Origin of the sequence: Stenotrophomonas pictorum JCM 9942 (assembly GCF_001431585.1) — a bacterium.
GTDB lineage: Bacteria > Pseudomonadota > Gammaproteobacteria > Xanthomonadales > Xanthomonadaceae > Stenotrophomonas > Stenotrophomonas pictorum.
This window is the reverse complement of record NZ_LLXS01000026.1, coordinates 1-57,671: the sequence shown is the minus strand read 5'-3', so window position 1 is coordinate 57,671 and position 57,671 is coordinate 1. Positions and strand designations below refer to the sequence as shown.

Below are 57,671 nucleotides of genomic sequence, written 5' to 3'. Positions count from 1 at the left end.
GCTTGCCGCCCATCTTCGAGGAAGGCTTGCCGTTCGGCTCGGTGCGGGTGGCTTCCGGGAAGAGCACTTCAGCCTTGGCGCTACCCTTGCTGCGACGCTCGTTGCGATCAGACGAACGCGCCTGGGCAAAGGCATCGGCAACCACAACACCGCCGAGCAGGGTCGCAATCAGAACGGAAAGCACTGCTTTCTTGGGGCTGTGGGAAATCATGGTTCACCTCGTTGAAACCGCCAAGGCGGCACTGAAAACGGACGGTCTGGAAAAAGCAGAGCCAGCAAACGTACCAGAAAATATTTGATGGAGAAATCACTTCCGATGCTGTATTGCACCAATGTCCAGGGGACTGCCCGCATCGGTCGCCCCGGGTCAACCGCAGCGCGGGATGCGGCCCGCCTGGCGCGCCTGCTGGTAAACGGGCTGCAACATCGGGATATCGCGTTGCAGTTGGCGGATGCGGTTGGCCGGATCGGGATGGGTGGAGAGCCACTGCGGCGAACGGTTGCCGCCGGCCGCCATCATGTTCTGCCACAGATCCACCGCCTGGGCCGGGTCGAAACCGGCCTGCGCCATCAACCGCTGGCCGACCTCATCGGCTTCACCTTCCTGGGTGCGTGAGCCCGGCAGCAGGATCAGCCCCTGCGCGCCGAGGCCGCCGAACTGGTTGACCACGCTAGTTCCCGCATCGCCATAGGCCGCGCCGGCCAATGCGCCGATGATGCCCAGTCCGATCTGGGTGCCCTGCTGGCGGGTCAGGCGCTCTTCGTGGTGGCGCGAGATCACATGGCCGATTTCGTGGCCGATCACCGCCGCCAGCTGGTCCTGGTTTCTGGCGGCACTGAAAATGCCGGTATTGACGCCCACTTTTCCGCCTGGCAGCGCGAAGGCGTTGGGCTCCTTGTCGACGAACAGCGCCGTTTCCCAACGTACGCCACGGTACTGGGCGGGCAGCTGCGCGACCAGGGCATTGACCACGCATTGCACATAGCCGTTCTGGGTGCCGTCGCGGCTCAGGGTCTGCTTGGCCTTGATCTCGGAAAACGCCTGCGCGCCGAGTTGATCCAGCTGCTGCTGGGACACGCCACCGACCACCTGGCGGCGCCCGGTGGGTGAGGTGGTGGTGGCGCAGGCGCTCAGCAGCAAACCGATGGTCACCGCACAAAGAATCGATTTCACGCAAGCCCCCTTGTTCATGCCCGCAGTGTGCGGGCGGCTGGCTTAATTTTCCGTCAATCCGACGTGCAGATTTAGCCGGTACCGAACACCACCAGCGCGCCCAGCGCGATGGCATTGTTGATCGCATGGGCGGCGATGGCGGCCCACAGCGTGCCGGTCTTGCGGTACAGCCACGCGAAGGCCGCGCCCATGCCGCCGTAGATGAGCCAAAGCTGGAGAATCTCGGGCAGGCCGTTGGCGCTGGTGCCGGGGACCTCGTGCATCAACGCGAAGGCGGCGCTGCTCAGGACAATACCCAGTGCAGGACGACCGGCGGCCCACAGGCGTCCGAACAGCACCCGGCGGAACAGCAGCTCCTCGTAGGCCGGCGCCAGGAACACCGCGAACAGCAGCAGAAACAGCGGAAAATTGGCCAGCGCCTGTTCCATCAACGGCAGATTGGTCGGCACCGGCTCGATGCCGAGCTGCTTGGCGCTCCAGCCGATGAAACTGCTGCCGGCAAAGACCAGCGCAGCCACCAGCAGTGTCCAGCCCCAGGTCGATCCGCGCCGGAGCGCGTGGGCGGAGATGCCGCGTTCGGCCGAGGTGGCACGGCGCCGCCAGGCATACACCAGCAGTGCGGCACCCCCGGTGGAGATCAACGCCATCAGCATCTGCGCCAGGGCGCCGGGTTGCCCGAGCAACTGCGCCATGTCGGCGGCCGCGGACAGGCCGGTCCCGCTGCGGGCGGCCTCCCGGCCGACCTCCACCCCGCGCCACACTCCCCAGACCACACTGCACAGCAGACTCAGGCCCAGCAGTGTGGCCGCGGCGATCAGCAGATCGAGAAAGAACCCTGCAACCGGCGAACCGGCCTGGCGGATACCCGCTGCGGAGCGTGCAACGGCGGGAGCGGGCGGAAGCGGGGGCAGGGCGGACATCGCGATCCTTGGCAGAGCGGTAAAAAAAACGGGCGCTGCGCGATGCAACGCCCGTCTTGGGACTGGTGGGTCAGATATCCAGGTTCATGACCTTCAGCGCGTTGTCCTCGATGAAGTCGCGACGCGGTTCCACCACATCGCCCATCAGGGTGCTGAAGATCTGGTCGGCCGCCACCGCATCTTCGATGCGGACCTGCAGCAGACGCCGGGTATCCGGATTCACCGTGGTGTCCCACAGCTGTTCCGGGTTCATTTCACCCAGGCCCTTGAAGCGCTGGATCTGGCGGCCCTTCTTGGCTTCCTCCAGCAACCAGGCCTGGGCCTGGGCAAACCCGCTGACTTCGGCCGATTTGTTGCCACGGCTGATCCGTGCGCCTTCCCGTACCAGACCGTGCAGCAACTGCGAGGCCTTGTGCAGGGCGCGCAGTTCCCCCGATTCGAACGCCGCCAGCGGCAGCACCTGGATCAACTCCTCGCCCATGTGGCGACGGGTGACCAGTAACGCGGCCGGACGCTGTTCGGTGGGTTCCTGCAGTTCCAGCGTGTAGCGCGGCGTTCCCAGGCTGCCCCGGTTCAGGTGCTTGGCCAGTGCATCCAGGCCTTCGTCCTCGCCCGCGGTACGCAGGTGTTCCAGGTCCATCGGCGTGAAATCGACAAGCGCTTCGAGCAGGCTGCGGTCGTAGCGATGGGCATTGCGGTCGATCGCGTCCTGCGCCGCCGCGTAGGCCAGCAGCAGACTTTCCAGCGCCACGCCTTCGATCGGCGGCTCACCATTGGCCGGAATCAACGCGGCGTTTTCCACCGCGCTGTTGGCCAGATAGGCATCCAGTGCCGGGTCGTCCTTCAGGTACAGCTCGGTTTTGCCCTGCTTGATCTTGTACAGCGGCGGCAGGCCGATATACACGTAACCGCGCTCGATCAGCTCCGGCATCTGCCGGTAGAAGAACGTCAACAGCAGCGTGCGGATATGCGCGCCGTCGACGTCGGCGTCGGTCATGATGATGATCTTGTGGTAACGCAGCTTGTCCGGGTTGTACTCGTCGCGGCCGATGCCGGTACCCAGCGCGGTGATCAGCGTGCCGACCTGGTCGGAGGCCAGCATGCGGTCGAAGCGGGCACGTTCCACGTTGAGGATCTTGCCGCGCAGCGGCAGCACCGCCTGGTTCTTGCGGTTGCGGCCCTGCTTGGCCGAGCCACCGGCCGAGTCACCCTCGACGATGAACAGTTCCGACAGGGCCGGATCCTTTTCCTGGCAGTCCGCCAGCTTGCCGGGCAGGCCGGCGATATCCAGCGCACCCTTGCGGCGGGTCAGATCGCGCGCCTTGCGCGCGGCCTCACGGGCACGGGCGGCATCGACGATCTTGCCGGTGATGGCCTTGGCTTCGTTCGGGTTTTCCTGCAGGAACGCTTCCAGCCGCTGGCCGAAGGCGTTTTCCACCGCCGGTCGCACATCCGAGCTAACCAGCTTTTCCTTGGTCTGGCTGGAGAAACTCGGGTCTGGCACCTTCACCGAGAGCACCGCGATCATGCCTTCGCGCATGTCATCACCGGTCAGGCTGATCTTGGCCTGCTTGGCGATGCCGTTCTGCTCGATATAGTTGCTCAGCACCCGGGTCAGCGCGCCGCGGAAACCGGCCAGGTGGGTACCGCCATCCTTCTGCGGGATGTTGTTGGTGAAGCAGTACATCGTTTCCTGGTAGGAATCGGTCCACTGCAGCGCCACTTCCACGGTGATGCCGTTGTGCTCACCGGTCACCGCGATGACGTTGGGGTGCAACGGGGTCTTGAGCTGCGCCAGATGCTCCACGAAGCTCTTGATGCCGCCCTCGTAGTGGAAGTCGTCGCGCCGGCCTTCGCCACGCTCATCGACCAGAACGATCTTGACGCCGGAGTTCAGGAACGACAGCTCGCGCAGGCGGCGCGCCAGGATTTCGTAATGGAATTCGACGTTGTCGTGAAACGCCTTGAGCGAGGGCCAGAAACGCAGGGTCGTGCCGCGCTTGCTGCTGGCTTCGAGCTGCCGCAGCGGGCCGCACGGAGCGCCATCGGCGTATTCCTGCTGGTAGTGGAAACCGCCCTGGTAGATGTCCAGCAACAGCTTCTGCGACAGCGCGTTGACCACGCTGACACCGACGCCGTGCAGACCACCGGAGACCTTGTAGCTGTTGTCATCGAACTTGCCGCCGGCGTGCAGCACGGTCATCACCACCTCGGCGGCGGAGACTTCGCGGCCCAGCTTGGCGCTCATCTGCTCGTGCTTGCCGGTCGGAATACCGCGCCCGTTGTCCGAGACCGCGACCGAGCCGTCGGCGTGGATCGTGACCGAGACCTGGTCGGCGTGACCGGCCAAGGCTTCGTCGATGGAGTTGTCGACCACCTCGAACACCATATGGTGCAGACCGGTGCCGTCATGGACGTCACCGATGTACATACCAGGACGCTTACGGACAGCCTCCAAGCCCTCCAGGGCGGTAATGCTGTTGGCGTCGTAGTTGCCGTTGTTTGCCGGGGTGTTCTGTTTTTCAGTCATTGCGCTTGCCGTAGGCTCCGCAGGTCGTACGCCCGCCATCATGGCCGGGTACGAGAGATAGGGGATTGCCGCCAAATTATACCAGCCGGGCCCTTGAGCGCCCGGGACGGTCAATCGAGCCGCTGAACCACGCCATGTTCCACGTGGAACCGGGTCGGCGCGGTGGGGGAATCTGCCAGCGCTGCCGGCGGTTCGGTGGCAGTGATGAACACCTGCGCCGGGGTCTGCGCCAGCCATCCCAGGACGCGCTGCTGGTGTCTGCCGTCCAGCTCCGATGCCAGATCATCCAGGGCGATCACCGGCCATTCGCCCCGCTGGTCCGCGTAATCCTCGGCTTGCGCCAACAGACACGCCAGCGCGGTCAGCTTGGCCTGCCCGCGGGACAACGCGTCCCGGCCCGGAATCTGGGAAAATCGGGTACTCCAGTCGGCCCGATGCGGCCCGACCGAGGTGTAGCCGGCCATCCGGTCACGATCCCGGCCAAGCAGCAGTGCGTCGGCCAGGGCCATTTCCTGGCGGCGCCAACCCGGTTGCAGCTCCAGCGCCTGCAATTGCAGGGACGGCGCCAGGTCGGCGGCGATCCGGATGGCCCGATCCTGCAAGCGTTCCAGGTAGTGCTGGCGGCGGGAGGTCAGCGGAGTACCGGATTCGGCCAGCTCGTGATCCCACGCATCCAGTGCCGTGGCGCTGGCCCCGCTTTTGAGCAGGGCGTTGCGTTGCTTCAGCGCCCGTGTGTAGCGTCGCCAAAGCGGAAGGAAGTCGGGTTCCACGTGGAACAATCCCCAATCCACGAAGCGCCGGCGCGGTTCACTGCCGCCACTGATCAACGCATGGCTACCCGGTTCGAACGTGACCACCGCCAGGGCCGCGCACAGCGTTCCCAGTTGCGAGACGTCTTCGCCATCCAGACGGCCTCGCCAGGTATGGCCGCTATGGGCTAGCCCGGCACGACGCCGCTGTCCGGCACTGCCCGCAGGGCCCCGCTCCTCCCATTGCACGAACACATCCAGGCCTTCGGCCTGTTTCTGCACCAGACCGTCACGTACCCGCCCGCGGAAACTGCGGCCATAGGCCATCAAGTGCAATGCCTCCAGGAGACTGGTTTTTCCGGCGCCATTGTCACCGGTGATCAGGTTGATGCCGGGGCGGGGGGCCAGTTCCACGGAATCGAACCGGCGAACACGGTTCAGGGCCACACGGACGATATGCATTGACGCTCTGCTGAAAAACCCGATGCCGCTGCGCCATCCGCAACGAACAGAGGCTCAGCTTAAAGCATCTGGCCCTGCCCCCCGTGCGTTCTGCCCGCGTCACCGGCAGGACGGAATGGCGAGCCCCCCAAATTCCTTGAAATCTGAAACGCCGTGGCGGGAATATCCGTGCAGATTTCACGAAATCACAGCCCAATCCGGGCAAGGACAGAACGGGGCACAAGGCTTGTGTATAAGTAGGGCAACCTGTGGATAAAAACAGCTCTTTTGCCCCTGTCGCGACTTATGCACAGCTATCCACAGGCTAGATCCCGGGTTCTACAGGGGGTTTCAATGCCATTAAATCCATATAAAACAGCAACTTGATAGAGTTCTACATGAAATCTGCCCCTACCATCACCACCAAGCTTTTGATTTATCTTCTAATTTAAAAGCTTTGATAGAAGCGAAAAGCGCCTCCAGCCTGCAGCAACCAGGCGTGTAACTGCTTTCCTGGGCGCAACGTCTTTGCTGCCTGATTTCACGGGTCCCAACCCACGGCACGCGCTACAGGAAAGCGCGTGCCGCCTCGCGAGCAGAGGAACTCGATCGCGGCGTTTCTCCGGCTCGTCGGCTACAACGACTGACCAGAAAAATTTCCACGACAAGGGATATCACCACGTTCCACGGGGAATGCGTTGTGCTTGATGCAAGCAAACTGCAGGCCTTGGGAAGCTGGCTGCCTTGACGTGGTCAGCCTGAAATCCAGCGATCACCAATGAGCACGAAAAACGCAAAGAAAAAGCCCGGCGATGCCGGGCTTTTTCGTGTTCCACGTGGAACATCGGTCAGAGGCGCAGCGGCATCACCACGTGACGCGACTTCTCGCTGCTGGCTTCACGCACCAGGGCCGAGGAGTTTGAATCGCGCAGCTGGATCACCACGTGCTCGTCGCGCAACGCCGACAGCGCATCCAGCAGGTAGTTGACGTTGAAGCCAATGGCCAGATCACTGACCGTGGTATCGGCTTCAATCTCTTCCTGGGCTTCTTCCTGCTCCGGGTTGTGCGCGCTGATCTTCAGCTGGCCCGGGCTCACTTCCACGCGCACGCCGCGGTACTTCTCGTTGGACAGGATCGCCGCACGCTGCAGGGAAGCGCGCAGGGTTTCACGCTCGACTTTCACTTCCCGATCGGCGCCGATCGGAATGACGGCTTCGTAGTCCGGGAAACGGCCATCGATCAGCTTGGAAGTGAAGGTCACATCGTCGCGTTTGACACGCACGTGGCTGCGGCCGACTTCCAGCTCGACTTCGCGCTCGCCGCCTTCCAGCAGACGCTGCAATTCGGTCACGCCCTTGCGCGGCACGATGATCTGGCGCTTGGCTCCGTTGCTGTTTTCCAGCGCGGTTTCACACAGCGCCAGACGGTGGCCATCAGTAGCCACGCAGCGCAGCGTCTTGTCGCGCAGGTCGAACAGCAGACCGTTGAGGTAATACCGCACGTCCTGCTGCGCCATCGCGAACGCGGTGCGTTCGATCAGTTCCTTCAGTGCCGCTTCCGGCACCACCACGCGCTCGGTGGCTTCCACTTCATCCACCGACGGGAAGTCGTTGGCCGGCAGGGTGGCCAGCGTGAAACGGCTGCGCCCGGCCTGCACGGTGATCTTGTCACTGGTCTGCGAGACCGTGATACGGCTGCCATCGGGCAGGGCGCGGATGATTTCGAACAGCTTTCGCGCCGGAATGGTGGTTTCGCCGTCCTGGGCATCGTCAACGGCGATGCGGGAGACCATTTCCACTTCCAGATCGGTACCGGTCAACGACAACTGGCCCTCTTGGACCTGGACCAGGAAATTGGCCAGAACCGGCAGAGTCTGGCGGCGTTCTACCACGTTGACGACCTGGGCCAACGGCTTGAGAAAGGCTTCGCGCTGCAGTGTGAAACGCATGTGGTTTCGTGCCCCTATGCTTTAAAAGATGTGGTTTAAATCAAAAGCTTGGTGGTGATGGTAGAGCCAGATTTCGTTTAAAACACACCTAAGTGTTTGTTATTCAAAGGTTTTCAATGCCTGAAACCCTCTGTATTACTGACCCCGAGCAGGGGGATGAACCTGTGGATAGATTTGCGCCTGAAATAACCGGCCTTTTTATCCACAGATTCTCCCGTGCTTACCCCGGAATGATGCACCGTTTTGTGCGATGACGCCCGCTTGGTGTGCAGGCATCATTGCCGGACTTCCAGCAACGACACGACGGCGGCTACCGGTGGTGAATGAGGTGATCAACCCACGCAAGTCCGCGGCCGGCGCAGCCGCTCGGCCACTCACTCGCTGAGCTTGCGGATGAGTTTGTCCCAGTCCTCGCGCAGCTTGCCGTCGGTTTCCATCAGATGCTTGATCTGGCGCACCGCGTGCAGCACGGTGGTGTGGTCGCGGCCGGCAAAGGCATCGCCGATTTCCGGCAGGCTGTGCTCGGTCAATTCCTTGGTCAACGCCATGGCCACCTGGCGCGGACGGGCCAGCGAGCGGGTGCGGCGCTTGGACAGCAGATCTTTCATCTGCAGGCCGTAGTAGTCGCCGACCACCTTCTGGATGTTGGGAATGCTGATGGCCTGCTGCTGGGCACGCAGCAGATCGCGCAGGGTTTCCTGGGCGAATTCGGTGGTGATCGCCCGGCCGGTGAAATTGGCGCGGGCGGTGAGCGTATTGAGTGCGCCTTCCAGGTCGCGGACGTTGGAACGCATCTTCTTGGCGATCAGGAACGCGACATCATCGGGGATGTCAGCGCCACGTTCGCGGGCTTTTGCCAGCACGATCGCGGCACGGGTTTCGAAATCCGGCGGCTCGATCGCCACCGACAGGCCCCACGCCAGCCGCGATTTCAGGCGGGCTTCCAGGCCTTCGACTTCGCGCGGATAGCGGTCGCAGGTCAGGATGATCTGCTGCTTGCCGTCGAACAATGCGTTGAAGGTGTGGAAAAACTCCTCCTGCGTGCGGTCCTTGCCGGCAAAGAACTGGATATCGTCGATCAGCAGCGCGTCCACCTGCTGGAACTGGCGCTTGAACTGGTCCATGGTCTTTTCCTGCAGCGCCCGGATCATCGCGCTGAAGAACTGTTCCGAGCGCAGATACAGCACCTTGGCGGCCGGATTGGCCTGGCGCATCGCATTGCCGGCGGCAAACATCAGGTGGGTTTTGCCCAGACCGGTGCCGCCGTACAGCAACAGCGGGTTGTGCGCGCGGTCGCCGGGTTTCTGCGCGGCCTGGAAGGCGGCGGCCAGACCCAACTGGTTGCTGCGGCCTTCGACGAAGTTGGCAAAGGTGTAATGCGAATCCATGTTGCCGTTGAACGGCACCACCGGCGCGGCCGGGGCCGGCGCGCTGGCCACGGGAGCCAGCGGCGCCGGGTCCGCTGCGCGCGGGCGCGAGCCGACCTCCAGCACCACCTCGCCAAAACCGGCGAAATAGGTCAGCAATTCGGCGATGCGCGGCAGGTAATGTTCGCGCACCTGATCGACGATAAAGGCATTGGGCGCATACAGCACGAGGCTGTCGGCGCGCTGGTCGGCCTGCAACGGCTTCAACCAGGTGTGGACATCTTCCGGCGGAAATTCCGCCTCCAGACGTTCAAGACAACGGGACCAGGCATCCATCAGAAATAGTCATCAAAGGCTTGTCAGCCGGGCGCAGAAAGCCGCCGGGCCACAGGCCGGAAAGGGGGGAAGTGGATGGCGCAGACTACCACCGCCGGGCCGGGCCGGGAATGCTTGTCCCGTATTTATTCACAGGATCATCCACAAGTTACGCACCGTCGCCGTACCGCCACTTGAAGAAGGGGTTTGACGGGAGGGGGTAACCCTCTATAGAATTTCCGGTTCTTTCCGTCCACTTCATACAGGTGCCCCCATGGCCACCAAGCGCACGTTCCAACCCAGCAACCTCAAGCGCAAGCGCGACCACGGCTTCCGTGCTCGTATGAAGACCGCTGACGGCCGCAAGATTCTGTCGCGTCGCCGCGCCAAGGGCCGCAAAGTCCTCAGCGCTTGATTGCGTTGCCGCGTGATGCGGCAAATGCAACTCCGATCGTGAGCAGTGCCTTCCCGCGCAAGCGATTTCCTCGCTCTGCGCGGGTTCGTACGCGTGCCGAATATACATCGGTCTTCAACGGCGCCCGCCGTGTGTCCGACCCGCTGATGACACTCCACTGGCTGAACGGGGATAGCCCCCCCCGGCTGGGACTGGCAGTGTCACGGAAGGTCGACACGCGTGCGGTCGGTCGTAACCGTATCAAGCGTGTGTTGCGCAATGCAACACGCCATCTCCGGTCGTGTCTGGCCGGTGGCGACTATGTGATAGTCGCCCGTGCGGCGGCCAAGACCGCCAGCAACCAACAGATCCACGAGGCGTTCGAGCGCCTGCTGCGCCGTGCTGGCGCATTGCCCCCTGCTGGCGTGAGCGGCACAATGCCGCCGCGCGAGGGTGTTGGACCCTTTCCTTTGAACGCGCCGGAAGCCGCTTCCGGTCGAGCCGAGCCTGCCTGCTGATGAACCAGACCCGTGTATTCCTGATTTTCGCCTGGCTGATGGTGGCCGTGCTGCTGTGGATGGAATGGGGTCGGGAAAAGGCGGCGCCGGATCCGGCCACCGTGGCCGCGACCCAGCCGGCTGTACCCCACGCCAATGATGTCGATCTGGCCCCGCCGCCGGCCGGCAATGTGCCGCAGGCCACCGTGCCCGGCCAGGCCGGTGCCGCGCCGGTAGCCGCTATGGAGGCAGCCACCACCGCACCGCGGGTGACGGTCACCACCGACGTGCTCAAGCTGGTGCTCGACGGCCGCAGCGTGCTCGATGCCGATCTGCTGCAGTTCCCGCAGACCAAGGCCGCCGGCAGCCCGCCGGTGCAGTTGCTGACTGAAGACACCGCCCATCCGTACAGTGCCACCGCCGGCTGGGCCGGTCAGGGCGGCTCGCCGGTGCCCGGTGCCAACGGCTTCCAGCCGGCACAACCGGTCACCGAGGTGGTGCTGGCTGAAGGCCAGGACAGCGTCCAGGTGCCGTTCGTCTGGAATGGCCCCAATGGCGTCAGCATCCACCGCACCTACACCTTCAAGCGTGGCGACTACGCCATCGGCGTGAAGGATGAAGTGGTCAACACCGGCACCGTGCCGTGGCAGGGCTATGTGTTCCGCAAGCTCGACCGCGTGCCGCCGGTGATCAGCAAGGGCATGACCAACCCGGATTCGTTCAGCTTCAACGGTGCCACCTGGTACAGCGCCGCCGATGGCTACCAGCGCCGCGCCTTCTCCGACTATCTGGACGACGGCAACGTCAACCAGACCATCACCGGCGGCTGGCTGGCGATGCTGCAGCACCACTTCTTCACCGCGTGGATTCCGCAGGCCGACCAGTCGGCGCTGTACCTGCTCTCGCAGAACGGCCCGCGCCATGTGATCGAAGCGCGCGGTCCGGGCTTCAGCGTGGCCCCGGGGCAGAAGGTCAGCACCGAGGCGCGCCTGTGGGTGGGCCCGAAGCTAGTCAACCAGATCGCCAAGGAAGACGTGAAGGGTCTGGACCGCGTGGTCGACTACAGCCGTTTCTCGCTGATGGCGGTGATCGGCCAGGGCCTGTTCTGGGTGCTCAACCAGGTGCACAAACTGGTCGGCAACTGGGGCTGGGCGATTGTCGGCCTGGTGATCCTGCTGAAGCTGGCGCTGTTCCCGCTGGCCAACGCGCAGTTCAAGTCGCAGGCCAAGATGCGCAAGTTCCAGCCGCGCATCGCCCAGCTCAAGGAACGCTACGGCGACGACAAGCAGAAGTTCCAGGTCGCCATGATGGAGCTGTACAAGAAGGAGAAGATCAATCCGCTGGGCGGCTGCCTGCCGCTGCTGATCCAGATGCCGATCTTCTTCGCGCTGTACTGGGTGCTGGTCGAATCGGTGGAGCTGCGCCAGGCACCGTGGTTCGGCTGGATCCAGGACCTGACCGCGCGTGACCCGTACTTCATCCTGCCGGTGATCAACGTCGCGGTGATGTGGTTCACGCAGAAGCTGACCCCGGCCGTGGGCATGGACCCGATGCAGCAGAAGATGATGCAGTTCATGCCGCTGGTGTTCGGCGTGATGATGGCCTTCATGCCGTCCGGTCTGGTGCTGTACTGGGTGGTCAACGGCGGCCTGAGCCTGGCCCAGCAGTGGTGGATGATCAAAAAGCACGGCGAAGACACGCCGAGCAAGGTCATCGAAGCCAAGTAACCAAAAGCCCGCCGCAAGGCGGGCTTTTCGCATGCGGCGCTAGAATCGCCGGCAGCCGCGTTCAGTCTCCTTTTTCCCGAGTTTGCCCATGCCCTGCGTGCCTTCGCGATCCCGTCTGCTGCTGCTTTCACTGGTGTTGGCCGCCTCCAGCCTCAGCGGTTGCACTGACCGGAGCGAGGCCGAGAACCCGGCGGCAAACGCCGCTGCGGTCCCTGCCGATGCAGTCACCGGGCCGGCGGCGGCGGCGCCGCTGCTGGCGGCACTGCGCGGACAGCTCGAGGGCCATCGCCGCATCATCGTGCTGCTGGCCGACGAGGCGCAGCAGTCGGCGGCGGATCGCAGTACTTCCAGCCGCATCGGCCAGCAGCTGTTCCATGACGGGCTGGCGCAGCGCGAGGCCATCGCCACCCAGTTCGACCGCCTGCTGCGCGGGGCCAGTCCACAACGTTTCGCCACGCTGTCGGCGGTGCTCGATTACATCGAATCGGCGCCGGAGCTGTTTGATGCCGATCGCCTGGCTTTTCGCGAAGTGTTGCGCGAGCTGCAGGTGCGCGTCGGTGCCGATTCCTCGCTGCCGGCGGTGAAGCTGCACCAGCGTATCGGCGAGGACCTGGAGGCACTCGATGCGATCGAGCGCAACTACAACCAGGAAATCACCCGCATCTTCAGCCGCTTCGAGCGCACCCGCGCCATCGACCTGAAGCGTGAGAAGTGGGAGGACTACATCGCCCACCTGCGCAAGCAGTACAGCCGTGAGGCGATCCTGCGCGACTACGGCGTGATCGAGCCGTACCCGATGTCGATGCGCGACAGCGAGCGCGAGATTTTCGGCCGCGACCTGCCGGCCAAGACCGTGGTGCTCACCTTCGATGACGGTCCGCACAAGGCCTACACCGAGGAGGTGGTCGCCATCCTCAAGCGCTACGACGTGCCCGGCGTGTTCTTCGAGGTGGGTCGCAACCTGGGCACGGTGCAGGCCGATGGCAGCGTCGCGCTGGGACCGATGGCCGGTATCAGCCGCAACCTGATGGAACAGGGGTATGCGGTGGGCAACCACAGCCTGACCCACGCGCAGCTCTCGCGCACCAGTGGTGATGCGCTGCGCGAACAGGTGCTGGCCACCGATACCCTGCTCAAGGGGGTGGATAGCCGGCGCGCGCCGCTGTTCCGCTTCCCCTATGGCGCGCGCAACGCCGAAGGCCTGCAGCTGCTGGGCGAAGCGGGGCTGAAGTCGATCATGTGGAACATCGATTCGATGGACTGGGCCGACCCGGTGCCCGAATCGATCGTGCAGCGCGTGCTCGAGCAGGTGCACAAGGAGCAGAAGGGCATCATCCTGTTCCATGACATCCACGACCGCGCGGTCAAAGCCTTGCCGCAGATCCTGGACCGGTTGATTGCCGACGGTTACCAGTTCGCCGGCTGGAACGGCCGGGATTTCACCGTCAGCCGTGCGCGGCAGGGCGCCCGCGACGAGGCCACGGTCACCACCGGCTACGGAAAATCCTGGGCGATCGTCATCGGCATCGATGAGTACGCCAAATGGCCGAAGCTCGAATACGCCGGGCGCGATGCGCAATCCATCGCCGATACGTTGACCGGGCAGTTCGGTTTCCCGTCGTCGCAGGTGATCGTGCTGAAGAACGAGCAGGCCACGCGCAACAACATCCTGGCCGCCTTCCATGATCGTCTGGTCGATGACCGCACCGGCAAGAACGACCGCGTGTTCGTGTTCTTCGCCGGCCATGGCGCCACCCGCCAGCTCGCCTCCGGTCGCGACCTGGGCTACATCATCCCGGTGGATTCGGATCCCAACGAGTTCGCCACCGATGCCATTGCGATGACCGACATCCAGAACATTGCCGAGAGCCTGCAGGCCAAGCACGTGCTGTTCGTGATGGATGCCTGCTACAGCGGGCTGGGGCTGTCCCGTGGCGGTGGCAGTTCCTCGACGTTCCTGCGCGAGAACGCCCGTCGCAGCGCGCGGCAGATGCTCACCGCCGGTGGTGCCGACCAGCAGGTGGCCGACAGCGGCCCGAACGGGCATTCGGTGTTCACTTGGGTGCTGCTGCAGGCGCTGGGCGGCAAGGGCGATCTCAATGGTGATGGTCTGATCACCGGGACCGAACTGGCCGCGTATGTGGCGCCGGCGGTGTCGGCAGTGTCAAAGCAGACCCCGGCCTTCGGCAGCCTGCCGGGTTCGCAGGGCGGCGAATTCGTGTTCCAGTTACCCGACAGCCAGGAATTCCTGACCGCCGACACGCGCCAGCTCTCGGCCGATGCGATCGCGCTCAACAGTCGCGTGGAAGCCGTGCAGGAAACCAGGCCCGGCGGCGACGCCAAGGCCCCGGTGACAGTGGCCGATCTGCAAGGGGGACGCAGCACGCTGCAAGTGCCGGCGGCAGTGCCGTTGTCCGAGCGCCAGCGCGCGCAGCAGGCCAACGACCGCGGCCTGCAGTTGTACCGCGAGAAGCGCTACGACGAGGCGGTGGCGCAGTTCACCGAAGCGCTGAAACTGCGCCCGGACTTCGCGCTGGCGGCCAACAACCTGGGCTTCGTCTACTACCGCCAGCAGCGCTACGCCGAGGCGGCGCGCTGGCTGGAGAACACGCTGAAGATCGACCCCTCGCGGGCAGTGGCCTATCTGAACCTGGGCGATGCCTATTTCCATCTGGGCGACACCGCCAGGGCCCGGCAGGCCTACACCACCTATCTGGAGCTGCAGCCCACCGGCGGCGGCGCCGCCCAGGCCCGCGCCCAACTGCAGAAGCTGTAAGCCATGAATGAACTGTCCACCGGCCAGACCATTGTCGCCATTGCCAGCGGCGCCGCCGCCGGTGGTGTCGGCATGCTGCGCATCTCCGGCCCGCTGTCGCTGCGCCTCGCCGCTGCCCTGGGGTGTCCACCGCTCAAGCCGCGGCATGCGCATTACGCCAGATTCCGCGATGCAGCCGGGGAGGTGATCGACGATGGCATCGCGCTGTATTTCCCCGGTCCGCGCAGTTTCACCGGCGAGGATGTGGTGGAGCTGCAGGGCCATGGCAGCCCGGTGGTGCTGCGCCAGTTGCTGGCGCGCTGCATCGAACTGGGCGCGCGCCAGGCCCGCGCCGGTGAATTCAGCGAGCGGGCATTCCTCAACGGAAAACTCGACCTGGCCCAGGCCGAGGCGATTGCCGATCTGATCGCCGCCGGTGATGTGCGCGCCGCGCGGGCTGCGCGCCGGTCGCTCGACGGCGTGTTCTCGCAACGCGTGGACGAGGTGGCCGAGCAACTGGTGCGGCTGCGGATCCATGTGGAGGCGGCGATCGATTTCGCCGATGAACCGCTCGATACGCTGGGCGGTGCGCAGGTGCGGGCCGGCGTGGAACAGGCGCGCGCGCTGCTGGGCCAGCTGCGCATCGATGCCGAGCGCGGCCGCAAGTTGCGTGATGGCCTGCATGCGGTGCTGATCGGCCCGCCCAACGCCGGCAAGAGTTCGCTGCTCAATGCGCTGGCCGGCAGTGAACGGGCGATCGTCACCGATATCGCCGGCACCACCCGCGATACCCTGCGCGAGACCATCCGCATCGACGGGCTGGAGCTGGAACTGGTGGACACCGCCGGTCTGCGCGAAGGCGGCGATGCCATCGAACGCGAAGGCATGCGCCGCGCTCGCGCGGAAATGCAGCGCGCGGATCTGGCCATCGTGGTGCTGGATGCCCGTGACCCCGAAGCGGGGCGCCTTGCCATTGGCGATGCCGCCACACAGGCGGCGCGCCAGCTGTGGATCCACAACAAGTGCGATCTGCTGCCGCAATGGCCGCAGGAGCTGGGCGCCGACCGCATCGCGCTGTCGGCGGCCAGTGGCCAGGGGCTGGAACAGCTGCACGCGCGCCTGCGCGAGATCGCCAGCGAGGGCGCGGGCGAGGGCCAGCAGGGCGAATTCTCCGCGCGCCTGCGCCATGTCGAGGCGATCGCGCGTGCGGCCGAGCATCTGGAGATCGCCGCCGAGCAGTTGCGCTTTGATCAGCTGGAACTGGCGGCCGAGGAACTGCGGCTGGCGCACGATGCCCTCGGCGAGATCACCGGCCGGATGACCGCCGACGACCTGCTGGGGAAGATCTTCTCCAGTTTCTGTATCGGCAAATAACCGCGGCGGCGATGGTCCGCGCCGCACAATCGGCAGGAGCAACACATGTTTTCGCACATCGTGGTGGGTGCCAATGACATCACCGCCTCCAGGCGGTTCTATGACGCCGTGCTGGCCGCACTCGGCGGAAAGCCCGGTTTAATCGACCCCAAGGGCAACGTGGTCTACCGCCATCAGGGCGCGCTGCTGATCGTGGGGCATCCGCGCAACGGCGAGCCGGCAACGCCTGCCAATGGCGGCACCATCGGTTTCACCTGTGGCAGCCCCGGAGACGTGGACGCGTGGCATGCCGCGGGCGTCGATCATGGCGGTACCAGCATTGAAGATCCGCCGGGCCTGCGGCAGACACCGTTCGGGCCGCTGTATCTGGCCTATCTGCGGGATCCGGCCGGGAACAAGCTGTGTGCCGCCTATCACCCGGCAGCCGCCACCGCGTGAACCACCGCCGCTGCTGATTCCGGTGGCGCAGTGCCGGTGGGTGCTGCGCTGTTACTGGCAGGTTCGGCTGGCGGCCGCTAGCCTGTGGGCCGTTGCGGGATACCCCCGTATGTCGGAGTGCGGTCCAATGCGCCATTGATGCCCCCGTCGTGATGACGGTCCCTTTCCGTCCCTGCTGCCGCTGGCGGCCGGGTACTTCGGGCATCGATGGAAACCTGCATGACCTGTTCTGTATCCGTGACGCTGGATGGCGTCAGTTGGCACACGCCCGATGGGCGCTGCCTTTTCTCCGATCTCAGCCTTCACCTCGATGCCCGGCCGACCGCGCTGGTCGGGCGCAACGGCGTGGGCAAATCCGTACTGGCGCAACTGCTGGCAGGGCGGCGGATGCCCAGCGCCGGGCAGATCCGACGTATCGGTCAGGTGCACTACCTGCCGCAGCAGATCCAGCCCGTCCCCGGACAGCGCGTCGCCGAACTGGCGGCTGTGGATAACGTCCTGCAGGCGCTGCGCCGGATCGAGCAGGGCAGCATCACCCCTGCCGATTTCGAGCGGGTGGGCGAGCAGTGGAGCCTGCGCGAGACCTTGCAGCACGCCTTGGCGCAGGCCGGGCTGGAAGGCGTGGATGCCGATACCCCGGTGGATACGCTCAGCGGCGGTCAGCGCATGCGGGTGGCGTTGGCTGGCGCATTGTTGCAACCGGCCGCACTGCTGATCCTCGATGAGCCGAGCAATCACCTGGACCGCGCTGGCCGGCAATGGCTGGCCCGGCAGCTGCAGGCGCGTGGCAAGGGGATGCTGCTGGTCAGTCACGACCGCCCGCTGCTGCACGGTGTGGAACGGGTGCTGGAACTGTCGGCGCAGGGGCTGCGCAGCTACGGCGGCAACCATGAAAGTTATGCACAGGCCCGCACCGCCGAACGGGCCGCAATCCACGCGCTGCAGCAGCAACGCCGGCAGGAACGGCGCAAGGGCGAGCAGGCGCTGCAGCAGCAACGGCAACGGCTGGAGCAACGCCACGCGCGCGGAAGCCGGGCCGCGGCCAGTGCCAATCAGGCGCCGATCCTGCTTGGCGGGCAGCGCCAGCGCGCCCAGGCCAGCGCCGGCAAGGCACACCAGCAGTTGCAGCTGCGTCAGCAGCAGCTGCAGGACAACCTGCAGCAGGCGCGCGCGCTGGGCGAGCCGGCCGCGCCGGTGCTGCTGGCGCCGGTCGTCGACGCCGCCGCGCCGCCGTGGGTCGCCCGTTTTGAGCAGGTGCAGCTGCCGCATGTGGCAGCGCCGCTACGCGATCTGGATTTCGCACTGCGTCGCGGCGAGCGGCTGGCGATCAGTGGCTGCAATGGCGCGGGCAAATCGACCTTGTTGAAGGTGCTCGCCGGGCAGCTGGCGCCGTTGCACGGCAACGTGCAGATATCGGTGCCGCTGGCGCTGCTGGATCAGCAGCTGCAGGTGCTGCCGCCCGGTCGCACCGCGCTGGCGGCGCTGCAGGCCTGCAACCCACTGCTGGACGAGGCCGAGTTGCGCAGCCGTCTGGCCCTGCTGGGGCTGGATGCCACACAGCTGCAGTGCCCGGCCGCGCTACTTAGCGGCGGGCAGCGGCTGATCGCGGCGCTGGCCTGCGCGCTCTATGCCGATCCCCCTGCGCGGCTGCTGCTGCTCGATGAGCCGGGCAATCACCTCGATCTGGAAGCGTTGGCGGCGCTGGAAACCGTGCTGTGCCAGTACCACGGCACCCTGGTGGTGGTCTCGCACGATGAGGCCCTGCTGCAGGCCATCGGCATCAGCGCGCGGCTGCAGGCCGATGCCGATGGCTGGCGCTGGTCGGCGTGCTGAGCCGGCCCGCCGTTCTTATGCATGTCATCCAGCGCGACGATACTGCGCGCCTTTCCAGATCAGGGCGCGTTGTGGCGCCCACAGGAGCAACGGTGTCCAGGTGGTCGAGGGTGATGACAGTGGTGGCGGGCATGGCATGCTGCTGGGTGATGGAAACCGCTGCCACTCCGGCTTATCCACACGCCCAGGTCTATGCGCATCGCGGCGCCAGCGCCCTGCTGCCCGAACACACCCTGGCCAGTTATGCACAGGCCATCGCCGATGGCGCGGACTACATCGAACCGGATCTGGTGATGACCCGCGACGGGGTGCTGGTGGCGCGGCATGAGAACGAGATCGGCAGCACCACCGATGTCGCCACGCGGCCGGAGTTCGCCGATCGCCGCACCGTCAAGTGGATCGACGGGCAGAGGGTGGACGGCTGGTTCAGCGAGGACTTCACCGCCGCCGAGCTCAAGACCCTGTACGTGCGCGAGCGCCTGCCGCAGATCCGTGGCACCGCGTTCGATGACCAGTTCCGGATCGCCACGCTGGAGGAGATCATCGCCTTCCTGGTCCAGCAGGCCGCGCGGGCGAACCGCGGCATCGGGCTGGTGCCGGAGATCAAGCACGGCAGCTATTTCCGCGGAATCGGCCTGCCGATGGAGGAAAAACTGCTCACCGCGTTGCGCGCCGACTCCTATACCAACGTCGCGCCGGTGCTGATCCAGTCCTTTGAGGTGGCCAACCTGCGCGCGCTGCGCGCGCAGCTGGGAGATGCCTCCAACATCCGCCTGCTGCAGCTGATCGGCGCGCCCGGGCAGCAGCCGGCCGATATCGCACTGGCCGGAGGCGCACTGACTTATGCACAGATGGGTACCGCGGAGGGATTGCGGGAAATCGCCCAGTACGCCGAGGCCATTGGCGTGGAGCGGCGCGCGCTGCGGCCATGGGATGACCAGGGGCGGCCGGGTGCTCCCACGGCGCTGATTGCCGATGCGCATGCGGCCGGTTTGCAGGTGGTGGCCTACAGTTTCCGCCCGGAGAACCCGTTCCTGCCGCCGGCGTTGCGCGCCGGTGACGCCAACGCGCGCAATCCCGATGGCGCGGTGGCGGAGATGCGTGGCTACCTGCAGGCGGGTGTCGATGCGCTGTTCACCGACGATCCGGCACTGGGCCGGCGCGCGGTCGATGGCGACGGCGTGGCACCTGCCTCGCCGTAACCCAACCGGCCGGCCTCGGCGCGGCGGCGCGGGGCTCACTCGCGTGGAGGCTGGTCCGGATCGCGGCGGCGCAACGGCACCACCACCTCGTAGTCGCGGCCCTGGCGCGGCTGCCACAACACCGGCACGTCGTGCGGCGCGCGCTGTTCCAGTTCGTGGTCGAGCACAGCGTCCTCGGCCAGGGCTTCTTCTTCCTCGTCCTCCCAGCTGTAGCGCTTGCGCGGTGCGCGCGGGTCGGCGTTGCGGAACAGCAGCGCGGCGATCACCCCGGCCGCGGCGCCGCCCATATGGGACTGCCAGGACACCCCCGGCTCGTGCGGCAGGATGGTGATCAGCATGCTGCCGTAGAACAAAAAGCCGATCAGGCTGGCGGCAATGGCCGGGCGGTCGCGGCGCAACAGGCCCAGCACGAACACCAGGAACATCAGGCCGTGGGTGACGCCGCTGGCGCCCAGATGGTGGCTGCCGATATCGCCCAGCAGCCAGGCGCCCAGCCCGGAACCTGCCCACAGCAGCGGCAGCGCGCGCACGGTGGCCTGTGGATAAACGCTGCCGGCCAGCGTGCCCAGGATCAGCAGGGCCACCGCATTGGCGCCCAGGTGCTCGATCGAGCCGTGCAGCAGCGGCGCGCCAAGCAGGCCCAGCAGGCCATGGCTGTCCAGCGGGGCGACCGACCACGGCCGCCAGTCCCAGCCACTGCGCTGCACGGTGAACATCACCACCAGCAGCAGCACGAAACCCAGGCTCAGGTTGAAAGCGCGCAGCACGCGGCGGCGGTCGTGGGTGGCCGGGTTGTCGCCGGCGTCAGGCGCGGTAGGCGTATCCATGACCTCAGACCTTGCGGCAGCCCCGCCGATTGCAAGGGCGCCGCGGGTGGGAACCGGTGTGCCGGCGACAGGACAATCCCGCCGCCGGCAAGGCGGATCAGCCGTGCTTGTGCTTGGCCGGGATCTTCAGGCTCAGGATCACCGTGGTGACCAGGATCGCGGCGACCACGCCCAGCGACACCGGCACCGGGATCTTGAAGATGTCGATCAGCAGCATCTTGGTACCGATGAAGGCCAGGATCACCGCCAGCCCGTACGGCAGCAGGTGGAAGCGGTCGGCCATGCCGGCCAGCAGGAAGAACATCGCGCGCAGGCCCAGCACCGCGAACACGTTGGAGGTCAGCACGATGAACGGGTCGGTGGTGATGGCGAAGATCGCCGGGATCGAGTCCACCGCGAAGATCACGTCGGTCACCGCGATCAGGATCAGTACCACGAACATCGGGGTGAACCAGCGCACGCCGTTCTTCTCGGCCATCAGCCGGTTGCCGTTGTACTCGTGGGTGATGCGCAGGTGCTTGCGCATGAACTTCAGCACCGGGTTGTCATCCAGGCTGGGTTCCTGGCCGGCGGCGAACCACATCTTCCAGCCGGTGAACAGCAGGAACGCGCCGAACACGTACAGCAGCCAGTGGAACTGGTTCACCAGCACGGTGCCGGCGAAGATCATCACCGTACGGAGCGCGATGGCACCCAGGATGCCGATGATCAATACGCGTTGCCGCGCCGTCTCGGGTACCGCGAAGTAGCCCATGATCAGCAGGAACACGAAGATGTTGTCCACCGCCAGGGCTTTTTCGATCAGGTAGCCGGTCAGGAACTGCAGGCCCACTTCATTGGCCACCGCCGCGCCGGCGGTTTCGTTCAGGTAGTACCAGAGGCCGGCGTTGAAGGCCAAGGCCAGCGCCACCCAGCCCAGCGACCACAGCAGGGCTTCTTTGAACGTGACCTTGTGCGGACCGCCGTGGCGCATCAGCACCAGGTCGATCAGCAGGGCGGCGATGACGACGGCGATGAAGCCGCCCCACAGCCAGGGATTACCGATTGTCTGGATCATGGAAAATTCCGGTCATAAGAGGGTTCTTTGGACCACACAGGCCAAGAGCTGGACGCGGAATCGAAGGGAGACCGGGACAGAGCTTCGCCAATGCGGCGAAGGTCTTGCTCACAGTTCCGGTGATTGGAACTGCCGTTGCACCGGAACCTTGCGGCTCGAACTGACGGCGACAACGTCTGGGAGCTACTCCCCTTCTGCGCCAGATACTGCGGCCTGCAGGCGTTGCAGTCAATGAATACGTGACGGGCAGGGGCCGGTGCGCGGCTACAATAGCGCCATGAATACCCCACTTCCCGTCGTACGCCTGAAGAACGCGTGGCGCTCCAGCCACCCGTGGATTTTCCAGAAGCTGGTCGAAAAGCCTGCCGTCAAGCCCAAGTCGGGCACCATCGTCGACGTGGTCGGCGTGGACGGGGAGTGGATCGGTCGTGGTTTCTACAACGGCCACTCGCGCATCGCCGTGCGCATCCTGGAAACCCATCCGGACGTGGCGGTGGACCAGGCCTGGTTCGCGCGCAAGATCGCCGCGGCCGTGTCGCTGCGCCGGGACGTGCTCAAGCTCGATGACACCACCAACGCCTGGCGGGTTGTCCACAGCGAAGGCGATGGTCTGTCCGGGCTGGTGGTGGACCGCTATGACGACCTGATCGTGGTCGAGTTCTTCGCCGCCGGCATGTTCCGCCACCGTGAGTGGATCTACGAGGCGCTGCGCGAGCAGTTCCCGGGCTGCCGTTTCCACAGCTTCGCCGACGAGCACGTGCAGAAGCAGGAAAGCTTCGATTTCCACGGCAATACCACCACCGAACCGGCGGTGATCACCGAGTACGGCATCAAGTTCCGCGCCGACCCGGCCGGCGCGCACAAGACCGGTTTCTTCGCCGACCAGCGCGAGAACCGGCAGTGGTTGAGCCAGCAGGTCGAAGGCAAGTCGGTGCTGGACCTGTGCTGCAACACCGGCGGCTTTGCGGTGTATGCCGCCGCCCGTGGCGCCAGTGAAGTGCTGGGCGTGGACATCGACCAGGACGTGATCCAGATCGCCAAGGGCAATGCGCGGTTGAACAACGCCAAGCCCCGGTTCGTGCAGGCCGATATCTTCCCGTGGCTGCGTGATGCGGCCAACCGCGGCGACCAGTACGACGTGGTGATCCTGGACCCGGCCAAGATGACCCGCGACCGCGACCAGGTGATCACCGCGCTGAAGAAGTACCTGGACATGAACAAGCTGGCGCTGGGCGTGGTCAAGCCCGGCGGCCTGTTCGCCACGTTCTCCTGCACCGGCCTGGTCGGCGAGCAGGAGTTCCTGGACATGCTGCGCCGTGCCTCGTACTTCTCCGGTCGCACCATCCAGATCCTGAAGGTGGCCGGTGCCGGCCCGGACCATCCGTTCATGGCCCACGTGCAGGAATCGCGTTACCTCAAGGCGGTGTTCTGCCGCGTGCTGGACTGACGCTGCAGCACGGCCGTTGCCCGTGGCAGCGGCCACAGCCGAAAAGGCGGGCCCTCGGCTCGCCTTTTTGTTATCCACACCCGCTTGTGGATGAAATTCCCTGTTGACCGGCAAAGTCGCGGCCGTGGCCACATCGCGGGGCCTGCCGTCCCGGTGGCCGAAGGCGCCGGCGCGTGGCAATCAGCCGCGGTGCGATCAAGGCGGGGTCGTTCTACGGTGCGATAGGGCGACGGCGGCGTGCTTTCCCGGCGCCAGGCATGCCGTCCGTCACTGGCCGGCGGCGGCCCTGCGGCGCTATGGTCGGGCCTTTCCGTCGAAGGTGAGGCCTGATGATGCTGCGTCCGCTGTCCCTGCTGGTATCCCTGTCGCTGTGCGTTCCGCTGGCGGCGTCGGCCGTGGAGTTCAGCGCCGCCGAACTGGCCAAGGCCAGCACCTTGCAGCGCACGCTGCTGACCCTGGATTCGCATCTGGACACCCCGGCCAACTTCGCCCGGGCCGATTTCAACATCATGCGGCGCCATGACCACAACGCGCTGTCGCAGGTGGACTACCCGCGCATGGTCGAGGGGGCGCTCGATGGCGGTTTCTTCGCCATCTATACCGACCAGGGCGACCGCAGCCGCGCCGCGCACCTGGCCGAGCGCGACCACGGCCTGCAGCGGATCTTGCAGATCCACGAAATGCTGGCCGCCAATCCGGACACGTTCCAGCTGGCGTTGAGCGCCGATGATGCGGCGAAGATCAAGGCCGCCGGCAAGCGCGTGGTCTATATCAGCATGGAAAACGCCAGCCCGCTGGTGGCCGACCCCAGCTTGCTCAGCTACTACCACAAGGCCGGCCTGCGCCTGCTGTCCACGGTGCATTTTGCCAACAACGAGTTCGCCGATTCGGCCACCGATCCCAAGGGCGCCGAGTGGAAGGGCCTGAGCCCGGCCGGCAAGGCGCTGGTCAACGAGGCGGTGAAGCTGGGCATCGTGATCGACCAGTCGCACGCCTCCGATGCGGTGTTCGATGACCTGATCGCGATGATGCCGGTGCCGTTCATCCTTTCGCACAGCTCGGCCAAGGCGATCTACCACCACCCGCGCAATCTCGATGACGCGCGCCTGCGCCAGCTGGCGGCCAAGGGCGGGGTGATCCAGGCCAATGCCTATGGCGGCTACCTGGTCGACGAGACCAAGAGTGCCGAGCGCAAGCAGGCCGAGGAAGAACTGGAAAAGCGCCTGGGCGGCTGGGAGCACATGACCATGGCCAAGGGCGTGGAACTGCGCAAGGCGATGGCCGAGCTCGACCAGAAATATCCACAGCGCAAAGCCACGCTGGAGGATTTCTTCGCGCACTTTGGCCACATGCTGGACGTGGTCGGCCCGGACCATGTCGGCATCGGCATGGACTGGGACGGCGGCGGCGGCGTGACCGGCATGGAAGACGCCGCCGACCTGCCCAAGATCACCGCCTGGATGCAGCGTCGGGGCCTGAGCGAGGCGCAGATCGCCAACATCTGGAGCGGCAACGTGCTGCGGGTGATGCGCCAGGCGCAGGAGTACGCGGCCACGCACGCCACACCCTGAGCCGCGGGCACGGCGGGCCGCCGGGGGTTATCCACAACCGGCCGTGGACAAGGCCTCTGCCGGTCTGGTCGCGCGCTGTGCAGGGCTTCGGTCGCGGCTGCGGTTATCCACAGCGGCATGGAGATATCGGTTCCCGCGGCCAGGTCGCGACAACGAAAAAGGCGGGCCAATGGCCCGCCTTTCTATTTATCCACAAACAGGCTGTGGATTACTGCTTGCCCAGCACCGCATTGCGGCGGCTGTACAGCGCATAGACCACCAGGCCGATCGCGTTCCACGCCAGGAACCACAGCTGGGTGCGGGTGGGCAGGCTGAAGAACAGGTAGACGCAGCCGGCGATCGCGACCGGGCCGATGAGCCACGCCAGCGGCGCACGGAACTTGCGCTCGCGGCCCGGCTCGCGCCGGCGCAGCACCAGCAAGCACAACCCCACCGCGGTGAACGCGGCCAGGGTGCCGGCATTGGCCAGCGCGGCGATCTCGTCCAGGCGCGCCACACCGGCCAGCGCGGCCACCAGCACCGCGGTGAACAGGGTGATGGTGACCGGGGTGCCGGTACGCTTGTTCACCAGCGACAGACTGCGCGGCAGCAGGCCGTCACGCGACATCACGAAGAAGATGCGGCTCTGGCCGTAGAAGAACGCCAGCAGCACCGTCGGCAGGGCGATGATGGCGACGATGCCGATCACCAGCGCGGCGGTGCCGTGGCCCAGTTCGCGCATGATCAGCGCCAGCGGCTCGGCGCTCTTGCCGAACACCGTGTAGCTCATCGCGCCGACCGCGGCCAGCGCCACCAGCAGGTAGATGATGGTGCAGCCGACCATCGAGCCGATGATGCCGATGGACAGGTCGCGCCTGGGATTCTTGGTTTCCTCGGCCGCGGTGGAGATCGCATCGAAGCCGTAGAAGGCGAAGAAGATGATCGCCGCCGCCGCCATCACCCCGCGTTCGACGCCATCCGGGCCGAGCGACTTGGGGAAGCCGTAGGGCATGAACGGCTGCAGGTTCTCGACGTTGAACGCCGGCAGCGCCACGGCCACGAACACCGCCAGCGCGATCAGCTTGAGCACCACCAGTACCGCGTTGAGCGTGGCGCTTTCCTTGGTACCGGCCATCAGCATGCCGGCCACCAGGAAGGTGATCACGATCGCCGGGACGTTGAGGAAGCCGCCTTCCACGTGCGGGCCGGCGGCCAGCGCCTGCGGCAGCACCACGTTCCAGCCGAAGGAGCTGTGCAGCCATTCCAGGAAGCCGACGAAGTAGCCCGACCAGCCCACCGCCACGGTGCTGACCACCAGCGAGTACTCCAGGATCAGGCTCCAGCCCACCACCCAGGCGATGGTCTCGCCCAGCGCGCTGTAGCTGTAGGTGTAGGCGCTGCCGGCGGCCGGCATCATCGTCGACAGCTCGGCATAGGCCAGCGCCGCGCAGGCGCAGATCACCCCGGCGATGATGAACGACAGCAGCACCGCCGGGCCGGCCTTGTCGGCGCCCACGCCGATCAGCGTGTAGATACCGGTGCCGACGATGGCGCCAATGCCCAGCGCGATCAGATGGGGCCAACTCAGCGAGGGAATCAGCCGGCGGCCTTCCTCGTGTTCGGTGAGCTGGTCGATGGATTTGCGCCGGAGCCAGGACTGCATGCGGACCTCACGGTTCGTGGTGATTCGGGAAAGGGGGCGAGTGTGGGCGAACGCAGTGCAGCAAAGCCAGAAAAACCCGCCGATCCACGGGGTTGTACGTCCAGGGCGCGGTCAGGTGACGGAACCGGCACAAAAAAACACGGGGCCGTCAGGTGCTTCGGCGCGGGTGGGCCAGCAGGTAGTGGCGCAGTGCCACCGCCTGGTTGTGCTGCTCATCGCGTGCGCCGAACACCAGCGTCACCGGGCCGGCATCGAGCGCATCGCGCAGCGGTGCCAGCCGCTGTGGCTGCGCGGCCAGTTCCTGCCAGTAGCGCCGGCGGAACGCATCCCAACGCTCGGCGCGGTGGTCGAACCACTGGCGCAGTCCGTCGCTGGGCGCGACCTCCTTCAGCCAGGTCGCCTGCAGCCGTTCGCGGCTGACCCCGCGCGGCCACAGGCGGTCGACCAGGAAGCGCTGGCCGTCGTCGGCCGTGGCCGGTTCATAGGCGCGTTTGCAATGGATGAGCATGCCGACCTCCGCAGCGCCGGAGCGTTTCAGCCTTCCAGACCCAGCCGCACCCCGAACCCGATCAAGCATACGCCGACCGCGCGGCGCAGCCACACGCCCACCCGCGGGTAGCCGGCCAGCCGCCGGGCGATGAACTGGCCGCCGAAGATCAGCACCGAGCACCAGCCGATGCTCAGCAGCGCGATCAGCAGCGCCATGGTTGCCAGCGTCAGGGCGCCGCGCTGCCGCGCCGGGTCGATGAACAGCGGGAAGAACGCCATGTAGAACAGGATCGCCTTCGGGTTCAGCACGCCGACCAGGAGCGCCTGGCGGAACCAGCGGCGGCCGTGTTGGGCCGGGCTGGCGCTATCGGGGGTGGCCGGCTCGCGCAGCAGTTGGGCGCCGACCCACACCAGATAGCCGGCACCGACATAGCGCAGGCCGGCGAACAGCAGCGGGTGGGCCTGCAGCAGCGCGGCCACGCCGGTGGCGGCGATCGCGATCAGGATCTGGTCACCGAGCATCAGCCCGGCCAGCGTCGCATAGCCGGCACGCACACCGCCGCGCGCGGTGGCGGTGAGCAGGGTGAAGGTGCCCGGGCCCGGCAGCATCAGAAACAGGATGACGGCCACCACGAAGGTGCCCAGATCGTTGATACCCATCCACGGCATGGGGGGACTCCGGGCTCAGCGCGCGCGCTGCTGGGCCAGACGCTGCTCGAGCGCGTCGACCAGCGCCGGCAGGCGGTCGCGGTCGCCGGTGATGTCCAGCTTGCCCGTGCGCCAGTAGCCACCCGGAACCGGCGCGGTGGCGGTGAACGGCCGCATGGCCAACAGGCGGGACAACAGCAGCGACAGCGGCTTCATGGCGGGGGACAACGGCTGGGGGCGTACATGATCGCAGATGCGGCGCAGCTGCTGAGACCGGGATGGCTACACTTTCCGCCATGCATACTGAAACTCTGATCCTGGCCAGCCTGCTGGTCGCCGTCATCGTCCTTCTGGTGTTCCTGTTCCGTCGTACTGGCGGTGCGGGACAAACGGAGGCACTCAATCGCGAACTGGATGGCCAACGCCAACGCACGACCGCCGCCGCGGTGGAAGCGGGGCAGCTGCGGGGCCGCCTGGAGTCGTTGGTCGCAGAGCTTGATCACGAACGCAGCCAACAGGCCGAGCAGCAACGCTCGCTGTCGGTGTTGAGCCAACGCATCGAGCGCGAAGCGGCGACGGTGGCGGAGCTGGAGGCCAAGTTGTTCGAGCGCGATCAGGCGCTTGCTGATGCACGTGGCCAAAGCGCGGAGCTTATGGCCGCTGCGGAGCGGCAGCGCGATGTGCTGCAGAAAGTACAAACCGAAAACTCGCGCCTGCATGCCGAGCTGCTGCATGCGCGCCAGGCACAGGAGGAACTGCGTAGCTGGGTGGGTTCGGCAAAGGAAAACCTCTCCAGCGCGTTCACTGAACTGGCCGGCAAGGTGTTCGAGGAGCGCGGTCAGCAGTTTGAAAAGAACGTGCGTGTGGCCACGGGACAATCGCGCGTTGACCTTGAATCCATGCTCAAGCCGTTCTCGGAAAAACTCAGCGAATTCCGCCAGCGTGTGGACACGCTGTACAACGACGAAGCCCGTGAACGCGCCAGCCTGCTCGGTGCGGTGGGCGAGCTCAAGACCCTGAACCAGGACATGGCGCAGCAGGCCGCCGCGCTCACCAGCGCGCTCAAGGGCAGCGCAAAGGTACGCGGCGACTGGGGCGAGCTGATGCTCGACAACGTGCTGCGTGGTTCTGGACTGGAAGAAGGCGTGCACTACGAGCGGCAAGCCCACGTCACCAATGACGATGGCGACAGCTTGCGCCCGGACGTGGTGGTGCGTTTTCCGGACCAGCGCAGTGTCGTGATCGACAGCAAGGTCAACCTGATCGCATGGCAGGAAGCGATGAACTCAGGCTCTCCGGAGCAGCAGGAAGATGCGTTGCGTCGCCACGCCGTGGCGCTGCGCCAGCACGTCAAGGATCTGGGCGACAAGAACTACCCCAAGGCGCTGGGCGGTGATGCGCTGGATGTGACCATCGCCTTCGTTCCGATCGAGGGCGCGCTGTCTGCGGCACTGGGTGCGGATATGGATCTGCAATCCTTCGCCTTCGACCGCCGTGTGGTGTTTGCTTCACCCAACACCTTGATGGCGCTGCTGCGGGTAACCGAACGCCTGTGGACGCGCGACAAGGTCCAGCGGCAGGCACTGGAAATCAGCGATACCGGCGGCAAGGTGTTGGATGCGATGGTCGCCTTCCTGGCCGATTTCGACGCGGTGGGCAAAAAACTGGACGAGGCCAATCAGTCCTTCGCCAAGGCACGCAACCGGCTCACCGATTCTCCGCAATCACTGTCCAACCGCGCACGGCGCCTGGCCGAACTGGGCGCCAAGGCCAAGAAGGCACTGCCACCGGAACTGCAGCCAGACACCATCCGCAGTCTGGCTGACGATGCCGACCAATCTGCTGACTGAGTAGCTGTTGTGCACAGCCCGGTCACATTGAGGCGGCCCGGGCCATCCGGGGGCGGCGGTGATGAAAATGAAAAACAGAGTGTTGATACCAGCGGCACGCAACGGACCGGTTGCCGATCTATGCTTGCGCTCCCCTCCCGATCAGGAACCGCTATGACCGCTTCCGTGTATGACATCCCGCTGACCACCATCGACGGCGCTCCGGCCTCGCTGGGCGACTACCGCGGCAAGGTGCTGCTGGTGGTCAATACCGCCTCCAAGTGCGGCCTGACCCCGCAGTACGAAGGCCTGGAAAAGCTCTATCGCGAAAAGAAGGACGCCGGACTGGAAGTGCTGGGTTTCCCGGCCAACAACTTCAACGGGCAGGAGCCGGGCAGCGAGGAGGAGATCAAGCAGTTCTGCGCGCTGACCTATGACGTGAGTTTTCCGATGTTCGCCAAGATCAACGTCGCCGGTGCCGACGTGCATCCGCTGTACCGTCAGCTCATCGCGGCCCAGCCGGTGGCGACCGGCGAAGGCCCGATGCGCGAGAAGCTGCTCGGCTTCAATATCGAACCCAATCCGGCACCGGGCATCCTGTGGAACTTCGAGAAGTTCCTGATCGGCAAGGACGGCAAGGTGATCGGCCGCTTCGCGCCGGATACCGCCGCCGATGATGCCGGCCTGCGCCAGGCCATCGACGCGGCCCTGGCGGCCTGATCAGGCCGCGGCTTCGGCAAAAAGCACAAAAAAAGCCCGGGAATACCGGGCTTTTTTGTTCTGGCGTTGCCGGTCAGTTGCCCCAGTCGGGCATCGGCATGGCGTCGACCGGGATGGTCGGCTGCTCTTCGTCATCGCGCTGCCGGGCACCACGCAGATCCTTCTCGATCTGGTAGTTGCGGCGTTGCAGCCACGCATCGCGGGTAAGGGCGTACTCGTCCACCGCGGTATCGCGCAGCGCGTCCACCGCCATCAACTGCACGCGCATGTCCACCAGCTGCAGGCCCTGCAGGCCGATGCGGACCTTGTCCGACTCGATCGTGCGCACCGGTGAGAGGGGAATATCGCCGGCCATGCCGAACACGTCGCGCACGGTGCGCGGACCGAAGAACGGCAGCTCCACATAGCGTGAGCCACGCCAGCCCCAGGCCCCCAGGGTCTGGCCGAAATCCTCGCTGCGGCGCGGCACCATCGCCTTGCTGGCCGGATCGAACAGACCGCCGATGCCGAACGTGGAGTTCATCAAGAAGCGGCCCAGCGTGTCCCAGGCATCGTCCGGGTGACCCTGCAGCAGCTGGTTGACCAGGGTCAGCGGCGAGCGCAGGTTGCTGAAGAAATTGGTCACGCCGGTGCGCGCGAAACGGGGCACCACGTTGACGTAGGCGGTGGCGATCGGCCGCGCCACCGCACGGTCCACCACCATGTTGAAGTGGTGCACCTTGCGGTTGTACTTCTCCCACGGGTCGTAGCTGGAGCGGGCGTTGCCGCCCGCCCCGGACTCGGCCGGCGCACCGGGAGCAGGACCACCGTACAGCGCCGCGAAATCGTCCTCGGCATCGGTAGGGGCGGCGGTCTGGCCGGTACCGGTGTCCGCCACCACCGGGGAGGGGGCGGGAGCGGGCGACGCCGGTGCGGTGTCTGCGGTCTGCGCGCCGGGTACCGGCACGATCGCGACCTCCGGGGTCGCCGCCGGGGAGACCAGGCGGTCTGCCGGTCCGGCATCGCGGACCGGTTTGCCGGCACAGGCGGCAAGCACGGCCACGCAGGCCAGCAGGGGGAGTGTGCGTAACAGGCTCATATCAGCGTCCAGCCGGGGAGGCGTTGAAATCCAGGTCCGGCAGCAGCCGGTAGGCGGCGCGCAGTTCGTCCAGTCCGGGCGGCGTGCCGGTTATGGCACCTCCGCCGTTGGCGCGCAGGCGCGCGGCGATCTCGCCCAGCAGCGCCAGCCCGGCGCTGTCGACGCGTTCCACCGCTTGCAGATCCAGCTGGCGCAGCGGGCCCAGCGCGCGCGCCAGCTGGGGCCACAGCTCCACCACCGCGGCGCGGTCGAGCGCGCCCGCCAGGTGCAGCGTGCCATTCTCGATGCGGCAGGTGGCGTCACTTGCCACGGGGAGTCGGTCCTGTCGCGGGCTGCATGTTGCCGCTGCGCAGATCGGCGGCGACCTGCTTGATCGACTTCTGCCGCAGCGGGGTGTCGAACTGGTTCTTGAAGGTCTGCACGTAGGAGATGCCTTCGATCATCACGTCGAAGATCTTCCACTGGCCGTTGACGTTGCGCATCAGGTATTCGACCGGGGTCGGCTCGCTGCCGGCGCGCACCAGCTCGGTGGAGACCTTGACGCCGCGGCCGCCCGGCAGCGCGGTTTCGCTCTTGTAGCGGAAGCTGGGCTTGCCCTGGATATCCAGCAGGGTCGAGCCGTAGCGCGCCATCAGGTTGTCGGCCATTGCATCGGCGAACAGCTTCACATCGGCATCGGCGGCGCCGCGGCCATGTACGCCCAGCACCAGCCGCGCGGCGTAGTCACGGTCGAAACCGCGGCTCAGCTCGCCATCGATGAAGCTGCGCAGCGCCGCCGGGTTGGTGCGGAACTCGCTGCGCCGCGTTTCCAGCGTGGTGAGGATGCGGGTGCTCGCGTCCAGCACGGTACGGCCGGCGGCGCTGGGCTGGGCGGCGGTGGCGGCCGGACGCGCCTGCGCCATCAGCAGCGACGGTGCGCTGGCCAGCAGGGCCGAAGCGAGAAGGGCGGTCAGCAGTTTCACTTTCATTGTTGCGGTTCCGTTGCAGGCGCGTCGGCGCCGGTGGAGTCGTTGTCGCCGGCGGTCGTCCCGCCGCCACTGAACATGTATTTGCCGACCAGCTGGATCAGGTCCACCGCCGGCTGGGTGAAGACGATCTCGTCGCCGGACTTGAGCACGTCCGGATCACCGCCCGGCTGCAGGCCGATATAGCTTTCGCCCAGCAGGCCGCTGGTGAAAATACCGGCCGAGGTATCGGCGGGCAGATCCTTGAACTTGCTGTCCAGCGCCAGGGTGACGATGGAATCGTATTTAACCGGATCGAGCTGAATATCAGCCACTTGGCCGATGGTCACCCCGCCGACCTTCACTGGCGCCTGCGCGCGCAGCTGGCCGATCTGGCTGAAACGCGCCTTCAGCACGTAGTCGCCGCCGCCCAGGCCGAAGCGCTGGTTGGTCGAGGCCACCGCCAGCACCAGCAGCGAGGCCAGCGCCAGCAGCAGGAAGGCGCCGACGGAAAATTCAAGTCTGGGTCCACGGATGGCCATTGGTTATCTCACTCCTGATCCAGCAGATGCTTCGCAGCGCGAAGCGGGTTGTTCGTTTGATCCTGCAGATGGACGTGCAGGTTTTTGCGAGGGACTCGCGCTATTGAAACAGCAGCGCCGACAGCACGAAATTGAACATCAGCACCAGCAGCGAGGCGTTGACCACCGCGCGGGTGGTGGCCACCGAGGTGCCTTCGATGGTCGGCTCGGCGTGGAAGCCCACGTAGGCCGCCACCAGCGCCGCGGTGCCGCCGAAGATCGCCGACTTGAGCAGGGCCACGACGAAGTCGTCCCAGAAATCGACACTGCCGCGCAGCCCCGACCAGAACGTGCCGTTGTCCTGGCCCAGGATGTGCACCGCTTCGAACCAGCCGCCGGCGATGGCCAGCGAGCAGAAGATGCCGGTCAGCAGCGGCACGGTCAGCACCGCCGCCCAGAAGCGTGGCGCCACCGCCTTGGCGATCGGATCGATGGCCATCAGCTCCAGCGCCTTGATCTGGTCGGTGGCGCGCATCAGGCCCAGCTCGGCGGCGATCGAGCTGCCGGCGCGGCCGATGAACAGCAGCGCGGTCAGCACCGGCGCCAGCTCGCGGTACAGCGACAGGCCCAGCAGGGTGGACAGCGCATCGGCCGCGCCGAAGGTGGTCAGCGTGCGGTAGCCCTGCAGGGTCAGCACCAGGCCGACGAAGGCGCCACCCACGGCGATGATCGGCAGCGAGCGCGCGCCGATCTTGTAGACCTCGCGGGTCAGCTCGGCCAGGAAATCGCGGGTCGGCAGCGAGCCGCGCAGCACGGTCAGCGAGAACAGGCCGGCACGGCCGAGCGAACGGATCGAGGCAACAAACGGCATCAGGCAGTCCTCGCGCGCGGGGCGGCATCGAACGGGATCGGGCCATCCGGCTGGCCATGCAGGAACTGCCGCACCAGCGGATCGGCGCTGGCCTGCAGCGCGTCCGGGGTGCCGGAGAACACGATGCCGCCATTGGCGATCACCACCGCCTGGTCGCAGATCGGCAGGGTTTCGTGGACGTGGTGGCTGACGATGATGCTGGTCAGGCCCAGATTGTCGTTCAGGCGCTGGATCAGGCTCATGATCACCCCCGAGGCGATCGGGTCCAGCCCGGTCAGCGGCTCGTCGTAGATCATCAGCGGCGGGTCCAGCGCCAGCGCGCGGGCCAGCGCCACGCGCCGGGCCATGCCGCCGGACAGCTCGCGCGGCCAGGCGTCGGCGGCGGCCAGCAGGCCCACCGCGTGCAGTTTCATCTCCACCAGGCGGCGCAGCACCGGCTCGGGCAGACGGGTATGGGCGCGCAGCGGCAGGGCCACGTTCTCGGCCACGCTCAGGTCGGTCAGCAGGCCGTTGCCCTGCAGCAGCACGCCGATGTTCTTGCGCATCTCCAGCAGCGCGCGGCTGCCCTGCGGCAGATCCTGCCCGAACAGGCGCACGTTGCCGGCCACCGGCCGCAGTTCACCGGTCAGTGCCGCCAGCATCGTCGACTTGCCGCTGCCCGAAGGGCCGAGCACGGCGGTGATGCTGCCGCGCGGCACCTGCAGCGAAACATCGCGCAGGATCGTGCGCCCGCCGCGGTCGATGCGCACGTTGGACAACTGCACCAGGGGTGTCCGGGAAGCGGGCATGGTGGCCTTTAACGGAAAAACAACGTTGCAGGATTGCCAGAGACACCTGAACAAAAGCGTACTGGGCCGTGCAGTATTGTCGCATCGCCGGCTCCGGTTGCGCGTGGCCGGGTCCACGCCGTAACGGCAACAGTGTGTGCGGACGATCGGGGTGCACGTGCGCCGCGGCTGTGTACCGGCGTGGCGGATCTCGCCGCCTGCGATGTGGCTGCGGCAAGATGGTGTGATGACCGACGCGCCCGACTTCCGCCTGTACCACTCCAATTCGCTTGATGTACTGGCCTCGCTGCTGGCCCACGCCCTGCGCGAACCGGCGCCGGGGCAGCCGCTGCTGGCGGCCGATACCGTGCTGATCCCGCAGGTGGCGATGCGCCGTTGGCTGCAGTCCACGCTGGCCGCCGAATACGGCATCGCCGCCAACCTGGAGTTCCTGACCCCCGGCGAGTTCGTCGCCAGGGCGCTGAAGGCCAATGTCGCCGGCGAGCGTGATGACCTGGGCGCGGTCGGATTGCACTGGCGTCTGTATGCGGCATTGACTGACCCGGCGGTGATGCAAAATCCGGCGCTGGCCGGGTTGTATTCCTACCTTGAGCATGGCGATCCCCTGCGGCCGTGGGCGCTGGCCGCCGAGCTGGGCAGCGTGTTCGAGAAGTACCAGGCCTGGCGCCGCGACTGGCTGCTGCGCTGGGAAGACGGTGCCGAGCCGGATGATCCGCAGGCGATCCTGTGGCGGCATATCGCCGCCGGCCAGCACTATCGCGCGCGCCGCATCAACGACTACCTGGCCCGCTTCGAAGGTGCCGGGCAGCCGTTGCCGCAGGGCCTGCCGGGGCGGCTGTTCGCCTTTGCCACGCTCAACGTCTCGCCCGACGTGTTGCGGGTGATCGCCACCCAGGCGCGGGTCGGCACGCTGCATTTCTATATGCCCACGCCCACCCAGTCGTACTGGGGCGATCTGCAGACGCTGGCCGAGAAGCTGCGCAGCGGCCTGGACGATCCCTTCGGCAGCGCCGCCGGCGAGAACCCGTTGCTGCAGGCCTGGGGCGCGGCCGGCCGCGATTTCATGGCGGTGCTGGGCAGCTATGAGGTGGTGCACCCGACCGGTGAGATCGCCGCCTATGTCGACCCGGAAGACGAACCCGGTGCCAGGCTGGATGACGGCGGACTGGCCGACAGCCTGCTGCAGCGGCTGCAGGCCGACCTGTTCCACCGCCGCGCACTGCCCTCGCCCCCGTTGTTGCCGGCGCTGCGGCTGGACGACCCCAGCCTGCAAGTCCACGCCTGCCACACCCGCCTGCGCGAGATGCAGGTGCTGCACGACCAGTTGCGCGCGCTGCTGGACGATGCGCGCTTTGATCCACCGCTGCAGCCGCGCGAAATCGCGGTGCTGGCGCCGGATATCGATCCCTATGTGCCGTACCTGGAATCGGTGTTCGGCGGCCGTGGCGGCGAGGAACACCTGCCGTGGGCGCTGGCCGATGCCAGTCCGCTGCAGGGCGAGCCGCTGGCCGAGGTGTTCGTGCAGCTGCTGGGGTTGCCGGTGTCGCGCTTCGGCCTGAACGAGATCCTGGACCTGCTGCAAAGTGCACCGCTGGCCACCGCCGCCGGGCTGGATGCGGCCGCGTTCGAGCGCCTGCACGGCTGGCTGCAGGCCGCCGGCGCGCGCTGGGGGCTGGATGCCGCACATCGCCAGCAGCATCTGGCCCCGGCCGATGACGCCTACACCTGGCAGTTCGCGCTGGACCGGTTGCTGCTGGGCTATGCCAGCGGCAGCGACCAGGACATCGCCGGGGTCGCGCCCTGGCCGGAGCTGGAAGGCGGCGCGCTGGCCGCGCTGGATGCGCTGCTACGGCTGCTGCGGGTGCTGGCGCGGCACCAGAAGACCCTGGCCGAAGCGCTGAGCCCGTCGCAATGGCGCGAGCGCCTGCTCGGTCTGCTGGCCGCGCTGCTGCCCGAAACACCCACCGAACCGGCCGCGCTGCGCGCGCTGGAACGGCTGCGCAAGCTGATCAACGAATTCGCCGAGGAAGCCGAAAAGGCCGGGTTCGCCGCGCCGGTGCCGGCGGAAGTGGTGCGCGCGCATTTTGCCGCGGTGCTGTCCGAGGCCGATACCCGCGCCCCGCTGCTCACCGGTGGCATCAGCTTCGGCCGCATGGTGCCGATGCGGCTGCTGCCGTTCCGGGTGATCTGCGTGCTGGGCCTGAACGATGGCGATTTCCCGCGGCGTGACCCGGTCGCCGGCCTGAGCCGGTTGACCGCCGAACTGGGCACGCAGCGCCGGCGCCACGGCGACCGCTCGCTGCGCGAGGACGACCGCTTCCTGTTCCTGCAGCTGTTCGCCTCGGCGCAGGACGTGTTCTACCTGAGCTACCTCGGTGCCGATGCGCGTGATGGCAGTGTGCGCGAGCCCTCGGTGCTGGTCAGCGAACTGGTCGATGCCGCCGCCGCGTATCACGCCGATCCGGCCGCCGCGCGCAGACAGCTGGTGGTGCGCCATCCGCTGCAACCGTTTGCCCCGGCCGCGTTCGGCGATGCGCAGGAGCCGCGCCGTTTCAGCTATCGCCGCCAGTGGCGGCCCGCGGCCGGCGCCATGGGCGGCCGCCGGCAGCGCTTGCCGGCGTGGATCGAGGGTCCGCTCGGCGCGCCGCTGCCACAGGCCCTCACCGAGGAGCGTCTGGCCCTGGAGGCGCTGCGCCGGTTCCTCGCCGATCCGGCCGGGCAGTTCCTGCAGCAGCGCCTGGGCCTGCGTCTGGCCGGCGAGATCGACCGCAGCGAGGACATCGAGCCGCTGGTGGTGCCGGGCGGCGGTCGCGAGCACGCGGCGTTGCAGCAGCAGGTGCTGGCCGCGTTGCTGGACGGGCAGGAAAACGGGTTGTACCTGCGGCTGCGGGCGCGCGCGCAGCTGCCGTCCGGGGCGCTGGGACGACAGCAGTTCGAACGGCTGCTGGCCCGCATCCGGCCGTGTGCCGAGGCGTTCTCGCAGTGGTACGACGGCGCGCCGTTGTCCTCGCAGCGCTACGAAGTTGAACTCGATGGCATGCAGCTGCACGGACGGGTCGATCAAATCCATCCACAGGGACTGCTGCGCCTGCAGGCCGGTACCGCGGGGGTGGCCTACGTGCTGCGCAGCGGGCTGGACTGGCTGCTGGCCAACGCCGCCGGCGCGCAGCTGCCGCTGCTGCAGTTCCATGACGATGGCGAGGCCCGCTACGGTCCCCACGGGTTGCCGGCACTGCCGGTGGAACCGGCCAAAGCTGCCTTGAAAGCCTTGCTGCAGCTGCGTCTGCAAGGATTGCAGGAACCCCTGCTGTTCGCTCCGTACACCGGCTGGGAGATCTACAACAGCGATGCCGAGGGCCGCGAAAAAGCCGCACGCGCCCGCTGGTACCGCTCCGATTTCAGCTGGGGCGAAGGCGAGGGCGAAGCGCTGCAACTGGCGCTGCGCGGCACCGATCCGTTCGCGTCGGAAACCACTGCACACAGATTTATCCACAACAGCCTGTTGATATTCACCGCGTTGCGCGAGGGCCGCGTGTTGCCGGATTTCGACACCGAACACGACGCTGCAAACGGAGGTGCGGCATGAACGGGGAACAGATCAATGAGGACCCATATCTGCAGTTGCCGCTGGATGGCCTGCGTCTGATCGAGGCCAGCGCCGGTACCGGCAAGACCTTCACCCTGGCCACGCTGTTCACCCGGCTGGTGGTGGAGCAGGGCCTGCGCATGGGCCAGATCCTGGCGGTGACTTTCACCGATGCGGCCACCCAGGAGCTGCGCAAACGCATCCGCGAGCGGCTGGATCTGGCCGCGCGGCTGGTCGGCGAACCGCCCGGCGAGGGCGACAGCCCGGAAACCCTGCTTACCCATCGCATCCTGCACCGGCATCTGCAGCAGGGCGGCGAAACGGACGTGCAGCTGGGCCGGCGCCTGCGCGTGGCGGCCGAGGAAACCGATCTGGCGGCGATCTTCACCATCCACGGGTTCTGCACCCGGGTGCTGGGCGAATACGCGCTGGAAAGCGGTCACAGTTTCGCCACGCCGGAACTGCTGGCCAACACCGGCGAGCTGTATGCCGAACTGGCCGCGGACCTGTGGCGGCTGCATGCCGGCCAGGGCGAGCAGCTCGAAGCGCTGCTGGGGTTGTGGAAGAGTCCCGAGGCATTGGCCACGGACCTGCCGGCGCTGGTTGCCGACCTGCCGCTTTATCCAGTGCCTGCGCAGACACCGGTCGACGACCCGCGGGCGTTGCGCGACGCCGCCGTGCAGCGGCTGGCGGCCGGTATCGCCGCGCACGGTGAAACGTATCTGCAGCAGTTGCGCGGCGCGCTGGACGGCGGCGTGCTCAACAAAGCCAGCTACCGGTCCGACTGGATCGAGCCGCTGTTCGTGCAGCTGCGGCAGTGGAGCCGCCATCCGGATCCCAACGCCGGGCTGGACGAGAAGCTGGAGCGGCTCACCCTGGAGGTGCTTACCGCCAAGACCAACAAGGCCAAGTCCGGCAGCACGCCGCTTTCGCCCCTGCAGCCGCTGATCGCCGATTACCTGCAGGCGCGGGCGCAGGTGACGCGCTGGCAGCGCCAGCAATCGGTCGCGCTGCTGCACCAGTTGCGCGAGGACGTGCGCCAGCGCCTGGCCCGGCTCAAGCAGCTGCGGCGGCTGCAGACCTATGACGATCTGATCGACAACGTCGCCCACGCCCTGCAGGGTGAACACGGTGACGTGCTGGCCGCGCGGCTGCGCGCGCAGTACCGCTTCGCGCTGGTGGACGAATTCCAGGACACCGATCCCCGCCAGTGGGACATCTTCCGCCGTGTGTTCGCCGAACCCGGGCGCGACGGCGGCGACGCCGCGCTGTTCCTGATCGGCGATCCCAAGCAGGCCATCTACGGCTTCCGCGGCGGCGATGTGCATACCTATCTGCAGGCCAAGGCGCTGGCCGCCCTGGCCCCGCCGCTGGACCGCAATTTCCGTTCGCGCCCGGGCGTGCTGCGCGCGATCCAGGCGCTGTACGACAACGCCGGCGAGCAGGCCTTCCTTGATCCGCGCATCCGTTTCGAACCGGTTTTGCCGGGCAGCAAACGCAGCGATGCGGACTATCTGCTGGACGGGCGGCCGGCGCCGGCGTTAACCGTGCACCGGATCGGGGCCGGCGAAGACGGCAAACCGCTCAAGGCCGCCGCCTCGCGCGAGGCGGCCACCGCCGCCTGTGTGGCCGATATCCACAAGGTGCTCAGCGCCGCCCGCGAAGAGCGCGCGCTGATCGACGGCAAACCGGTGCAGCCGGGCGATATCGCGGTGCTGGTGCGTTCGCACAAGGAGGCAGCGCGCATCCAGCAGGCGCTGGCGGCGCTGGGTATTCCGGCGGTGGCGGCGGGCAAGCAGAGTCTGTTCGCCAGTGCCGAGGCGCATGAACTGCGCGTGCTGCTGCTGGCGCTGTTGCAGCCGGCCGATGACGGCCGCCTGCGCGCCGCGCTGGCCACGGTGCTGCTGGGCGAAAGCGCCGCGGCGATCGCGGCGATGGAACACGAAGGCGATGCCCAGCGCGCGCACCAGCAGCGGCTGGCGCAGTGGCGCGAGCGCTGGCAGCGTGGCGGCGTGCTGGCGCTGCTGTCGGAGCTGTGCGCCGAACAGGCCGAACGCCTGCTGGCGCTGGTCGATGGCGAGCGCCGGCTGACCAACTACCTGCAGCTGGCCGAACAGCTGCAGGAGGCCAGTCACCGCAGCATCGGCCTGCACGGCCTGCTGGACTGGCTGCAGACCCGGATCGCCCACGCCGACGAGGGCGACGAGGCGCAGCTGTTGCGGCTGGAGTCGGACGCGCGCCGGGTGCAGATCATCACCCTGCACAAGAGCAAGGGCCTGGAATACCCGCTGGTGTACCTGCCGTTCGTCGGCATCGCCACCAGCGCCCCGGACAGCAGCAACCACCGCACCGTGCACGACGGGCAGCAGCGCGTGCTGCATTGGAAGATCGACAAGGACGATGCCGACTGGAAGGCCATCGGCCAGCAGGTCGGCGCCGAGGACGCGGCCGAAACCGCGCGGCTGCTCTACGTCGGGTTGACCCGCGCCGAGCACGCGTTGTGGATAAGTGGCGGCGCGCTGGCCGGGCTGGCGTCTTCGCGGCTGGGGCCGATGCTGGAAGCGCTGCCGGCGCATGCCGATATCGCGGTGGTTGACGCTGCCGCCGGTCCGGTGCCGGCGCGGCTGCCGGCCGAACGCGAGCCCGCGCTGCCGCCGGTGCGGGTGATCGGCCGCGTGGTGCCGCACGACTGGTGGGTCTACAGCTTCACCCAGCTGGCGCATGCCGACGGCCGCCAGGACACCACCGCGGCGGCCACCGAAGACGCTGGCGGCGCCGCCGACGAACCGCTGCAGGCCACGATCGACGACGCGCTGGAGAGCGGGGCGGACAGCGCCGTGGTGGCCACCGCCGCGGACGTGTTCGATCCGCGTTTTGCCGGCAGCCGCTTCGGCAACGTCTTGCATGCCGCGCTGGAGAATGTCGACTTTGGCGCCTGGGGTGACTGGCGCCCTGCCGATCCGGCGCCGGACGGTCAGGCCGGGATCATTGAAAAAACGCTGCGTGCCGAGGGCTATGTCGACGAGGAGATCGCCGACGGTGTGGGCCTGCTGACCCGGCTGATCGGCCAGACCCTGACCGTGACCCTGCCTGAGGGCGGTGCGTTGCACACGCTGGGCGAGGGCGAGCGTCGCGCCGAAATCGAATTCCATTTCGCGATGCAGCCGACCACGGTGCCGGCGCTGCTGCGGGTGCTGCATCAGCATGGCGTGGTGCGGGGCCGCCAGGGCTTCGGTCTTCGCCGCCAGCTGGAAGGGCTGATGACCGGCAAGATCGATCTGACCTACGTCCGCGACGGGCGCTGGTACGTGCTGGACTACAAGTCCAACCGGCTGCCCGATTACAGCGCCGCGCAACTGGAGGCGGCCATGCGCCACAGCGAGTACGACCTGCAGGCGTTGATCTACACCGTGGCGCTGCACCGTTGGCTGCGCTTCCGGATCGGCGCCGGTTACGACTACGCCCGCGATTTCGGCGGCATCCGCTACCTGTTCTGCCGTGGCCTGGATGCCGGCCGGGCGTCCTCGCCCGGGGTGTACGCGCATACCTTCGCCCCGGCACTGGTGGCCGCGGTGGATGAACTGTTTGCCGGGGGCCGTGAGGGCCACGCGGCGTTGCTGGCACGACTGGGAGGCACGGCATGAGCCTGCTGGCCGCACTGACCAAGGCTGGCGCGCTGCGCCCGCTCGACCACGCCCTGGCGCAGAGCCTGCGCCGGCTCGATCCGAACACGCCCGACGCGGTGCTGGCCGCCGCCGCGCTGGCCTCGCTGGCAGTGGCGCAGGGCCACGCCGGTTTCGATCCGGCGCAGCCCCAGCGGCTGGTGGATGCCGGCATCGTCTGGCCGGCGGCGGCGGACTGGCATGCGCAGCTGGCCGCCTCGCGCTGGGTCGCCACCCCTGTGGATAACCGGACCGCCGCCGAACCGGCGCCGCTGGTCTGGGAAAACGGCCTGCTGTACCTGCGCCGTTATCGCGAATACGAGCGGCGCCTGGCGGAAGGCTTGCAGCGCATCGGCCGCGCACCGGTGGCCGATGGCGATCCGGCCGCGCTGGCGCCGGTGTTCGCGCGGCTGTTCCCCGGGGCGGCCCCCGCCCCGGCGCAACAGGATCTGTTCGGGGCTGCCATCGTGCCGACCGCCGAGCGCCTGCCGGCCCATTCCGATCTGCAGGCGCGCGCGGCGGCGATGGCGCTGTGCCACGCGCTGCTGCTGGTCACCGGCGGCCCCGGCACCGGCAAGACCACCACCATCACCCGGTTGCTGGTGCTGCTGGCCGCGCAGGCCCAGGCCGCCGGCCGGCCCGCGCCACGCGTCGCGCTGGCCGCGCCCACCGGCCGCGCCGCCGAGCGCATGGCCGAAAGCCTGCGCCACGCCCTGCAGCAACTGCCCGCCGCCGGCATCGATGCCGAGCTGTGCGCACCGCTGCCCAGCACCGGCACCACCTTGCACCGCCTGCTCGGGGTGATCCCCGATTCCCCGCGCTTCCGCCACCACACCGACAATCCCCTGCCTTACGACGTGATCGTGGTCGATGAAGCCTCAATGATCGATCTGCCGCTGATGGCCAAGCTGGTGGAGGCGATCGCCGACGGCACCCGGCTGATCCTGCTGGGCGATCCGGACCAGCTGCCGTCGGTGGAGGCCGGCGACGTGCTCAGCGCGATCCTGCGCGCGGCCGGCGACGGCACGCGCATCGGCGCCGCCGCTGCCGGCGCGCTGCAGCCGCTGCTGGGCACCTTGCCGGCGGATGCGTGCCAAACCACCGCCAGCGCCTTTGCCGGGGCCCGCGTGCAGCTGCAACGCGGTTACCGGCAGAGCGAGGCGTTGCAGCTGGCGCCGCTGGCCGCGGCGATGCGTGAGGGGGAGGCCGGTCAGGCGCTGGCCCTGTTGCGCGAGGGCCAGCTGCCGGGCGTGCAGTTCCACGAAGACCAGTTCGACCCGCTGGGCGCGTGGCGCGGGCCGCTGCAGCAGTACTGGCAGGCACTGGCCGACGCCACCACGCCGGCCGATGCGCTGGCACTGGCCGGGCGCATGCGCCTGCTCACGGCCGTGCGCGAAGGCCCGCAGGGCGCACGCGGACTCAATGCGCGCATCGAGGAACTGCTCGCCGGCGGCTCGCGCCGCGGCGCCGGCCCGGGCTGGTTCCACGGCCGGCTGCTGATCATCACCGAGAACAGCTACCGCCACCGTCTGTTCAACGGCGACGTTGGCCTCTGTCTCGCCGATGGCAGCGGCGGCGGCATCACGGCGTGGTTCCCCGGTGACGACCCGGCCCATCCGCGCGGTTTCCACCCGGCCGCCTTGCCCGCCCACGAAAGCGCGTTCGCGATGACCGTGCACAAGGCGCAGGGCTCGGAGTTCGACCAGGTCTGGCTGCAGCTGCCCCGGAACGACAACCGGGTGCTGTCGCGCGAACTGCTCTACACCGGCATCACCCGGGCCCGCCACGGCCTGCATCTGGCCGGCAGCGCCGCGGTGATCGAAGCGGCGCTGGCGCGCCATGCCAGCCGCTGTTCGGGCTTGGCGTGGCGGCTGCTGGCCCCGGCCGCCGCGGCAGGCGGGGCCGGCTGATCCACCGGCCGGCGCCTGCAACCGGGTGTCCGCACCGTGCGCCCGCGGGGGACGGGCCCGGCGCCGGGCCATCGCCGGTGCCCTGCCGGCAGCTGGCTGGTAGCATATCGGCCCCGTAATACAGGCGCCGTCCCCCATGGCCGAGTCCCCCAAATCCCCCGTCACCCAGGCCCAGGCCGAAGCGGCCGTGCGCACGCTGCTGGAATGGGCCGGCGAGGATCCCACCCGTGAAGGCCTGCTGGATACCCCGCGCCGGGTGGCCGAGGCCTATGGCGACTGGTTCAGCGGCTACCGCGAGGACCCGCGCGCCTACATGGCGCGGACCTTCGAGGAAGTGGCCGGCTACGACGAGATGATCGTGCTGCGCGACATCGAGTATGAAAGCCACTGCGAGCACCACATGGCGCCGATCATCGGCCGCGTGCATGTCGGCTATGTGCCCAACGGCCGCGTGGTCGGCATCTCCAAGCTGGCGCGCGTGGTGGAAGCCTATGCGCGCCGCTTCCAGGTGCAGGAGAAGATGACCGCGCAGATCGCCGACTGCATCCAGGACGTGCTGCAGCCGCTGGGCGTGGGCGTGGTAGTGGAAGGCGCGCACGAGTGCATGACCACCCGCGGCATCCACAAGCGCGGCGTGAGCATGGTGACCTCGCGCATGCGTGGCAGCTTCCATGACGATGCGCGCACCCGCGCCGAGTTCCTGCGTTTCATCGAAGTCGGCCAGGCGCGCCGCTGAGCCGCCGTTGCCGGTTGCCGCGGGTTCCCCGCCCGGGAGTGTCGGCAGCGTCACCGCCGGCACACCTTGCAAAGTCCGTCCCCGTTTCCAGGAGAAGTGCATGCACTACGTCGAATTGGTCGCCATGCTGGTGGTGCTGCAGTACCTGTTCTTCATCGTGCTGGTGGGCCGCGCGCGTGGCATCACCGGTCTGAAAGCGCCGGCGGTCAGCGGACACGAGGGGTTCGAGCGGATCTACCGGGTGCAGATGAACACGCTGGAATTGATGGTGGCGCTGCTGCCGGCACTGTTCGTGGCCGCGCGCTACTGGCCGGCGAGCTGGGTGGCGGCCCTGGGCGCGGTTTACCTGATCGGCCGTTTCCTCTACTGGCGCGCCTACGTGAAGGCACCGTCCGCGCGCGCGCTGGGTTTCGGCCTGTCGATGCTGCCGGTACTGGCGCTGCTGCTGATGGCGCTGGCCGGCGCGGTGCTGGGCAAGAACCTGGTTGAGATCCGCGCCGCCGCCGGGCAGGCCGACGCCGCGCTGGACGCCGACCCCACCCGCTGAGCCGCGCGGGAGGTGCAACGGAAAAGGGAGCCTTGCGGCTCCCTTTTCCTTTGCCGGTAAGGCGACTCAGAAATCCAGGCTGAGCCGGGCGTAGGTGTAGCGGCCGGGCAGGTCATAGGTGCCCGGGTCGTAGCCGTTGAGGGTGCAGCTCAGGCAGATCGGCGGGTTCTTGTCGAACACGTTGTTCACCCCGAGGCTGACTTTCACGCCCTTCATCCATGCTTCGGTGCGCCAGCTCAGCTGGGCGTCGTGGTAGGTGGTGGCGCCCAGCCAGTGCAGGTCGTTGGCGCTATCGGTGCAGATGTCGAAGCCGTTGGCGCCGGCGCAGCTCTCGCGCAGGCGGTCGATGTAGCGCAGCGTCCAGCTGGCGTTCCAGTTGCCCAAATCCCAGTTGGCGGCCAGGGTCGAGCTCCACTCCGGAATCGCGCTGTCATTGGTCTCCACGCCCGGGCCCTTGGGCTCGGCCTGGCCGGACTCGTTGACCAGCTCGTAGCGCGTCACCCAGGTCGCCTTCCAGTCAAAGCCCAGCTGGCCCCAGCCGGTTTCCGGCAGCAACCAGTGCGCGCTGAAATCCCAGCCGCTGGTGTTGATCGTGCCGAGGTTGGCGAGGATGTCCTCGAAGCGGATGATCTGGCCGCGGTCGTTGCGGGTGTAGCTGGCGCAGGCCACCGGATCGCGGCTGTCGATGCAGCGGTCCATGATCGCCTGCGCGTCCGGGGCCTGGATCGCCTTGCCGATGGTGTGGCGGTAGAAGGTCACCCCCAGGTCCAGCTTGCTGGCCCAGCCGCTGTCCTCGGCCCAGCCCGGGCTCCACACCGCGCCGGCCATGAACGAACGGCTTTCCTCCGGTTCCAGCGCGCGGTTGCCCGAGGTCACCACCGAGATCTGCGGGTTGGCCTGCTCGTAGCCCGGCGGCACGCCGTCGGCCACGCACTTGGGGGTGGTGGAGGCGGCGTTGTTGCAGGGGTCGACGATGGTGGCGTCAAAGCGGCTCAACGTGCCGTACAGCTCGCCGATGGACGGGGCGCGGAAGCCCTGGGCGAAGGACATGCGCAGCAGCAGTTCATCGGCCGGCTGCCAGCGCAGGCCGAGCTTGCCGGTGTTGGTGCCGCCGAAGGTGGAGTAGTCCGAGTAGCGCCCGGCAATGCTCAGGTCCAGGCTCTTGCCCCAGAAACCTTCGCGCGCCAGCGGCACGTCGAATTCGACATAGGCCTCCTTCACCGAATAGCTGCCGATGGTCGCCCCCGAGGGCACGCCGTTGTACTCGCCGGCGATGGTGATCGGGTCGGGGTGGTATTCGCCCTTGTAGCGGCGCCATTCGGCACCGGCGGCGAAGGACACCGCGCCGGCCCAGTTGTCGAACAGCTCGCCGGTGAGGTTGGCCGAGGCCTGGCTCAGGGTGTTCTTGCTGCGGTCGCGCACGATCGGCGAGATCCACGCCAGCATCTCCGGGGTGATGGTGCCCGGCCCGCCGAACAGGTTCAGCGGCACGCAGCCGGCAATGGCCGCGCACGCGGCCGGATCGCCCAGAGCCTGGTTGATGTGCTTGATGTTGTAGCTGCCGGTATTGGTCTGGGTGGCCTTGCTTTCACTGGTCATCGCGTTGATGTCCCAGTTCCAGGTGCGCTGGTTGACCTCGAAGGTGCCGTCCAGCCCGGCGGCGGCGTACCAGGTTTTCACCTCCTGCTCGTAGCGGCGCGGGCCGCCCTCCACCGGACGCCGGCCCAGCAGGAACAGGTTGGGGTTGGCGCCCATCGTGCTCAGGTCGAAACCGAACGGGTTGTACGGGTTGTTGGCGGCGATCACCAGTTTGGTTTCGGCCCACTCGTTGTAGACGCCGGCATCGGTGCCCAGGAAGATCGGTTCGGGCGCGGCCTGGTTGGCCGAGTCGCGCTCGCTGTACAGGCCGCGGGCCCAGCCGCTGAGCGTGGGGGTGAACTCGAAGCGCACCTGGCCGAACACGGATTTGCGCTCGTTCGGGGTCAGCAGCAGGTTGTACGGGGCGAAGTTGAAGCGGTTGGCGGTGCCGAAGCGGATGAAGTCGTCGGGAAAACGGGCGCCGCCGGCAAAGCTGGCGTCGTTGGGCAGGGTGATGTTGCAGGTCGCCGAGCCGGGGATGGGGTTGCCGTCGGCGTCGCGGGCCAGCGGACACAGGCCGCCATAGGTGTTGTTGCCGTCGGCCGGCGCGAACACGGTGCGGCCGCCGGGGGTGGCCGAGCTGCCGTTGGCCAGACCGGTACCGGGCACCGGCACGCGTGCCCATTCGTACTCGGCCGAGGAGATCTCCTTCTGCTTGAACCACGCGCCGCCGACGATCCACTGCGCGCGCTCGCCACTGCGCCCGAAGCTGAAATCCACGCTGGAGGTGTCGCCGCCCTTGAGGTTGTAGTCGCCGTACTGCACCTCGACATGGCCGCCGTCGGCGTTCTTCCTAGTGATGATGTTGACCACCCCGGCGATCGCGTCGGAGCCGTAGATCGAGGAGGCGCCGTCTTCGAGCACCTCGATGCGGTCCACCAGCGCCAGCGGAATGGTGTTCAGATCCACCGAGGAACCCACGCCGGAACCGGAGGACTCGTTGACCCAGCGGATGCCGTCCACCAGCACCAGTACACGCTTGGGACCGAGATGGCGCAGGTCCACCGTGGCCGCACCGGCGCCGACGCCGCCGCCATCGGGCGGGAAGCCGAAGTTGCCGCTGGAGTTGAGCTTGGTGCTCAGCGAGGCGCCGCTGGCGGTCAGGTGCTGCACCACGTCGGCCACCGAGCTGTAACCGGTGCGGTCGATGGCTTCGCGGGTGAGCACCTGCACCGGCACCTGGGTTTCCAGTTCGGCCTTCTTGATGCGGGTACCGGTGACCTGGATGGCGTCCAGGGTGCGCGCCGGGCTGGCGGGCGGGGATTCCTGCGCGAGCGCGACGGCGGGCAGCAGGCACAACAGGGAGATACGGACTGCGTGGGTCAGGCGGTGCGGGCGCAACGATAACGACGTCATCGGGAAGCTCCTCTGATAGCCGGACTATCTCGCCGGTCGGGACGACGGGCGTGGGCTCCTTGTAAACGTTCCGTTAGCGGTGGACAAGGGGTGGCCACGCCTTGTCTTTTCTTTGTCCGATCGGCCGTGGAAATTCCGCCAGATCAATCACTTGGCTGTGACAAAGGTGAATTGAGGTAGCGGCTTCCGGCATCACCCGCGCACCCGCGGGCGGAGATCAGCGGGCGGAGAAGCCGCCGTCGACTAGGTGGTAGCTGCCGGTGATGAACGAGGCTTTTTCCGAGAGCAGGAAGCAGGTCAGCGCGGCGACCTCGTCGGCGGTGCCCAGGCGTCCGGCCGGATGCAGGGCCACCAGGCCGGCATAGGCCTGGCGGTCCATGCCGTCCAGCATGGGGGTGTCGATGAAGCCCGGGCCGACGGCGTTGATGCGCAGCCCGCGCGCGGAATACTCCAGCGCCGCGCTCTTGGTCATGCCCACCAGCGCGTGCTTGGCCGCGACATAGGCCGCCGAGCCGGCCCAGCCATTGCTGCCCAGGATCGAGGCCATGTTGACGATGGCGCCGCCGCCGGTAGCGAGGATGGCCGGAATCTCATATTTCATCGAATAGAACACGCCGTGCAGGTTGACCCCGAGCACGCGGTGCCATTCGTCCAGCGGGTAGTCGGCCGTCTCCAGGCTGGCGCCGCCGATGCCGGCGTTGTTGACCGCCAAATGCAGGCCGCCGAAACGTTCCACGCAGTGCCGCACCATGTGACGGACCGCGTCCGGATCGCTGACATCCATGGCGAACGGCAGCACCTGCGGCCCCAGCGCGGTGGCCAGCGCGGCGGCGGCATTGCCGTCGATATCGGCCGCCAGCACCTGCGCGCCCGCCTGGGCCAGCTGCCGCACCACCGCCTCGCCAATTCCCGAGGCGGCGCCGGTGACCACGGCGATCTTGCCGGAAAGATCCAGGGACATGTTGCGCGAACTCCAGAACGCGGAACTCCCGCGACCGTGCCAGCATGCGCGCTGCCTGGTGCGGCCGCATTGAGCCAAATCAAGCCAGGCCCGGGCGTGGGCGACTCAGGGCTCGCCGCGGTGCTGGTCCGGGGTGGAATGCAGCGGCACGAAATTGACCAGTTCCGCGGCGGTCATCGGCTGCCCGAACAGGTAACCCTGGCCATAGTTCACGCCCTTGCTGCGGAACAGCTCGGCCTGCTCCGGCGTCTCGATGCCCTCCACCAGCGTGCGCATGCCCAGGGTGTTGGCCAGCTCGATGATGTGCAGCGCCACTTGGCTGGTCACCGAGTCGGTGCAGGCCGTGCAGGTGAAGCTCTTGTCGATCTTGAGGATGTCGAACGGATAGGTGGTCAGATACGCCAGGCTGGAGTAGCCGGTGCCGAAATCGTCGATCGCCACTTCCACGCCCAGTGCCCGGATCGCATTGACCACGGCCAGCGTGCTCTCCTGTTCCAGCAGGCCGCGCTCGGTGGCTTCGATCACGAACTTGCCTGCCCCCGGGCCGATCGTCCGGATCATCTGCTCGATCTGCCCGACCGTGTCGGGCGACTGCAGGTCCTGCGGGGACAGGTTTATGCTGAGGTGGAAGTCGGGATTGCGCCGCAGGAACGGCGTCAGGTCCTTGCATACCAGTTCCATCACCCGTCGGGTCACCAGCTGGATCAGCCCCGAATCCTCGGCCACCGGAATGAAACGGTCCGGCGACACCACCGCGCCGTCCTCATGGCGCCATCGCAGCAACGCCTCGGCGCCAATGCAGGTATTGGTCGGCAGCTCGAAGATGGGCTGGTAGAGTAGGAACAGCTGGCTCTTGCGCAGCGCGTGCAGCAGTTCGGCGCGGGCGGAGAAACGGTGACGGGTAAGCCCGTAGGCAATGGCGAAGATCACCAGGCCGGCGGTGATACCCAGCGGGATGAACCAGCGGGCGAACTGGGCCATACGGGTATCGATGGACGCGCGTGGGGTGGCGGCGACCGCCGCGGTGCCGCCGGGGAGGACGACCCGCCTGACCACCAGCGAGTCACTGTCCTCATCGAGGAACCGTTCATAGTGTTGTCCGTTCTCGAACGGACCGGCCCACCGGTCCTGCAGTTTTCCGGCCCTGGCGGCAAACCGGTGCGTCCGGGTATTGAACAGGCCCAGGGCGACATCCGGACGGGCGAACGGTGCGATCAGCCCGTCCGGGTAGATCAACAGCGCATAGCCGTTGTTCTCCACCACCACATAACGGTTCTCAGCGACCCCGGGCACCTGCACCTGGGTATAGATGGCGGTGCCGTCGGGTTCCACGATGCTGGGGGCGCCCTGCAACAGGTTGCTCAACCACGCACCGCCGGACGAGCACTCCACCTTCCCTCCGGACAGATACAGCGAACTTTTCACCGCCTGTGAGCGCAGTCCAAAACGTTGCAGCCGGGCGATCCCGCCAGCGCTGCACGGGGTATCGCCACTGCTTTCCATTTCCTGGCGCAGCAGCGCGAGCAGGTCCCGGATCGAACGCACCTGGCCCTCCATGCGCAGGGTCAGATCATCGAGCATCGCGTACTTTTCCTGCAGCGCCTGCTTGCGCGCCTGCTGCAGGGAGTACACCACCGGCACGCAGGCCAGCAGCGCGCCGCACGCCAGCAGCAGAAAAGCGATGCGGTGCCGGTTCTTCATCTGCGCGGTGCGTCCGTGGACAGGAATACTGCGACCGGCTTGGCGCGCACGCTGCTGCACGCTGCGGTGCCGGGATCAGGCGGTGGCCCTGGATTCAGGGTCCAGCAGCTTCTGTCGTCAGACAGTGAAAATATCCCAGGCCATGCGCGCGATCAGCACCACCACCAGCGCCACGAACAGCTTGCGGATCACCGGGGTGCCGCCGCGCAGCGCCATCCGGGTGCCCACCAGCGCGCCGCTGACATTGGCTGCGGCCATCGGTATGGCCAGTGCCAGCAGCACATTGCCGCTGGGCACGAAAAACGCCAGCGCGGCGAGGTTGGTGGCCAGGTTCACCACCTTGGAGGCGGCCGAGGCGCGCAGGAAATCCAGGCCGAAAAAGCGCACGAACAGGAAGATCAGGAAGCTGCCGGTACCGGGGCCGAAGAAGCCGTCATAGAAGCCGATCACCCCGCCCATCAGCAGCGCGATGCCCAGCTCGCGGCGGCCGACCTGGCGCGGCGTGTGCAGCGCGCCGAACTCCTTCTTGGCCAGCGTGTAGCCCAGCATCACGATCAGCAGGGTCAGCACCAGCGGTCGCACCGCATCCTTGGACAGCAGGCTCACCGCGGTCGCGCCGAGGAACGAACAAGCGAACGCGGCGGCCGCAGCCAGCAACACCGGCCGCCACGGAATGCGGATCGAACGGGCGTAGCGCCATGCCGAAACGCCGGTACCGAACACCGAGCTGAACTTGTTGGTGCCCAGCAACGCGGCCGGGGACTGCTGCGGCAGGGCGGTGAACAGCCCCGGCAGCTGGATCAGGCCGCCCCCGCCGACCGCCGCATCCACCAGCCCGGCGATGAAGGCGATCAGCAGCAGCCAGGGCAGCTCCGGCGGCAACAGTTCCAGCATGACGACTCCTGACCAGGGCGCGACAGGATACGCGCAGCCGTTGCCAGCGGCGCCGCTTGGAGCGTGGTGCCGGGGAATGGGAAAATGCGCGCATGCAGATCTCCCCGACCACGCCGTGCCCCTGTGGCCGCGGCCCCGCCTACAGCCGCTGCTGCGGCCCGTATCACGCCGGCCAGGCCGCGCCCGATGCCGAAGCGTTGATGCGCTCGCGCTACAGCGCCTATGTGCTGCAGGACGTCGATTACCTGCTGGCCAGCTGGCATCCGCAGACGCGACCGCAGCAGTTGTCGCTGGATGACGATCCGGGCCAGCGCACGCAGTGGCTGGGATTGAGCGTCAAACAGCATGTGGTCACCGGTGCGGACACCGCCGAGGTGCACTTTGTCGCGCGCTACAAAGTGGGGGGCGGCAGCGCGGTGAAGATGGCCGAGCACAGCCGTTTCCAGCGTATCGACGGGCGCTGGTACTACCGCGACGCGGTGGTCTGAGCACGGCGCCGCGTGTGGCGGCCATGACATCGCGCTAACCGCGTGTCCGTAAGCTCGGGCCGATGCATATCTCCACTGCCGCGTTGCTGCGTTCGACCACCGCCGGCGCCGTGCCCGCCACCCTGGCGCAGCGTTTTTCCACCGTGCGAGCACGCAGCGTGGCCCTGGCCGCGCCGCTGTCGGCCGAAGATGCGATGCTGCAGAGCATGCCCGACGCCAGTCCGGCCAAATGGCATCTGGCCCACACCAGCTGGTTCTTCGAGCACTTCGTGCTGGCCGCGCAGCCCGGTTACCAGCCCTTGCAGCCGCACTGGCAGGTGCTGTTCAACAGTTATTACCAGAGCATCGGCCCGGCCCACGCCCGGGCGCGACGCGGGCTGCTGTCGCGGCCGTCACTGGCGCAGGTGCTCGACTACCGCACCGCGGTCGATGCGCGCATCGCCGCCCGCTTTGACGAGGGGTCGATGGACGCCCAGGCGCGCCGCCACCTGATCCTGGGCCTGCAGCACGAGCAGCAGCACCAGGAGCTGCTGCTGACCGACATCAAGCACGCGCTGTGGTCCAATCCGCTGCAACCAGCCTACCGCCAACTGCAGGTGCCGGCCAGCGCCGCGCTGCCGCTGGGCTGGATCGACAATGCCGAGCGCATCGTCGAGATCGGCGCCCCGGCCTGGCCGCAGCATGCGCCCTTCGCCTACGACAACGAATCGCCGCGGCACCGGGTGCTGGTGGCCGCGCACCGGCTGGCCAATCGCCCGGTCAACAACCACGAGTACCGGCAGTTTGTCGAAGCCGGCGGCTACCGGGAGCCCGGTTGCTGGCTGAGCCAGGGCTGGGAGCTGTGCCAGGCCGAAGGCTGGCAACAGCCGCTGTACTGGGACGCGCATTGCCAGCGCGAGTTCACCCTGGGTGGCTGGCGCGCGCTGGACCCGCATGCGCCGGTCTCTCACCTGAGCTACTACGAGGCCGACGCCTACGCACGCTGGGCCGGTGCGCGGTTGCCGACCGAGTTCGAATGGGAGGCCGCGGCGGCCACTGTGCCGCCGGCCGGCCATTTCGCCGATGACGACCACCTGCATCCCTGCACCCCGGCGGCCGCCACCGGCAGCGGGCCAGTGCAGCTGTTCGGCGATGTCTGGGAGTGGACCAGCAGCGCCTATGCCGCCTACCCTGGGTTCCGGCCGTTGCCGGGCAGCTTGGGTGAATACAACGGCAAGTTCATGTGCGGCCAGTACGTGCTGCGCGGGGGTAGCTGCGCCACCGCCCGCGGCCATGTGCGCGCCAGCTACCGCAATTTCTTCGCGCCGTCCGCGCGCTGGCAGTTCGCCGGCCTGCGCCTGGCCCGGGATGGCGCATGAGCGGCGCCGAGGCCGCACTGGCCGCGTTGACCGACCTGACTCCCGACCGCGCCACGATCACCGCGCAGGTGCTGGCCGGGCTGGCGCAGCGGCCCAGGACCCTGCCGTCGAAATATTTCTATGACGCGCGCGGCTCGGCGCTGTTCGAACAGATCACCCGCCAGCCGGAGTACTACCTGACCCGCACCGAGCTGGCATTGCTGGAGCGCGAATTGCCGGCGATCGCGCAGCAGGTGGGAGCGCAGGCGCGGGTGGTCGAATACGGCAGCGGCAGCGGCCGCAAGACCCGGTTGCTGCTGCGCGCGCTGCCCGAGGTGGTGGCCTACACCCCGATCGAGATCTCGCGCGCGGCACTGGTGGCCAGCATCCACGCGCTGGCCGGCGATTTTCCGGCGCTGGAAATGCTGCCGGTATGCGCCGATTTCACCGATGCGGTGGCTCTGCCGCAGCCGCAACAGCCGGCGCGGCGCACGTTGCTGTTCTTTCCCGGCTCCACCCTGGGCAACTTCACCGATGGCGAGGCGGTGCGGCTGCTGCGCGGCATGCACCGGACCATGGGCGCAACCGGGCTGGCGCTGGTCGGCATCGACCTGGTCAAGGAGCCGGCCCGGATCGAAGCGGCCTACAACGATGCCGCCGGCATCACCGCCGCGTTCACGCTCAACCTGCTCGAACGCCTGAATCGGGAGATCGGCAGCGATTTCGCGCTGGACCGGTTCCGCCATCGCGCCCGCTACGACCCGCTGCACGAGCGCATCCGGACTGAACTGGTCAGCGAGGTCGCGCAGCGGGTGCAGGTGGCCGGCCAGCGTTTCGATTTCGCCGCGGGGGAGCCCATCCAGGTCGAATACAGCCACAAATACAGCGATGCCCGGTTCGCCGCGCTGGCCGCCGCCGCCGGATTGCGCGTGGTGGCGCACTGGACCGCGCAGCCCTGCAGCTATGGCCTGCGGCTGTTGCAATGGCAATGAAGGCACCGCATCGCGGCGCCGCGTTTATGATCGACAGCCCCCGTCTGTCAGGAACTGCCGATGAGAGCGATTGCCGTAGTGCTGGGATTGGGCGCGTGGGGCTTGGCTGCCACCGCTTCGGCGGGTATCGCCGACTTCGGCAGCTGCGGGGTCGGGCTCAAGAACGCGGCGGTGGCGCAGGGTATTGGCGCCGAGCGCGTGGAACAGGTGTTCACCACCATCACCCCGGACCTTGGAGTGCTGCCGCTGCTTGATGCGCAGCCCGAGTTCACCACGCCGATCTGGGACTATCTGGCGGCGCTGGTGGATCGCCAGCGTGTTGCGGACGGCCGCGCGCAGCTTCAGCAGCATCGCGCGCTGCTCGATCAGGTCAGCGTGCAATACGGGGTCGACCCGGCCACCATCGTCGCGGTGTGGGGCGTGGAGAGTGACTACGGCCGCGTGTTCGGCAGGCGCCCGCTGCTGCAGTCGCTGGCCACGCTGGCCTGCAACGGCCGCCGCCAGCCGTTTTTCAAAGGGGAGCTGCTGGCGCTGCTGAAACTGATCGACCAGGGTGACCTGCAGGCCGAGGGCTTGACCGGTTCGTGGGCCGGCGCGTTCGGCCATACCCAGTTCATGCCGTCCACCTATGCGCGCATCGCCGTGGATGGTGATGGCGATGGCCGCCGCGATCTGGTCGCCAGTATTCCCGACGCGCTGGCCTCCACCGCCAACTACCTCAAGCAGGCCGGTTGGCGGACGGGCCAGCCGTGGGGCGTGGAAGTGCGGATTCCGGCCGGTTTCAACGCGGCGCTGGCCGGCCGCACCAAGCGCAAGCCGCTGGCCAACTGGCGCGCTCTGGGCATCACCGGCGTCGACGGCACCCCGCTGCAGGTGCCGGCGATCACCGACGATGCCAATGCCGCGCTGCTGCTGCCGGCCGGTGCCAGCGGTCCGGCGCTGCTGGTGTTCCGCAACTACGACGCGATCTATTCCTACAACGCCGCCGAGAGCTACGCGCTGGCCATCGCCACGCTGGCCGACCGCCTGCGCGGCGGCAGCGGCCTGAAGGCGGCATGGCCGACCGACGACCCGGGTATCGGCCGCGACGAGCGCCGCGAGCTGCAGACCCTGTTGCTGGCCCGCGGCCACGCCATTGGCGCCGCCGACGGCATGGTCGGCAGCGCCACCCGCCGCGCCATCCAGACCGAACAGCAGCGCCTGGGCTGGAAAAACGCCGATGGCCGCGCCGGCACCCGCATCCTGCAGGCGCTGCGCGCTGCCAAACCGGCATCGCCCACGGCGTTCCTCCTGCCGGCCAACTACCCGCAACTTGTCCAGTCACCGATCGTACGGAGCAGCGTTTCAATGAAGGATGTGCAGGGCCTGAGCACAGGCGATTTCAACGGCTTCACCGCGTGGAAGGTGGAAACGCCGTTCTCCACCGCCGCGATCAGCGTGTTCGGCGGCCAACTGCTGTCCTTTGTGCCCACCGGCAGCCAGGATGTGATGTGGCTGTCGCCCAGCGCCAGACAGCCGCCCACGCCGATCCGCGGCGGCGCGCCGGTGTGCTGGCCATACTTCTCGCGCCAGGGGCAGAGCAACGAGGTGCCCGCGCACGGATTTGTCCGTACCGTGGCCTGGGAGTTGCGCGAGGCCCGCCGCGAAGCCGATGGCAGCATGGTGCTGACCCTGGCGCCGCCGGTGATGGACAACCTGGATCTGCGCATGCACATGGTCCTGCGCATCGGCCGCACCCTGGAGCAGGAACTGGTCACCGAGAACCGGGGTAGCCAGCCGGTCAGTTTCACCCAGGCGCTGCACAACTACTTCAACGTCAGCGATGCGTTGCAGGTGGAGGTCAGCGGCCTGGACGGCCTGACCTATCTGGACAAGCTCGATGGCGGCAACGCCCATGTGCAGCGCGGCGACTGGAACCTGCGCGATCCGCGCGACCCGGGCCGCAGCGATCGTCTGTACACCCAGGCCGGTGGCCGCTATGTGCTGCGTGACCCCGGCTTCCAGCGGGCGATCGCCATCAGCACCAGTGGCAGCCGCACCGCGGTGGTCTGGAACGCCGGCGAAGTGGCGGCGGCGAAGATGGAGGACATCGGCGCGGCGTGGCGCAACTACGTCTGTATCGAAGCGGCCAACGCCGGCCCGGACGTGATCGAACTGGCGCCGGGCGGGCGCCATGTCCTCAAGCAGGTGCTGGAGGTCAAAGCGCTGTAAGCCGGCATCTGCCCCGCGCATGCCGGAGCGGGGGGTTCTTTTCTATATAGGGAGCTGCCGCCGGATGACAGTCAGCGTGCTGCAGCTGGCCGACGTAGCACCAGCAGGGTCAGCACGCCGGCCACCAGTCCCCAGAACGCCGAGCCGATGCCGGCCAGCGACAGGCCCGAGGCGGTGACCAGGAAGGTCACCAGCGCCGGCTCGCGTTCGGTTTCCTCCTTCAGCGCCACGGCCAGGCTGTTGCCGATCGTGCCCAGCAGCGCGATACCGGCCAGCGTTGCCACCAGTTCTTTCGGGAACGCGGCAAACACCGCCGCCACGGTCGCACCGAACAGGCCGATCACCAGGTAGAACACGCCAGCGCTGACCGCCGCGGTATAGCGGCGCGCCGGATCTTCGTGCACATCCCGGCCCATGCAGATCGCCGCGGTGATTGCCGCCAGATTGAGTGCGTAGCCGCCAAAGGGCGCCAGCAGCGTATTGGTCACACCGATCCAGCCCACCACCGGCGAGACCGGCGCGTCATAGCCGCAGGCCTTCAGCACCGCCACCCCCGGCACGTTCTGCGAGGCCATGGTCACGATGAACAGGGGCAGGGCGATGCCGAACACCGCCGTCCACGACAGCGTCGGCACGGTGAAGACCGGCAACGCCAGCTGCAGCTGCACCTGCTCCATATGCATCAGTCCCTGGCCGGCGGCGATGGCCACGCCTACCAGCAAGGTGGCGATCACCGCATAGCGCGGCAGCCACCGGCGTCCACACAGATAGGTGGCGAACATCACCAGCACCAGCAGCGGCTGCGTGCCGACCGAGACAGACACATCCAGCCCGAAGCGCAGCAGCACGCCGGCCAGCATGCCCGAGGCCAGCGATACCGGAATCCGCCGCATCGCTTTTTCGAACACCCCGGAGAAGCCGGCCAGCGCCGCCATCACCGCGGCCAGCACGAATGCACCGATGGCATCGGACAGCGGCAGGACGGTGGTGCCCACCACCAGCATCGCCGCACCGGGCGTGGACCAGGCCGTGACCACCGGCATCCGGTAGCGCAGCGACAGGCCGATGCAAGTCACCCCCATGCCGATCCCCAGCGCCCACATCCAGGAAGCGATCTCCGCCTGCCCGGCGCCCACGCGCTGCGCCGCCTGGAACACGATCACCGCCGAGCTGGCGAAGCCGACCAGCACCGTGATGAACCCGGCAATGACGGCCGGCAATGAAAGGTCACGGAAGAACGAGCGCGATGCGGAGTCGGTCATGGTCAGTAGCGAGGGTAGCAACCCGCATTGTGGCCCAGCATCCCTATGCGGACTTACGGGACTGGAGAAACAGGACTGGCGAACAGCGCAGTTGCCCGGGCAGACCTTGCCGGATCTGGCGCCAGCGGCCGATTTGCTGCGATGTCACAGAAATGCATTGCACATTTCACAAAGATGTCTAGAATTCGCTTCCTTGCTTCACGGCGCCCGTCACACCAGTGGCTGCACCGAAAAGCGTCGTCAACAGCCTCCTCAAAAAGCTGTTGACGAAGATCAAAAGCCTGCGCATAATG

The 57,671-nt window shown here is 67.3% G+C and carries 45 protein-coding genes (1 of these 45 running past the window's edge); 21 read left to right on the top strand and 24 right to left on the bottom strand.

The features are described 5' to 3' along the window. The 7 genes from ARC78_RS09655 to dnaA all read right to left on the bottom strand — a co-directional run. Positions 1–211 carry the start of a heme biosynthesis protein HemY gene (locus ARC78_RS09655; RefSeq protein ID WP_054660126.1) on the bottom strand. It extends 980 nt beyond the left edge of the window, so only the first 211 of its 1,191 coding nucleotides appear in the window; its start codon is at positions 209–211; the stop codon falls past the left edge of the window. Positions 212–367: 156 nt separating this feature from the next. Next, positions 368–1,174, bottom strand: a complete 807-nt coding sequence (locus ARC78_RS09650; protein ID WP_256202381.1) for a M48 family metallopeptidase — start codon at positions 1,172–1,174, stop codon at positions 368–370. 71 nt (positions 1,175–1,245) lie between these two features. After that, entirely contained in the window at positions 1,246–2,094 is an 849-nt protein-coding gene (locus ARC78_RS09645) for a CPBP family intramembrane glutamic endopeptidase (protein ID WP_057506196.1), read from the bottom strand. A 70-nt stretch (positions 2,095–2,164) separates the two neighbouring features. After that, complete coding sequence (gene gyrB / locus ARC78_RS09640) at positions 2,165–4,624, bottom strand: DNA topoisomerase (ATP-hydrolyzing) subunit B (RefSeq protein WP_054658984.1); 2,460 nt, start codon at positions 4,622–4,624, stop codon at positions 2,165–2,167. 110 nt (positions 4,625–4,734) lie between these two features. Further along, entirely contained in the window at positions 4,735–5,835 is a 1,101-nt protein-coding gene (gene recF / locus ARC78_RS09635; RefSeq protein ID WP_057506195.1) for a DNA replication/repair protein RecF, read from the bottom strand. Between the two features lie 827 nt (positions 5,836–6,662). Further along, positions 6,663–7,763, bottom strand: a complete 1,101-nt coding sequence (gene dnaN, locus ARC78_RS09630) for a DNA polymerase III subunit beta (RefSeq protein WP_057506194.1) — start codon at positions 7,761–7,763, stop codon at positions 6,663–6,665. Between the two features lie 374 nt (positions 7,764–8,137). Further along, positions 8,138–9,466: a chromosomal replication initiator protein DnaA gene (dnaA, locus tag ARC78_RS09625; protein ID WP_057506193.1), complete on the bottom strand. Its 1,329-nt coding sequence runs from the start codon at positions 9,464–9,466 to the stop codon at positions 8,138–8,140. A gap of 253 nt (positions 9,467–9,719) precedes the next feature. Here dnaA and rpmH point away from each other — a divergent pair, with 253 nt between their 5' ends. The 8 genes from rpmH (at position 9,720) to ARC78_RS09590 (ending at position 19,665) form a co-directional block, all read left to right on the top strand. Then, positions 9,720–9,860: a 50S ribosomal protein L34 gene (rpmH, locus tag ARC78_RS09620; RefSeq protein WP_006404565.1), complete on the top strand. Its 141-nt coding sequence runs from the start codon at positions 9,720–9,722 to the stop codon at positions 9,858–9,860. A gap of 5 nt (positions 9,861–9,865) precedes the next feature. Then, on the top strand, positions 9,866–10,357 hold the full coding sequence (rnpA, locus tag ARC78_RS16335; RefSeq protein WP_083468598.1) for a ribonuclease P protein component: 492 nt from the start codon (positions 9,866–9,868) through the stop codon (positions 10,355–10,357). Beyond that, positions 10,357–12,063 (top strand): membrane protein insertase YidC, encoded by a 1,707-nt coding sequence (yidC, locus tag ARC78_RS09615; RefSeq protein WP_057506192.1) that lies wholly within the window; start codon positions 10,357–10,359, stop codon positions 12,061–12,063. Before rnpA ends, yidC begins: the two co-directional genes overlap by 1 nt. Before the next feature lie 88 nt (positions 12,064–12,151). Beyond that, positions 12,152–14,839 (top strand): polysaccharide deacetylase family protein, encoded by a 2,688-nt coding sequence (locus ARC78_RS09610; protein WP_057506191.1) that lies wholly within the window; start codon positions 12,152–12,154, stop codon positions 14,837–14,839. Positions 14,840–14,842: 3 nt separating this feature from the next. Beyond that, positions 14,843–16,192, top strand: a complete 1,350-nt coding sequence (gene mnmE, locus ARC78_RS09605) for a tRNA uridine-5-carboxymethylaminomethyl(34) synthesis GTPase MnmE (RefSeq protein ID WP_057506190.1) — start codon at positions 14,843–14,845, stop codon at positions 16,190–16,192. A 45-nt stretch (positions 16,193–16,237) separates the two neighbouring features. Next, positions 16,238–16,630, top strand: coding sequence for a VOC family protein (locus ARC78_RS09600; protein WP_054660694.1), 393 nt, complete (start codon positions 16,238–16,240; stop codon positions 16,628–16,630). A 219-nt stretch (positions 16,631–16,849) separates the two neighbouring features. Beyond that, complete coding sequence (locus ARC78_RS09595) at positions 16,850–18,463, top strand: ATP-binding cassette domain-containing protein (RefSeq protein ID WP_057506189.1); 1,614 nt, start codon at positions 16,850–16,852, stop codon at positions 18,461–18,463. A gap of 92 nt (positions 18,464–18,555) precedes the next feature. Continuing rightward, on the top strand, positions 18,556–19,665 hold the full coding sequence (locus ARC78_RS09590; protein WP_425480562.1) for a glycerophosphodiester phosphodiesterase: 1,110 nt from the start codon (positions 18,556–18,558) through the stop codon (positions 19,663–19,665). A 35-nt stretch (positions 19,666–19,700) separates the two neighbouring features. Here the strand turns inward: ARC78_RS09590 and ARC78_RS09585 are convergent, their stop codons facing one another. Together ARC78_RS09585 and ARC78_RS09580 are read right to left on the bottom strand one after the other, a co-directional pair. Further along, positions 19,701–20,492: a rhomboid family intramembrane serine protease gene (locus ARC78_RS09585; protein WP_057506187.1), complete on the bottom strand. Its 792-nt coding sequence runs from the start codon at positions 20,490–20,492 to the stop codon at positions 19,701–19,703. Between the two features lie 97 nt (positions 20,493–20,589). Continuing rightward, positions 20,590–21,546 (bottom strand): TerC family protein, encoded by a 957-nt coding sequence (locus ARC78_RS09580; protein ID WP_054659568.1) that lies wholly within the window; start codon positions 21,544–21,546, stop codon positions 20,590–20,592. Between the two features lie 280 nt (positions 21,547–21,826). Here ARC78_RS09580 and ARC78_RS09575 point away from each other — a divergent pair, with 280 nt between their 5' ends. Both ARC78_RS09575 and ARC78_RS09570 read left to right on the top strand, forming a co-directional pair. Further along, a complete protein-coding gene (locus ARC78_RS09575) occupies positions 21,827–22,996 on the top strand; it encodes a class I SAM-dependent rRNA methyltransferase (protein WP_054659570.1) in 1,170 nt (389 codons plus the stop codon). Positions 22,997–23,325: 329 nt separating this feature from the next. Then, entirely contained in the window at positions 23,326–24,567 is a 1,242-nt protein-coding gene (locus tag ARC78_RS09570; RefSeq protein WP_054659566.1) for a dipeptidase, read from the top strand. A gap of 208 nt (positions 24,568–24,775) precedes the next feature. Here ARC78_RS09570 and ARC78_RS09565 read toward each other — a convergent pair whose 3' ends face one another. From ARC78_RS09565 to ARC78_RS09550, 4 genes are all read right to left on the bottom strand, one after another. After that, positions 24,776–26,209: an amino acid permease gene (locus ARC78_RS09565; RefSeq protein ID WP_057506186.1), complete on the bottom strand. Its 1,434-nt coding sequence runs from the start codon at positions 26,207–26,209 to the stop codon at positions 24,776–24,778. A 148-nt stretch (positions 26,210–26,357) separates the two neighbouring features. Further along, positions 26,358–26,717 carry a DUF488 domain-containing protein gene (locus tag ARC78_RS09560; RefSeq protein ID WP_057506185.1) on the bottom strand — a complete coding sequence of 120 codons (360 nt, stop codon included), beginning with the start codon at positions 26,715–26,717 and terminating at the stop codon, positions 26,358–26,360. A 26-nt stretch (positions 26,718–26,743) separates the two neighbouring features. Continuing rightward, positions 26,744–27,367, bottom strand: a complete 624-nt coding sequence (gene leuE, locus ARC78_RS09555; protein WP_057506184.1) for a leucine efflux protein LeuE — start codon at positions 27,365–27,367, stop codon at positions 26,744–26,746. Positions 27,368–27,382: 15 nt separating this feature from the next. Beyond that, the gene (locus tag ARC78_RS09550; protein WP_057506183.1) at positions 27,383–27,562 is read right to left on the bottom strand and encodes a hypothetical protein; all 180 of its coding nucleotides are present in this window, start codon (positions 27,560–27,562) and stop codon (positions 27,383–27,385) included. Between the two features lie 80 nt (positions 27,563–27,642). Between ARC78_RS09550 and ARC78_RS09545 the strand changes: the two genes are divergently transcribed. After that, positions 27,643–29,196 carry a DNA recombination protein RmuC gene (locus tag ARC78_RS09545; RefSeq protein WP_054660075.1) on the top strand — a complete coding sequence of 518 codons (1,554 nt, stop codon included), beginning with the start codon at positions 27,643–27,645 and terminating at the stop codon, positions 29,194–29,196. A 153-nt stretch (positions 29,197–29,349) separates the two neighbouring features. Continuing rightward, positions 29,350–29,895: a glutathione peroxidase gene (locus tag ARC78_RS09540; RefSeq protein ID WP_054660073.1), complete on the top strand. Its 546-nt coding sequence runs from the start codon at positions 29,350–29,352 to the stop codon at positions 29,893–29,895. A 73-nt stretch (positions 29,896–29,968) separates the two neighbouring features. Here the strand turns inward: ARC78_RS09540 and ARC78_RS09535 are convergent, their stop codons facing one another. The 6 genes from ARC78_RS09535 to ARC78_RS09510 form a co-directional block, all read right to left on the bottom strand. Next, complete coding sequence (locus ARC78_RS09535) at positions 29,969–30,973, bottom strand: MlaA family lipoprotein (protein WP_057506182.1); 1,005 nt, start codon at positions 30,971–30,973, stop codon at positions 29,969–29,971. Between the two features lies 1 nt (position 30,974). Then, complete coding sequence (locus tag ARC78_RS09530; RefSeq protein WP_057506181.1) at positions 30,975–31,283, bottom strand: STAS domain-containing protein; 309 nt, start codon at positions 31,281–31,283, stop codon at positions 30,975–30,977. Then, the gene (locus tag ARC78_RS09525) at positions 31,273–31,941 is read right to left on the bottom strand and encodes an MlaC/ttg2D family ABC transporter substrate-binding protein (RefSeq protein WP_057506180.1); all 669 of its coding nucleotides are present in this window, start codon (positions 31,939–31,941) and stop codon (positions 31,273–31,275) included. Before ARC78_RS09525 ends, ARC78_RS09530 begins: the two co-directional genes overlap by 11 nt. Next, positions 31,938–32,459: an outer membrane lipid asymmetry maintenance protein MlaD gene (mlaD, locus tag ARC78_RS09520; RefSeq protein ID WP_054660674.1), complete on the bottom strand. Its 522-nt coding sequence runs from the start codon at positions 32,457–32,459 to the stop codon at positions 31,938–31,940. Before mlaD ends, ARC78_RS09525 begins: the two co-directional genes overlap by 4 nt. A gap of 100 nt (positions 32,460–32,559) precedes the next feature. Next, positions 32,560–33,309: an MlaE family lipid ABC transporter permease subunit gene (locus tag ARC78_RS09515; protein WP_057506179.1), complete on the bottom strand. Its 750-nt coding sequence runs from the start codon at positions 33,307–33,309 to the stop codon at positions 32,560–32,562. Then, complete coding sequence (locus tag ARC78_RS09510; protein WP_057506178.1) at positions 33,309–34,097, bottom strand: ABC transporter ATP-binding protein; 789 nt, start codon at positions 34,095–34,097, stop codon at positions 33,309–33,311. The genes ARC78_RS09515 and ARC78_RS09510 overlap by 1 nt, the downstream gene beginning before the upstream one ends. Positions 34,098–34,323: 226 nt before the next feature. On the opposite strand from ARC78_RS09510, the gene recC reads away from it, so the two are divergent. From recC to ARC78_RS09485, 5 genes are all read left to right on the top strand, one after another. After that, positions 34,324–37,683 carry an exodeoxyribonuclease V subunit gamma gene (recC, locus tag ARC78_RS09505; RefSeq protein ID WP_096144944.1) on the top strand — a complete coding sequence of 1,120 codons (3,360 nt, stop codon included), beginning with the start codon at positions 34,324–34,326 and terminating at the stop codon, positions 37,681–37,683. Continuing rightward, positions 37,680–41,327: a UvrD-helicase domain-containing protein gene (locus ARC78_RS09500; RefSeq protein ID WP_057506177.1), complete on the top strand. Its 3,648-nt coding sequence runs from the start codon at positions 37,680–37,682 to the stop codon at positions 41,325–41,327. Before recC ends, ARC78_RS09500 begins: the two co-directional genes overlap by 4 nt. Continuing rightward, entirely contained in the window at positions 41,324–43,255 is a 1,932-nt protein-coding gene (gene recD / locus ARC78_RS09495; RefSeq protein WP_057506176.1) for an exodeoxyribonuclease V subunit alpha, read from the top strand. The genes ARC78_RS09500 and recD overlap by 4 nt, the downstream gene beginning before the upstream one ends. 136 nt (positions 43,256–43,391) lie before the next feature. Further along, on the top strand, positions 43,392–43,991 hold the full coding sequence (gene folE, locus ARC78_RS09490) for a GTP cyclohydrolase I FolE (RefSeq protein WP_054660942.1): 600 nt from the start codon (positions 43,392–43,394) through the stop codon (positions 43,989–43,991). Between the two features lie 100 nt (positions 43,992–44,091). Beyond that, positions 44,092–44,538, top strand: a complete 447-nt coding sequence (locus ARC78_RS09485) for an MAPEG family protein (protein WP_057506175.1) — start codon at positions 44,092–44,094, stop codon at positions 44,536–44,538. Between the two features lie 66 nt (positions 44,539–44,604). Here the strand turns inward: ARC78_RS09485 and ARC78_RS09480 are convergent, their stop codons facing one another. The 4 genes from ARC78_RS09480 to ARC78_RS09465 all read right to left on the bottom strand — a co-directional run bounded on the left by ARC78_RS09480 (position 44,605) and on the right by ARC78_RS09465 (position 51,088). Continuing rightward, a complete protein-coding gene (locus ARC78_RS09480; RefSeq protein ID WP_057506174.1) occupies positions 44,605–47,532 on the bottom strand; it encodes a TonB-dependent receptor in 2,928 nt (975 codons plus the stop codon). A gap of 217 nt (positions 47,533–47,749) precedes the next feature. Next, positions 47,750–48,493 carry an SDR family NAD(P)-dependent oxidoreductase gene (locus ARC78_RS09475; protein ID WP_054659550.1) on the bottom strand — a complete coding sequence of 248 codons (744 nt, stop codon included), beginning with the start codon at positions 48,491–48,493 and terminating at the stop codon, positions 47,750–47,752. Between the two features lie 105 nt (positions 48,494–48,598). Further along, positions 48,599–50,194: an EAL domain-containing protein gene (locus ARC78_RS09470; protein ID WP_145974311.1), complete on the bottom strand. Its 1,596-nt coding sequence runs from the start codon at positions 50,192–50,194 to the stop codon at positions 48,599–48,601. A 117-nt stretch (positions 50,195–50,311) separates the two neighbouring features. Next, positions 50,312–51,088 (bottom strand): sulfite exporter TauE/SafE family protein, encoded by a 777-nt coding sequence (locus ARC78_RS09465; protein ID WP_054659554.1) that lies wholly within the window; start codon positions 51,086–51,088, stop codon positions 50,312–50,314. Positions 51,089–51,180: 92 nt separating this feature from the next. Between ARC78_RS09465 and ARC78_RS09460 the strand changes: the two genes are divergently transcribed. The 4 genes from ARC78_RS09460 (at position 51,181) to ARC78_RS09445 (ending at position 56,116) form a co-directional block, all read left to right on the top strand. Then, positions 51,181–51,576, top strand: coding sequence for a YchJ family metal-binding protein (locus tag ARC78_RS09460; RefSeq protein WP_054659556.1), 396 nt, complete (start codon positions 51,181–51,183; stop codon positions 51,574–51,576). Between the two features lie 62 nt (positions 51,577–51,638). After that, the gene (gene egtB / locus ARC78_RS09455) at positions 51,639–52,934 is read left to right on the top strand and encodes an ergothioneine biosynthesis protein EgtB (protein WP_057506173.1); all 1,296 of its coding nucleotides are present in this window, start codon (positions 51,639–51,641) and stop codon (positions 52,932–52,934) included. Continuing rightward, the gene (gene egtD, locus ARC78_RS09450) at positions 52,931–53,905 is read left to right on the top strand and encodes an L-histidine N(alpha)-methyltransferase (RefSeq protein WP_057506172.1); all 975 of its coding nucleotides are present in this window, start codon (positions 52,931–52,933) and stop codon (positions 53,903–53,905) included. Before egtB ends, egtD begins: the two co-directional genes overlap by 4 nt. A gap of 60 nt (positions 53,906–53,965) precedes the next feature. Next, entirely contained in the window at positions 53,966–56,116 is a 2,151-nt protein-coding gene (locus tag ARC78_RS09445; RefSeq protein WP_057506171.1) for a lytic murein transglycosylase, read from the top strand. A gap of 71 nt (positions 56,117–56,187) precedes the next feature. On the opposite strand, the gene ARC78_RS09440 is transcribed toward ARC78_RS09445, so the two are convergent. Beyond that, positions 56,188–57,378, bottom strand: a complete 1,191-nt coding sequence (locus ARC78_RS09440; RefSeq protein ID WP_054660382.1) for a benzoate/H(+) symporter BenE family transporter — start codon at positions 57,376–57,378, stop codon at positions 56,188–56,190. Positions 57,379–57,671: the final 293 nt, after the last annotated feature.

Coding starts and splice junctions, on each gene's coding strand:
- ARC78_RS09645 (WP_057506196.1), bottom strand. CDS start 2,094: ATGTCCGCCCTGCCCCCGCTTCCGCCCGCTCCCGCCGTTGCACGCTCC.
- gyrB (WP_054658984.1), bottom strand. CDS start 4,624: ATGACTGAAAAACAGAACACCCCGGCAAACAACGGCAACTACGACGCC.
- recF (WP_057506195.1), bottom strand. CDS start 5,835: ATGCATATCGTCCGTGTGGCCCTGAACCGTGTTCGCCGGTTCGATTCC.
- dnaN (WP_057506194.1), bottom strand. CDS start 7,763: ATGCGTTTCACACTGCAGCGCGAAGCCTTTCTCAAGCCGTTGGCCCAG.
- dnaA (WP_057506193.1), bottom strand. CDS start 9,466: ATGGATGCCTGGTCCCGTTGTCTTGAACGTCTGGAGGCGGAATTTCCG.
- rpmH (WP_006404565.1), top strand. CDS start 9,720: ATGGCCACCAAGCGCACGTTCCAACCCAGCAACCTCAAGCGCAAGCGC.
- yidC (WP_057506192.1), top strand. CDS start 10,357: ATGAACCAGACCCGTGTATTCCTGATTTTCGCCTGGCTGATGGTGGCC.
- ARC78_RS09610 (WP_057506191.1), top strand. CDS start 12,152: ATGCCCTGCGTGCCTTCGCGATCCCGTCTGCTGCTGCTTTCACTGGTG.
- mnmE (WP_057506190.1), top strand. CDS start 14,843: ATGAATGAACTGTCCACCGGCCAGACCATTGTCGCCATTGCCAGCGGC.
- ARC78_RS09600 (WP_054660694.1), top strand. CDS start 16,238: ATGTTTTCGCACATCGTGGTGGGTGCCAATGACATCACCGCCTCCAGG.
- ARC78_RS09595 (WP_057506189.1), top strand. CDS start 16,850: ATGACCTGTTCTGTATCCGTGACGCTGGATGGCGTCAGTTGGCACACG.
- ARC78_RS09585 (WP_057506187.1), bottom strand. CDS start 20,492: ATGGATACGCCTACCGCGCCTGACGCCGGCGACAACCCGGCCACCCAC.
- ARC78_RS09575 (WP_054659570.1), top strand. CDS start 21,827: ATGAATACCCCACTTCCCGTCGTACGCCTGAAGAACGCGTGGCGCTCC.
- ARC78_RS09570 (WP_054659566.1), top strand. CDS start 23,326: ATGATGCTGCGTCCGCTGTCCCTGCTGGTATCCCTGTCGCTGTGCGTT.
- ARC78_RS09565 (WP_057506186.1), bottom strand. CDS start 26,209: ATGCAGTCCTGGCTCCGGCGCAAATCCATCGACCAGCTCACCGAACAC.
- ARC78_RS09560 (WP_057506185.1), bottom strand. CDS start 26,717: ATGCTCATCCATTGCAAACGCGCCTATGAACCGGCCACGGCCGACGAC.
- leuE (WP_057506184.1), bottom strand. CDS start 27,367: ATGCCGTGGATGGGTATCAACGATCTGGGCACCTTCGTGGTGGCCGTC.
- ARC78_RS09550 (WP_057506183.1), bottom strand. CDS start 27,562: ATGAAGCCGCTGTCGCTGCTGTTGTCCCGCCTGTTGGCCATGCGGCCG.
- ARC78_RS09545 (WP_054660075.1), top strand. CDS start 27,643: ATGCATACTGAAACTCTGATCCTGGCCAGCCTGCTGGTCGCCGTCATC.
- ARC78_RS09540 (WP_054660073.1), top strand. CDS start 29,350: ATGACCGCTTCCGTGTATGACATCCCGCTGACCACCATCGACGGCGCT.
- ARC78_RS09535 (WP_057506182.1), bottom strand. CDS start 30,973: ATGAGCCTGTTACGCACACTCCCCCTGCTGGCCTGCGTGGCCGTGCTT.
- ARC78_RS09525 (WP_057506180.1), bottom strand. CDS start 31,941: ATGAAAGTGAAACTGCTGACCGCCCTTCTCGCTTCGGCCCTGCTGGCC.
- mlaD (WP_054660674.1), bottom strand. CDS start 32,459: ATGGCCATCCGTGGACCCAGACTTGAATTTTCCGTCGGCGCCTTCCTG.
- ARC78_RS09515 (WP_057506179.1), bottom strand. CDS start 33,309: ATGCCGTTTGTTGCCTCGATCCGTTCGCTCGGCCGTGCCGGCCTGTTC.
- ARC78_RS09510 (WP_057506178.1), bottom strand. CDS start 34,097: ATGCCCGCTTCCCGGACACCCCTGGTGCAGTTGTCCAACGTGCGCATC.
- recC (WP_096144944.1), top strand. CDS start 34,324: ATGACCGACGCGCCCGACTTCCGCCTGTACCACTCCAATTCGCTTGAT.
- ARC78_RS09500 (WP_057506177.1), top strand. CDS start 37,680: ATGAACGGGGAACAGATCAATGAGGACCCATATCTGCAGTTGCCGCTG.
- recD (WP_057506176.1), top strand. CDS start 41,324: ATGAGCCTGCTGGCCGCACTGACCAAGGCTGGCGCGCTGCGCCCGCTC.
- folE (WP_054660942.1), top strand. CDS start 43,392: ATGGCCGAGTCCCCCAAATCCCCCGTCACCCAGGCCCAGGCCGAAGCG.
- ARC78_RS09485 (WP_057506175.1), top strand. CDS start 44,092: ATGCACTACGTCGAATTGGTCGCCATGCTGGTGGTGCTGCAGTACCTG.
- ARC78_RS09480 (WP_057506174.1), bottom strand. CDS start 47,532: ATGACGTCGTTATCGTTGCGCCCGCACCGCCTGACCCACGCAGTCCGT.
- ARC78_RS09475 (WP_054659550.1), bottom strand. CDS start 48,493: ATGTCCCTGGATCTTTCCGGCAAGATCGCCGTGGTCACCGGCGCCGCC.
- ARC78_RS09470 (WP_145974311.1), bottom strand. CDS start 50,194: ATGAAGAACCGGCACCGCATCGCTTTTCTGCTGCTGGCGTGCGGCGCG.
- ARC78_RS09465 (WP_054659554.1), bottom strand. CDS start 51,088: ATGCTGGAACTGTTGCCGCCGGAGCTGCCCTGGCTGCTGCTGATCGCC.
- ARC78_RS09460 (WP_054659556.1), top strand. CDS start 51,181: ATGCAGATCTCCCCGACCACGCCGTGCCCCTGTGGCCGCGGCCCCGCC.
- egtB (WP_057506173.1), top strand. CDS start 51,639: ATGCATATCTCCACTGCCGCGTTGCTGCGTTCGACCACCGCCGGCGCC.
- egtD (WP_057506172.1), top strand. CDS start 52,931: ATGAGCGGCGCCGAGGCCGCACTGGCCGCGTTGACCGACCTGACTCCC.
- ARC78_RS09445 (WP_057506171.1), top strand. CDS start 53,966: ATGAGAGCGATTGCCGTAGTGCTGGGATTGGGCGCGTGGGGCTTGGCT.
- ARC78_RS09440 (WP_054660382.1), bottom strand. CDS start 57,378: ATGACCGACTCCGCATCGCGCTCGTTCTTCCGTGACCTTTCATTGCCG.